This window comes from Streptomyces aurantiogriseus (assembly GCF_014649375.1).
Classification (GTDB): domain Bacteria; phylum Actinomycetota; class Actinomycetes; order Streptomycetales; family Streptomycetaceae; genus Streptomyces; species Streptomyces aurantiogriseus.
In genome coordinates this window covers 114,166-169,121 of record NZ_BMSX01000017.1, presented here as the reverse complement: position 1 = coordinate 169,121, position 54,956 = coordinate 114,166, and the positions used below count along the sequence as shown (strand labels likewise).

General features: G+C 70.8%; 58 protein-coding genes and 1 pseudogene (1 of these 59 running past the window's edge). 36 read left to right on the top strand and 23 right to left on the bottom strand.

Annotated features, from left to right (window positions below; all coding sequences use genetic code 11):
• Positions 1-144 precede the first annotated feature (144 nt).
• Together IE263_RS31795 and IE263_RS31790 are read left to right on the top strand one after the other, a co-directional pair.
• Positions 145-549, top strand: a complete 405-nt coding sequence (locus IE263_RS31795) for an SHOCT domain-containing protein (protein ID WP_229911282.1) — start codon at positions 145-147, stop codon at positions 547-549.
• A gap of 44 nt (positions 550-593) precedes the next feature.
• The gene (locus IE263_RS31790; protein ID WP_189941283.1) at positions 594-791 is read left to right on the top strand and encodes a DUF8691 family protein; all 198 of its coding nucleotides are present in this window, start codon (positions 594-596) and stop codon (positions 789-791) included.
• A 65-nt stretch (positions 792-856) separates the two neighbouring features.
• On the opposite strand, the gene IE263_RS31785 is transcribed toward IE263_RS31790, so the two are convergent.
• The 4 genes from IE263_RS31785 to IE263_RS31770 all read right to left on the bottom strand — a co-directional run bounded on the left by IE263_RS31785 (position 857) and on the right by IE263_RS31770 (position 7,006).
• Positions 857-3,475, bottom strand: a complete 2,619-nt coding sequence (locus IE263_RS31785; protein WP_229911281.1) for a winged helix-turn-helix domain-containing protein — start codon at positions 3,473-3,475, stop codon at positions 857-859.
• A 354-nt stretch (positions 3,476-3,829) separates the two neighbouring features.
• Positions 3,830-4,357, bottom strand: a complete 528-nt coding sequence (locus tag IE263_RS31780) for a DUF4396 domain-containing protein (RefSeq protein WP_189941282.1) — start codon at positions 4,355-4,357, stop codon at positions 3,830-3,832.
• A gap of 45 nt (positions 4,358-4,402) precedes the next feature.
• On the bottom strand, positions 4,403-6,661 hold the full coding sequence (locus IE263_RS31775) for a heavy metal translocating P-type ATPase (RefSeq protein WP_189941281.1): 2,259 nt from the start codon (positions 6,659-6,661) through the stop codon (positions 4,403-4,405).
• A 60-nt stretch (positions 6,662-6,721) separates the two neighbouring features.
• Positions 6,722-7,006, bottom strand: coding sequence for a heavy-metal-associated domain-containing protein (locus IE263_RS31770; RefSeq protein ID WP_189941280.1), 285 nt, complete (start codon positions 7,004-7,006; stop codon positions 6,722-6,724).
• 221 nt (positions 7,007-7,227) lie between these two features.
• Here IE263_RS31770 and IE263_RS31765 point away from each other — a divergent pair, with 221 nt between their 5' ends.
• On the top strand, positions 7,228-8,208 hold the full coding sequence (locus IE263_RS31765; protein WP_189941279.1) for a DUF8832 domain-containing protein: 981 nt from the start codon (positions 7,228-7,230) through the stop codon (positions 8,206-8,208).
• 76 nt (positions 8,209-8,284) lie between these two features.
• On the opposite strand, the gene IE263_RS31760 is transcribed toward IE263_RS31765, so the two are convergent.
• The 3 genes from IE263_RS31760 to IE263_RS31750 all read right to left on the bottom strand — a co-directional run bounded on the left by IE263_RS31760 (position 8,285) and on the right by IE263_RS31750 (position 10,183).
• On the bottom strand, positions 8,285-8,935 hold the full coding sequence (locus IE263_RS31760; RefSeq protein WP_189941278.1) for a DUF305 domain-containing protein: 651 nt from the start codon (positions 8,933-8,935) through the stop codon (positions 8,285-8,287).
• 88 nt (positions 8,936-9,023) lie between these two features.
• Positions 9,024-9,437: a DUF6153 family protein gene (locus IE263_RS31755; RefSeq protein ID WP_229911280.1), complete on the bottom strand. Its 414-nt coding sequence runs from the start codon at positions 9,435-9,437 to the stop codon at positions 9,024-9,026.
• A 152-nt stretch (positions 9,438-9,589) separates the two neighbouring features.
• A complete protein-coding gene (locus IE263_RS31750) occupies positions 9,590-10,183 on the bottom strand; it encodes a TetR/AcrR family transcriptional regulator (protein ID WP_189941277.1) in 594 nt (197 codons plus the stop codon).
• A 156-nt stretch (positions 10,184-10,339) separates the two neighbouring features.
• On the opposite strand from IE263_RS31750, the gene IE263_RS31745 reads away from it, so the two are divergent.
• A complete protein-coding gene (locus IE263_RS31745) occupies positions 10,340-11,359 on the top strand; it encodes an aldo/keto reductase (RefSeq protein ID WP_189941276.1) in 1,020 nt (339 codons plus the stop codon).
• Between the two features lie 54 nt (positions 11,360-11,413).
• Positions 11,414-12,289 carry an LLM class flavin-dependent oxidoreductase gene (locus tag IE263_RS31740; RefSeq protein WP_189941275.1) on the top strand — a complete coding sequence of 292 codons (876 nt, stop codon included), beginning with the start codon at positions 11,414-11,416 and terminating at the stop codon, positions 12,287-12,289.
• A 290-nt stretch (positions 12,290-12,579) separates the two neighbouring features.
• Here the strand turns inward: IE263_RS31740 and sigJ are convergent, their stop codons facing one another.
• The gene (gene sigJ, locus IE263_RS31735) at positions 12,580-13,518 is read right to left on the bottom strand and encodes an RNA polymerase sigma factor SigJ (RefSeq protein WP_189941274.1); all 939 of its coding nucleotides are present in this window, start codon (positions 13,516-13,518) and stop codon (positions 12,580-12,582) included.
• A gap of 187 nt (positions 13,519-13,705) precedes the next feature.
• Between sigJ and IE263_RS31730 the strand changes: the two genes are divergently transcribed.
• The 3 genes and pseudogenes from IE263_RS31730 to IE263_RS49785 form a co-directional block, all read left to right on the top strand.
• A complete protein-coding gene (locus IE263_RS31730) occupies positions 13,706-14,245 on the top strand; it encodes a YceI family protein (protein ID WP_189941273.1) in 540 nt (179 codons plus the stop codon).
• Positions 14,246-14,346: 101 nt separating this feature from the next.
• A complete protein-coding gene (locus tag IE263_RS31725) occupies positions 14,347-15,054 on the top strand; it encodes an AAA family ATPase (protein WP_189941272.1) in 708 nt (235 codons plus the stop codon).
• A 121-nt stretch (positions 15,055-15,175) separates the two neighbouring features.
• Positions 15,176-15,901, top strand: a pseudogene (locus IE263_RS49785) (phosphatase PAP2 family protein); the annotation flags it as partial.
• Here the strand turns inward: IE263_RS49785 and IE263_RS31715 are convergent.
• Positions 15,857-16,537 (bottom strand): response regulator, encoded by a 681-nt coding sequence (locus tag IE263_RS31715; protein ID WP_189941271.1) that lies wholly within the window; start codon positions 16,535-16,537, stop codon positions 15,857-15,859. The pseudogene IE263_RS49785 and the gene IE263_RS31715 overlap by 45 nt on opposite strands.
• Positions 16,538-16,544: 7 nt before the next feature.
• A complete protein-coding gene (locus IE263_RS31710) occupies positions 16,545-17,999 on the bottom strand; it encodes a sensor histidine kinase (RefSeq protein ID WP_373312140.1) in 1,455 nt (484 codons plus the stop codon).
• A 228-nt stretch (positions 18,000-18,227) separates the two neighbouring features.
• Here IE263_RS31710 and IE263_RS31705 point away from each other — a divergent pair, with 228 nt between their 5' ends.
• Positions 18,228-19,046: an alpha/beta fold hydrolase gene (locus tag IE263_RS31705; protein ID WP_189941270.1), complete on the top strand. Its 819-nt coding sequence runs from the start codon at positions 18,228-18,230 to the stop codon at positions 19,044-19,046.
• A 399-nt stretch (positions 19,047-19,445) separates the two neighbouring features.
• Here IE263_RS31705 and IE263_RS31700 read toward each other — a convergent pair whose 3' ends face one another.
• On the bottom strand, positions 19,446-19,883 hold the full coding sequence (locus IE263_RS31700) for a hypothetical protein (RefSeq protein WP_010353923.1): 438 nt from the start codon (positions 19,881-19,883) through the stop codon (positions 19,446-19,448).
• A gap of 682 nt (positions 19,884-20,565) precedes the next feature.
• Here IE263_RS31700 and hemL point away from each other — a divergent pair.
• From hemL to IE263_RS31650, 10 genes are all read left to right on the top strand, one after another.
• Positions 20,566-21,885 carry a glutamate-1-semialdehyde 2,1-aminomutase gene (gene hemL / locus IE263_RS31695; protein ID WP_189941269.1) on the top strand — a complete coding sequence of 440 codons (1,320 nt, stop codon included), beginning with the start codon at positions 20,566-20,568 and terminating at the stop codon, positions 21,883-21,885.
• Positions 21,882-22,565 carry a histidine phosphatase family protein gene (locus IE263_RS31690; protein WP_189941268.1) on the top strand — a complete coding sequence of 228 codons (684 nt, stop codon included), beginning with the start codon at positions 21,882-21,884 and terminating at the stop codon, positions 22,563-22,565. The genes hemL and IE263_RS31690 overlap by 4 nt, the downstream gene beginning before the upstream one ends.
• A 135-nt stretch (positions 22,566-22,700) precedes the next feature.
• Entirely contained in the window at positions 22,701-24,008 is a 1,308-nt protein-coding gene (locus tag IE263_RS31685) for a polysaccharide deacetylase family protein (protein WP_189941267.1), read from the top strand.
• A 66-nt stretch (positions 24,009-24,074) separates the two neighbouring features.
• On the top strand, positions 24,075-24,704 hold the full coding sequence (locus IE263_RS31680; protein WP_189941266.1) for a TlpA family protein disulfide reductase: 630 nt from the start codon (positions 24,075-24,077) through the stop codon (positions 24,702-24,704).
• A gap of 1 nt (position 24,705) precedes the next feature.
• Positions 24,706-25,476, top strand: a complete 771-nt coding sequence (locus tag IE263_RS31675; protein ID WP_189941265.1) for a cytochrome c biogenesis CcdA family protein — start codon at positions 24,706-24,708, stop codon at positions 25,474-25,476.
• A gap of 3 nt (positions 25,477-25,479) precedes the next feature.
• On the top strand, positions 25,480-27,207 hold the full coding sequence (resB, locus tag IE263_RS31670) for a cytochrome c biogenesis protein ResB (protein ID WP_189941264.1): 1,728 nt from the start codon (positions 25,480-25,482) through the stop codon (positions 27,205-27,207).
• The gene (ccsB, locus tag IE263_RS31665; protein WP_189941263.1) at positions 27,204-28,331 is read left to right on the top strand and encodes a c-type cytochrome biogenesis protein CcsB; all 1,128 of its coding nucleotides are present in this window, start codon (positions 27,204-27,206) and stop codon (positions 28,329-28,331) included. The genes resB and ccsB overlap by 4 nt, the downstream gene beginning before the upstream one ends.
• A gap of 108 nt (positions 28,332-28,439) precedes the next feature.
• Positions 28,440-29,033, top strand: a complete 594-nt coding sequence (locus IE263_RS31660) for an RNA polymerase sigma factor (protein WP_189941372.1) — start codon at positions 28,440-28,442, stop codon at positions 29,031-29,033.
• Entirely contained in the window at positions 29,030-29,974 is a 945-nt protein-coding gene (locus tag IE263_RS31655) for a CU044_5270 family protein (protein WP_189941262.1), read from the top strand. The genes IE263_RS31660 and IE263_RS31655 overlap by 4 nt, the downstream gene beginning before the upstream one ends.
• A gap of 38 nt (positions 29,975-30,012) precedes the next feature.
• Positions 30,013-30,414: an SRPBCC family protein gene (locus tag IE263_RS31650; RefSeq protein WP_189941261.1), complete on the top strand. Its 402-nt coding sequence runs from the start codon at positions 30,013-30,015 to the stop codon at positions 30,412-30,414.
• Here the strand turns inward: IE263_RS31650 and IE263_RS31645 are convergent.
• From IE263_RS31645 to IE263_RS31625, 5 genes are all read right to left on the bottom strand, one after another.
• Entirely contained in the window at positions 30,411-31,979 is a 1,569-nt protein-coding gene (locus IE263_RS31645) for a type 1 periplasmic-binding domain-containing protein (protein WP_189941260.1), read from the bottom strand. The two genes, IE263_RS31650 and IE263_RS31645, sit on opposite strands and share 4 nt — an antisense overlap.
• Positions 31,979-34,165, bottom strand: coding sequence for a hypothetical protein (locus IE263_RS31640; RefSeq protein ID WP_189941259.1), 2,187 nt, complete (start codon positions 34,163-34,165; stop codon positions 31,979-31,981). The genes IE263_RS31645 and IE263_RS31640 overlap by 1 nt, the downstream gene beginning before the upstream one ends.
• A gap of 101 nt (positions 34,166-34,266) precedes the next feature.
• Positions 34,267-35,241, bottom strand: a complete 975-nt coding sequence (locus IE263_RS31635; protein WP_189941258.1) for an isopenicillin N synthase family dioxygenase — start codon at positions 35,239-35,241, stop codon at positions 34,267-34,269.
• On the bottom strand, positions 35,234-35,746 hold the full coding sequence (locus IE263_RS31630) for a nucleoside deaminase (RefSeq protein WP_229911278.1): 513 nt from the start codon (positions 35,744-35,746) through the stop codon (positions 35,234-35,236). The genes IE263_RS31635 and IE263_RS31630 overlap by 8 nt, the downstream gene beginning before the upstream one ends.
• A gap of 44 nt (positions 35,747-35,790) precedes the next feature.
• A complete protein-coding gene (locus tag IE263_RS31625; RefSeq protein ID WP_189941257.1) occupies positions 35,791-36,732 on the bottom strand; it encodes a transglutaminase-like domain-containing protein in 942 nt (313 codons plus the stop codon).
• A gap of 138 nt (positions 36,733-36,870) precedes the next feature.
• Here IE263_RS31625 and IE263_RS31620 point away from each other — a divergent pair, with 138 nt between their 5' ends.
• Positions 36,871-37,656: a CDP-alcohol phosphatidyltransferase family protein gene (locus IE263_RS31620; protein ID WP_189941256.1), complete on the top strand. Its 786-nt coding sequence runs from the start codon at positions 36,871-36,873 to the stop codon at positions 37,654-37,656.
• A gap of 39 nt (positions 37,657-37,695) precedes the next feature.
• On the opposite strand, the gene IE263_RS31615 is transcribed toward IE263_RS31620, so the two are convergent.
• Positions 37,696-38,052, bottom strand: coding sequence for a hypothetical protein (locus IE263_RS31615; RefSeq protein WP_189941255.1), 357 nt, complete (start codon positions 38,050-38,052; stop codon positions 37,696-37,698).
• Complete coding sequence (locus IE263_RS31610) at positions 38,049-38,654, bottom strand: DUF6232 family protein (RefSeq protein ID WP_189941254.1); 606 nt, start codon at positions 38,652-38,654, stop codon at positions 38,049-38,051. The genes IE263_RS31615 and IE263_RS31610 overlap by 4 nt, the downstream gene beginning before the upstream one ends.
• A 141-nt stretch (positions 38,655-38,795) precedes the next feature.
• Here IE263_RS31610 and IE263_RS31605 point away from each other — a divergent pair, with 141 nt between their 5' ends.
• Positions 38,796-38,990, top strand: a complete 195-nt coding sequence (locus IE263_RS31605; protein ID WP_229911277.1) for a LamG-like jellyroll fold domain-containing protein — start codon at positions 38,796-38,798, stop codon at positions 38,988-38,990.
• 44 nt (positions 38,991-39,034) lie between these two features.
• Here the strand turns inward: IE263_RS31605 and IE263_RS31600 are convergent, their stop codons facing one another.
• Positions 39,035-39,376 (bottom strand): PLD nuclease N-terminal domain-containing protein, encoded by a 342-nt coding sequence (locus IE263_RS31600; protein WP_189941253.1) that lies wholly within the window; start codon positions 39,374-39,376, stop codon positions 39,035-39,037.
• Positions 39,377-39,464: 88 nt separating this feature from the next.
• Here IE263_RS31600 and IE263_RS31595 point away from each other — a divergent pair, with 88 nt between their 5' ends.
• Together IE263_RS31595 and mqnP are read left to right on the top strand one after the other, a co-directional pair.
• Positions 39,465-40,916 carry a menaquinone biosynthesis decarboxylase gene (locus tag IE263_RS31595; protein WP_189941252.1) on the top strand — a complete coding sequence of 484 codons (1,452 nt, stop codon included), beginning with the start codon at positions 39,465-39,467 and terminating at the stop codon, positions 40,914-40,916.
• The gene (gene mqnP, locus IE263_RS31590) at positions 40,913-41,815 is read left to right on the top strand and encodes a menaquinone biosynthesis prenyltransferase MqnP (RefSeq protein ID WP_189941251.1); all 903 of its coding nucleotides are present in this window, start codon (positions 40,913-40,915) and stop codon (positions 41,813-41,815) included. The genes IE263_RS31595 and mqnP overlap by 4 nt, the downstream gene beginning before the upstream one ends.
• Before the next feature lie 23 nt (positions 41,816-41,838).
• On the opposite strand, the gene IE263_RS31585 is transcribed toward mqnP, so the two are convergent.
• Complete coding sequence (locus tag IE263_RS31585) at positions 41,839-42,444, bottom strand: rhomboid family intramembrane serine protease (RefSeq protein ID WP_189941250.1); 606 nt, start codon at positions 42,442-42,444, stop codon at positions 41,839-41,841.
• A 90-nt stretch (positions 42,445-42,534) separates the two neighbouring features.
• On the opposite strand from IE263_RS31585, the gene IE263_RS31580 reads away from it, so the two are divergent.
• The 7 genes from IE263_RS31580 (at position 42,535) to IE263_RS31550 (ending at position 47,353) form a co-directional block, all read left to right on the top strand.
• A complete protein-coding gene (locus IE263_RS31580) occupies positions 42,535-43,224 on the top strand; it encodes a UbiX family flavin prenyltransferase (protein WP_189941249.1) in 690 nt (229 codons plus the stop codon).
• 89 nt (positions 43,225-43,313) lie between these two features.
• On the top strand, positions 43,314-43,769 hold the full coding sequence (locus IE263_RS31575) for an Lrp/AsnC family transcriptional regulator (protein ID WP_189941248.1): 456 nt from the start codon (positions 43,314-43,316) through the stop codon (positions 43,767-43,769).
• An 85-nt stretch (positions 43,770-43,854) separates the two neighbouring features.
• Positions 43,855-45,018, top strand: coding sequence for an aminofutalosine synthase MqnE (gene mqnE, locus IE263_RS31570; protein WP_189941247.1), 1,164 nt, complete (start codon positions 43,855-43,857; stop codon positions 45,016-45,018).
• A gap of 31 nt (positions 45,019-45,049) precedes the next feature.
• Positions 45,050-45,706 (top strand): UdgX family uracil-DNA binding protein, encoded by a 657-nt coding sequence (locus tag IE263_RS31565; RefSeq protein WP_189941246.1) that lies wholly within the window; start codon positions 45,050-45,052, stop codon positions 45,704-45,706.
• Between the two features lie 25 nt (positions 45,707-45,731).
• Complete coding sequence (locus tag IE263_RS31560) at positions 45,732-46,256, top strand: GNAT family N-acetyltransferase (RefSeq protein ID WP_189941245.1); 525 nt, start codon at positions 45,732-45,734, stop codon at positions 46,254-46,256.
• 100 nt (positions 46,257-46,356) lie between these two features.
• Positions 46,357-46,656, top strand: a complete 300-nt coding sequence (locus tag IE263_RS31555; RefSeq protein WP_189941244.1) for a DUF4229 domain-containing protein — start codon at positions 46,357-46,359, stop codon at positions 46,654-46,656.
• A gap of 37 nt (positions 46,657-46,693) precedes the next feature.
• Entirely contained in the window at positions 46,694-47,353 is a 660-nt protein-coding gene (locus tag IE263_RS31550) for a TetR/AcrR family transcriptional regulator (RefSeq protein WP_189941243.1), read from the top strand.
• 82 nt (positions 47,354-47,435) lie between these two features.
• On the opposite strand, the gene IE263_RS31545 is transcribed toward IE263_RS31550, so the two are convergent.
• Positions 47,436-48,350, bottom strand: a complete 915-nt coding sequence (locus tag IE263_RS31545) for a MaoC family dehydratase (protein WP_189941242.1) — start codon at positions 48,348-48,350, stop codon at positions 47,436-47,438.
• A gap of 345 nt (positions 48,351-48,695) precedes the next feature.
• Here IE263_RS31545 and IE263_RS31540 point away from each other — a divergent pair, with 345 nt between their 5' ends.
• The 3 genes from IE263_RS31540 to IE263_RS31530 all read left to right on the top strand — a co-directional run bounded on the left by IE263_RS31540 (position 48,696) and on the right by IE263_RS31530 (position 52,077).
• Positions 48,696-50,606, top strand: coding sequence for an AMP-dependent synthetase/ligase (locus IE263_RS31540; protein ID WP_189941241.1), 1,911 nt, complete (start codon positions 48,696-48,698; stop codon positions 50,604-50,606).
• Between the two features lie 41 nt (positions 50,607-50,647).
• A complete protein-coding gene (locus IE263_RS31535) occupies positions 50,648-51,133 on the top strand; it encodes a hypothetical protein (protein ID WP_373312137.1) in 486 nt (161 codons plus the stop codon).
• 77 nt (positions 51,134-51,210) lie between these two features.
• Entirely contained in the window at positions 51,211-52,077 is an 867-nt protein-coding gene (locus IE263_RS31530) for an AraC family transcriptional regulator (protein ID WP_189941239.1), read from the top strand.
• A 17-nt stretch (positions 52,078-52,094) separates the two neighbouring features.
• On the opposite strand, the gene IE263_RS31525 is transcribed toward IE263_RS31530, so the two are convergent.
• A complete protein-coding gene (locus IE263_RS31525; protein ID WP_189941238.1) occupies positions 52,095-52,337 on the bottom strand; it encodes a DUF397 domain-containing protein in 243 nt (80 codons plus the stop codon).
• Positions 52,334-53,197, bottom strand: coding sequence for a helix-turn-helix domain-containing protein (locus IE263_RS31520; RefSeq protein ID WP_189941237.1), 864 nt, complete (start codon positions 53,195-53,197; stop codon positions 52,334-52,336). Before IE263_RS31520 ends, IE263_RS31525 begins: the two co-directional genes overlap by 4 nt.
• Before the next feature lie 134 nt (positions 53,198-53,331).
• Here IE263_RS31520 and IE263_RS31515 point away from each other — a divergent pair, with 134 nt between their 5' ends.
• The 3 genes from IE263_RS31515 to ctaD form a co-directional block, all read left to right on the top strand.
• Positions 53,332-53,769 carry an ATP-binding protein gene (locus IE263_RS31515; protein WP_229911275.1) on the top strand — a complete coding sequence of 146 codons (438 nt, stop codon included), beginning with the start codon at positions 53,332-53,334 and terminating at the stop codon, positions 53,767-53,769.
• A 9-nt stretch (positions 53,770-53,778) separates the two neighbouring features.
• On the top strand, positions 53,779-54,342 hold the full coding sequence (locus IE263_RS31510) for a DUF6817 domain-containing protein (RefSeq protein ID WP_189941236.1): 564 nt from the start codon (positions 53,779-53,781) through the stop codon (positions 54,340-54,342).
• Between the two features lie 182 nt (positions 54,343-54,524).
• On the top strand, positions 54,525-54,956 hold the start of the coding sequence (gene ctaD, locus IE263_RS31505) for an aa3-type cytochrome oxidase subunit I (RefSeq protein ID WP_189941235.1). The gene runs 1,266 nt beyond the window's last position; only the first 432 of its 1,698 coding nucleotides appear in the window; the start codon lies at positions 54,525-54,527; its stop codon lies beyond the right edge, outside the window.

Here is a 54,956-nt window from a genome sequence, read left to right as displayed (position 1 = left end):
CGTTGCGGCGGGACCCGTCGCCGCCCCGGCGGAGCCACCCGCACCGGGTGATGCCCGGCGCCCCACCCCGGCGCATCGTGGACCGCGTCAGGGACCACTGCCCGCCACGGCAGTCCGGCGGCGGGCCGGCGACCGGAGGCCATCGTGTCCGACTATCCCCTGCTCAACGGATTCCTCACCATGTTGTGGTTCTTCCTGTGGATCATGTGGCTGATGCTCCTGTTCCGGGTCATCACCGACATCTTCCGGGACGACGCCCTCAGCGGCTGGGGCAAGGCGGGCTGGACGCTGTTCGTGTGCGTGCTGCCCTTCCTGGGTGTCTTCGTCTATCTGATCGCCCGGGGCCGGGGGATGGGCGAGCGCGCGATCAGGCAGGCTCAGACCCAGGAGCAGGCCTTCCGCTCCTATGTGCGGGAAGCGGCCGCCGAAGCACCGGGAGCCGGGTCCAGCCGGGCGGACGAGCTCGCCAAGCTCGCCGGTCTGCACGACCACGGTCAGATCACCGACACCGAGTACGAGCAGGCGAAGGCCAAGGTGCTCGCCGCATGAGGCGTCACCTGCGAGCCCCCGCCCGACCGCGAGAGAAGTGCGCGATGCAGTACGAGATCCGCATCGACGGGCTGGTGCCGGAGACACTGGCCGAGGCCTTTCCGGAGCTGCGCCGCTTCGTCGTACCGGACCAGACCGTCCTGGTCGGTCAGGTCACCGACGAGGCTCATCTGTACGGTCTGCTGACGCGTTGCCAGTCACTGGGGCTGCACGTCGTGGAAATGCGGCGCCTGGCCGAGTGACAGCGGCCGCGGCGCCGTCACAGCAGGTGCAGTGCACGCGCCTACAGCAGGTGCGGTGCACGCGCCTACAGCAGGTGCAGTGCACGCGCCCGGCGGACCGCCTCGTTGCGCCGGGTCGCGGCGAGCTTGCGGTAGATGTTCTTCAGATGGGTCTTGACCGTGTTGACCGACAGATGAAGGTCGGCGGCGATCTCCTCCGTGGACAGCATCTGCGCCAGTCGCCCCAGGACCTCGAGTTCGCGCTCGCTGAGAGGTTCCGTGATCAGAGGTTCCGTAAGGGGGACGGGGGCCCGGTCGTGCCGGGCGGCCACCGCCGTGCGGCCCGTCACCGAGACCGGGAGCCAGGCGTGTCCCTGTGCCAGGACGGGCCGTCGGCGCAGCAGTCGTCGCAGCCAGGGGCCGGCCTCCAGGAAGGGCCGCCGCAGACGCTCGGGCCGGGCGAGCGACAGGGCTCGCGCGGTCAGGCGCTGGGCCGCGGCGTCGTCGCCCAGCGCATCGGCGGCCTGTGCCCGCGCCAGCAGCGCCCGTACGGCGACCGCGGGCCCCTCGCCCTGGACGGTGGGAAGCTCGTCGAGCAGCCGAAGCGCCTCCTCGCACGCACCGTCGGCGATCCTGGCCCGGGCCGCGGCCACCGCGCTCTGCGGCCCGGGGGAGCCGTCGCCGAGGACCTCCAGCGCGGCCTGCGGGCGGTCCGCCGCCAGATGCGCGGCGGACCTGGCGAGGGCGATCCTGTCGGCCACCCACGGCGAGGGCCGGACCACGGTCGACGGCCGTGCCAGGCCGTCGAGGGCGTCCAGAGCGGCCTGGGGGTCGCCTTCGGCCAGCCGGAGACGTGACCGCAGGAGCGTCAGCTCCGTCGTCACGATGGGATCGTGCGGGGCGGCGGAAGCGGCGGCGGCCCGGTCGAGGTGGGCGCGGGCCGTGGCGAGCTCGTCCCGGTCGACGGCGACAGCGGCCAGGACCAGCTCGGCGACCCCGGTACGGGCGGCGGGCGGCAGCCCGGAACGCTCCGCCTCGGCGATCGCCTCCCGGGCGTGCGTCTCGGCGCGGGCCGGCCGGCCGCGCAGGAAGTCGATCAGAGCCAGCCGGCTGAGGCACTCGTGCCGGGGGAACGCGGTCGACGGCCCGGCGTCGAGGTGCGCGGCGGCCGTGAGCGACGCCCGGGCGGCGTCGAAGCGTCCCGCCCACAGCTGCGCCGAGCCCAGATCCGTCAGCATCAGCGCCGTGAGCTCCGGATGCTGCGCCAGACGCTCCGGGGAGATGTCCTGCTCGGCGGCCTCCACCTCCTTCGCGGCGGCCTCCGCCAGATCGGCCGAGCCGGTCATCCGGGCGGCGAGCACCCCCAGCAGGGCGCAGCTGAGCCGCTGCGCCCCGGAGACCCGAGCGCCGTCCTCACTCAGGTGCTCCTGGACGCGGCGGAGACGCTCGAGGCCCTGATCGACGTTGTGGCGGGCCAGCTCACGGGCCGCACGCACCAGGTCCGCGGCGGGTCCGGGGGTGTCCGGGTCCATCCGGGAGAACAGCGCGTCGAGCCGCTGGGCGTCCAGTCCCGTCAGCAGCCGCCCGATCGCCAGCTCGTCGATGAACCGGGTGGCGGCCGGCTCCCAGTCACCCGCGGCCGCGGCGTGCGGCAGCGCCTCGGTGAGCAGCCGCGCCTCGCTCAGCCACCGCGCCGCCCTGCGGTGCAGTTCCGGCTCCAGTCCGGGCCGGCGGACGCGGAGGTGGACCCTGAGGATCTCGGCGAACAGCGGGTGGAGCCGGTACCACGAGTGACCCAGGGCCTCGACGAAGGCGTTCGCCCGCTGCAGTCCGGCGAGGATGGGCTCCCCGTCGTCCCTGCCGGTGAGGGCGTCGGCCAGCTCGGGGTGGATGCGCTCGAGGATGCTGCCGCGCAGCAGAAGGTCCTGCGTCTCGGCCGGCTGGGCGTCGAGCACCTCGGCGAGCAGGAAGTCCGCGAGCGTGCTCCGGCCCGCCTCGAAGCCCTTCAGAAAGGACTCCGGGTCGTCGGCCTGCTGGGCCGCGAGGATGCACAGCCGCAGTCCGGCGGCCCAGCCACCGGTCCGGTCGGCCACGGCCCGCACGGCGTCCTCCGACAGGTGCATGCCGTGCCGGCTCAGCAGCGCGGCGGTCTCCTCCGGCAGGAAGGCGAGGTCGGCGTCGCGGATGTCGGTGACCTCGTCGGCGGCGCGATAGCGGTGCAGCGGCAGCAGTGGCTCCGTACGGCTGATGATGACCAGGCGCAGCCCGCCGGCCGCGTGCCGGAGCACGAACTGCAACGCGTCCGCGACCTCCGCCGAGGAGACCACCCGGTCGAAATCGTCCAGGACGAGGACCACGGGCTCGGTGCGCCGGCTCAGCCGGGCCGCGAGTCGGGCGAGCAGCGAGTGGTCCACCTCGCCCGGGCGGGCCGGGCCGCCGGCACCGTCGACCTCGTCGGGCGGATCGGGACCCTGGCGGCGCAGTGCCTCCAGCACGTAGGTCCAGAACACCCCGGGGGCGTTGTCCTCGGGCTCCACCGTCAGCCACGCCACCCGACCCGGCGCGGCCCCGGTACGGACCCAGTCGGCCACCAGCAGCGTCTTGCCCGCCCCCGCCGGCCCGTTCACCAGCGTCAGGGGCCCCTGCACCCCCCGCGCGAGCCGCTCGGTCAGCCGCGGCCTGCGCAGGAACACCCTGGGCGGCACCGGAACGCTGAACCGTGCGGCCAGAAGAGGATCACCGGTCGGTGTCAGAGGCTCCGCCGAGGGACCTCCGCGCCCACCGGACGCCGACCCGGCGAGGCCGCTCACCGCGGCGCCTCAGCGCACGCGCCGAAACAATCACCCACTCCTCGATCCTCACCCGAAGCCCGGACACCCGCCAACGGAGAACGCCCCGCCGTACCTGATCGCTGAGGGGTGCCCCGGCCTGTCCGGCGAATCCTGCCGCGTACGCGAGGGCTACGCCCTCCCCCGCTCCCGGCTTCGCCCGAGCGGGAGAAGACCTCGCGCGTGGGCACCCCCGTCGACCCGCTCCCCGCGCCGATGAGGCGCCGTCTGTCAGTGGTAGGCGTGGACGACGGCGTGGCCCTTGCCGCGGCCGATCATCCACTTGTTCACGGGCGTGGTGATCAGGAAGGCGACCGCGAAGCCGCCGAGGAGGGCCGACCAGAACAGGCCGTCCGCCAGCTCGGCGTCCATGGCGCCCGGGGTGAACGCGATGATGGCGTTGTCGACCAGTTCCATCACGGCGATCGAAACGGTGTCGGCGGCCAGGGCCACCTTGACGGCCGACTTGAGGTCCAGCCCGGCCCGGCGTACCGCGAACAGGGTGAAGGAGTAGCCGAACAGGAACGCGAGGACGATCGCGACGGTCATGGTCGGCACGTTGCCCCAGCCGAGGGCGGTACCGATGACCATGCCGAGGATCTCGCCGATGGCGCACCCGGTCAGGCAGTGCAGCGTCGCCTTCACCGCCGTCGCCCAGGAGGCACCTCCGTGGCCCGCGTGGGAGGCGTGACCGGGGAGGTGGCCGGCGTGGGCGTCCTGGTCGTGCGGGGTTCCGGTGGGGTGATCGCTGTGGTTCATGGCTTCGTCTCCGATCCCATCGGGTTGGCCGGACGCGTGGGTGACTCAGTGGGCGGACGTGAAGGTGCGCAGACGCAGGGAGTTGGCGACCACGAAGACCGATGAGAAGGCCATGGCCGCCCCGGCGATCATGGGGTTGAGCAGGCCGGCCGCGGCGAGCGGGAGCGCGGCCACGTTGTAGGCGAAGGCCCAGAAGAGGTTGGAGCGGATGGTGCCGAGGGTGCGGCGGGCCAGGCGGATGGCGTCGGCCGCCGCGCGCAGGTCGCCTCGTACGAGGGTCAGGTCGCCGGCCTCGATGGCGGCGTCCGTGCCCGTGCCCATGGCCAGTCCCAGATCGGCCTGGGCGAGAGCGGCGGCGTCGTTGACGCCGTCACCGACCATCGCGACCGAGTGTCCCTCGCTCTGGAGCCGCTTGACGACGTCGACCTTGTCCTGCGGCAGCACCTCGGCGACGACGTCCTCGGGTGCGATGCCGACCTCGCGCGCGACGGACTCGGCCACGGCCCTGTTGTCGCCGGTCAGCAGCATCGGCCGCAGGCCGAGGGCGCGCAACCGGGTGATCGCCTCCGCGCTGGTCTCCTTCACCGCGTCGGCGATCTCCAGGACCGCCCGGGCCTCTCCGTCCCAGGCCACGGTGATCGCGGTGCGCCCCGCGGCCTCGGCTTCGGTCCTGGCCCGCACCAGGTCCTCGGGCAGTGCGATGGCCCAGTCGGCGATCAGCCGCTCCCGGCCGACAAGGACCGCGTGGCCGTCGACGATGCCCTGCACGCCGAGGCCGGGGAGGTTCGCGAAGTCCTCGGGGGTGGGCAGCGAGCCCAGCTTCTCCAGTGCCCCGTCGGCGACGGCGCGGGCGATCGGGTGCTCGGAGGCGTGCTCCAGCGCGCCGGCCAGCCGTAGGACCTCGCCCTCGTCGGTGCCGTCGGCGGCATGCACGGCCAGCAGGGTCATACGGCCCGTGGTGACGGTGCCGGTCTTGTCGAGGACGATGGTGTCGACCGTGCGGGTGGACTCCAGGACCTCCGGGCCCTTGATGAGGATGCCGAGCTGGGCACCGCGTCCGGTGCCGACCAGCAGCGCGGTCGGCGTGGCCAGGCCGAGGGCGCACGGGCAGGCGATGATCAGTACGGCGACGGCGGCGGTGAAGGCGGCCGTCAGCCCCGCGCCGTTGCCCAGCCAGAAGCCCAGCGTGCCCAGCGCGAGGGCGATCACGATCGGCACGAAGACGGCGGAGATCCGGTCCGCGAGCCGCTGCGCCGCGGCCTTGCCGTTCTGCGCGTCCTCCACCAGCTTGGCCATCCGGGCCAGTCGGGTGTCGGCGCCGACCCGGGTGGCCTCGATGACGAGGCGGCCGCCCGCGTTGATCGTGGCACCCGTGACCGCGTCGCCGACGCCCACCTCCACGGGGACGGACTCGCCGGTGAGCAGGGAGGCGTCCACGGCGGAGGAACCCTCGACGACTGTCCCGTCGGTGGCGATCTTCTCGCCCGGGCGGACGAGGAAGCGGTCCCCGACCGTCAACTCCGCTGCGGGGACGGTCTGTTCGCTGCCGTCCGAGCGCAGTACGGTGACGTCCTTCGCGCCCAGTTCCAGCAGTGCCTGCAAGGCGGCTCCCGCCTTGCGCTTGGACCGCGCCTCGAAGTACCGCCCCGCCAGGACGAAGGCGGTCACGCCGGCAGCGGCCTCCAGGTAGATGTTCCCGGCGCCGTCGCCGCGGGCGACGGTCAGCTCGAAGGGGTGGGTCATGCCGGGCGTGCCCGCGGTCCCGAGGAACAGCGCCCACAGCGACCACAGGAACGCGGCCGATGTGCCGACCGAGATCAGCGTGTCCATGGTGGCCGCGCCGTGCCGCGCGTTGGTGAACGCCGCCTTGTGGAAGGGCCATCCCGCGTACGTCACCACGGGTGCCGCGAGCGTCAGGGACAGCCACTGCCAGTACTCGAACTGCAGCGCCGGGACCATCGCCATCGCGACGACCGGGATCGCCAGCGCCACCGCGGTGACCAACCGCTCCCGCAGCGGCCGCAGTTCGTCGTCCGTCCCCGCCGTGTCGTCGCCGCTCCCGGTCCGGGTGGGTACGGGGGCGGGCTCCCGCGCGGTATAGCCGGTCGCCTCGACGGTGGCGATCAGGTCCTGGACGGACACGTCACCGCCGTAGCTGACCTTCGCCTTCTCGGTGGCGTAGTTGACGGTGGCGGTGACCCCGTCCATCCGGTTGAGCTTCTTCTCGACACGGGCGGCGCACGAGGCGCAGGTCATACCGCCGATGGCGAGCTCTACCTCGGCGCCGGTCGTGGTGGTGGTCATGGCTGCTCCTCGTCGGGTGGGCGGCCGGGACACGGTCCCGGCCGTGCGGGGGAGTGCGGGTCAGGCCCGGCCGGTCAGCCCGTAGCCGGCCTCGTCGACGGCCTCGGCGATCACCGCGTCGTCCGGCTCCGCGGTACTGCTGACGGTGACCCGGCCGGTGCCGAGGTCGACGTCGACACCGGTCACGCCGTCCAGCTCGCCGATGACCTTGGTCAGCGTGGCCTTGCAGTGGCCGCAGGTCATGCCGGAGACGGCGTACGTCGTGGTGACGCCTTCCGTGGTCGTGGTCGGGCCGGCGGTGCCGGTCGAGCAGGTGCCGTCGGCGGAGCAGCAAGACGAGGACATGGGGTTTCCTCCTGGTCGGTCGGTCGGTCGGTCGGTCGGATCGCGAGTCTCTGGCTCGGATACGGGGTGGGGGTATCCGGGTATCCGTCTCCTGTATACCCCCATGGGGTATCGAGGGCAAGCGGTGCGAGCGCTTGACTTTATACCCCCTGGGGGTATCTTGAAGTGAATCGAGGCCCCCCGCGCAAGGTCCGAGGGCCCCTCTTCTCCGGGAGGCATCCATGAAGGCCGGACTGAAGATCACCGCGTTCGCCGCAGCGCTCGCCGCGACCTTCGGCACCGCTTATGGCGTGGGCAAGGGCGTCGACCCCGTCGTCGCGGACAAGGCGCCCGCACGCCATGACAGCCACAGCGAGGAACCACCGGCGCCGGAGGAAGGCGGCGGCCACGCGGAGCACGCGTCGACCCCGGCGGCCGGCGGCCTGCAGATCTCCGAGGGCGGGTACACCCTCGACCTCAGGACCCCGAGGGTCGCGGCAGGACAGCCGACCGACCTGCGCTTCGCGATCCGGGACGGGAACGGCCGCGCCGTCACCACCTACCGACGCGAGCACGACAAGGAACTTCACCTCATCCTGGCCTCACGTGACCTGGTCACCTACCGCCACCTGCACCCCACCCGCGCCGCCGACGGCACCTGGAGCATCCCCGTCGACCTGCCCCGGGCAGGCGGCTACCGGATCTTCGCCGACTTCACCCCGGCGGCGAAGGGGGCCGAGAACCTCACCCTCGGAGCAGACCTCGCGGCCTCGGGCCCGTATGAGCCGAAGGACCTGCCCGCGCCCGCCACCACGTCCAGGACCGACGGCTACGAGGTCGAGCTGGACGGGCAGCTGCGCCCGGGCGCGGCCGGCGAACTGAAGCTGACGGTTTCCCGCGACGGCAAGCCGGTCACCGACCTCCAGCCCTACCTCGGTGCGTACGGCCACCTCGTCGCCCTGCGCTCCGGCGACCTCGCCTACCTCCACGTCCACCCGGGCGGCGAACCCGGCGACGGCGCGACCAGGCCCGGCCCGGGCATCTCGTTCACGGCCACGGCCCCCAGCAGCGGCACCTACCGCCTCTTCCTCGACTTCAAGCACGAAGGAAGCGTCCACACGGCGGCGTTCACGGTCCGCTCCGGCGGGCCGGCGGGCACGGAGGAGTCCGCCGACGGTGGGCCGACGGGCACGGAGGAGTCCGCCGACGGACATCGGCACTGAGGCGGCGCCCGGCGTAGGCACGCATCGGGGAGGGGGCGGGTCCGGTGGGGACACCGGACCCGCCCCCTCCGGCCTGTCAGCTCTTGCCGAGGAGCTTGTTCATCTCGGCGATCTCGGCGGTCTGCGCGGTGACGATGTCGCCGGCCATGGACGTGGCGGGACCGTACTCGCCCTTGTCCTTCTCGGTGGTGGCCATGTCCACGGCACCCTCGTGGTGCTCGATCATCATGGTCAGGAACATGGTGTCGAAGTCCGTGCCGGACGCCTTCTCCAGCTTGTCCATGTCCGCGCTGTCCATCATCCCGGGCATCCCCGAGTGGTCCATGCCGTGCATCGACTCCGCGGCGCTGTCGGACGACGCCGGGACGTCCTCGCCCCAGGACGTCAGCCAGCCGCTCATGGTCTTGATCTCCGGGTCCTGCGCCTTCTCGACGCGCGAGGCGAGGTCCTTGACCTCGGCTGAGGAGGCCCGGTCGGCGGCGAGCGCGGCCATCTCCAGGGCCTGCTGGTGGTGGGGGATCATGCCCTGCGCGAAGGACACGTCCTGGGCGTTGTGCGCCCCGGCCGTGGCGTCGGCGCTCGCCGACGACGACGCGGAGCTGTGGCCGCCCGCGTGCCCGGTGCCGCTGTCGTCGCCGCCGTCGCCGCAGGCGGCGAGGACGAGCGCGGCGGTGACGGACGCGGCCACCACGGCGGCGCGGCGGGTCAGGGTACGGATGTTGCGCATGCTGGAACTCCTGCTGTGCTGTGTGAAAGGGATCCGGACGTGCCGAGGCGCAGCACGCGGCTGTGCCGGTGACGTGGTGCCGTGGTGTCTAGATCCGCAGGAGCTGGAGTTCCGCCAGTGACGGTGGCGCGCGTGAGCCGTCCGGGGCTCCGGTCGCGTACGAGCGGACGGCGTCGGCGTGTACGGGGGCGGCCACCGGGCCGGGTGCGAGGGCGGGCAGAGCCGGTGCCCCGCTCACCGCGGCCGCCGCGCAGGCGGGATCGGCGTGATGGAGGGGTCCTCCGCCGCAGTGCCCGCCGTCTCCGGCGCAGTCGTCGTGAGCGCTGACCGCGGCGGCCGTCATGTGCACGGCCGTCGTGTGCTGCGGGCCGGCGTGCTCGTGGACGGTGCCCCCGGGGGCCAGGGCGTGCATGGCCAGCAACCCGGCCAGCAGCCCGAGCACGAGCAGCGCCCGCCACCGCCGCATGGGCGGTGCCTCGGGGTGCTGCTCGGCTTTCATCATCGCGGTCATCCTGGGCGGAGCCCGTGCGGCGGGCTCATGGGCGCTGTCCCCTGAGGGTACGGGCGTGCCGGTGCTCGTGTTCACCGTGCTCGGGCCGATGAGCGGGGGAGCCGCGGGCGACGCCCGGGCCGCCTCGGCTGCCCGGCCGCCGGTCAGTGCGGTCGGCGCAGTCCTGCGACGAGGAGGTCGACCAGTCGACGGGCGTCGTAGCGGGGATCGCTCTCCGCGCCGATGCAGAGGTTCCCGACGCCGCGCATGAGCTCGTAGGCCTCCAGGTCGGAGCGGATCTCGCCGGAGGCGGCCGCGGCCTCGAGCAGCTGGGTGCACACGGGCACGAGCCGGTCGAGGAAGTACGCGTGCAGCGTGTCGAAGCCGGCGTCCTCGGACTGCAGCGCGGTGGCGAGTCCGTGCTTGGTGACCAGGAAGTCGACGAAGAGGTGGATCCACCGCCCCAGTGCGGCGTATGGAGTCGCGCTGGTCGCCAGCAGGGCCGGACCGGCCTCGGCGCAGGCGTCGACCTGGTGCCGGTAGACGGCGATGATCAGATCCGCTCGCGTCGGGAAGTGGCGGTAGATCGTGCCCAGCCCGACGCCGGCCTCGGCCGCGATGGCGCGTACCGGCGCGTCCACGCCTGACGTGACGAAGACCGCGGCGGCCGCGTCGAGCAGCGTCTCCTTGTTACGCCGGGCGTCCGCCCGCTTGGACCGGGCCGCGCGCCCCGCGCCGCCCTCGTCGCTGTCGTTCACCACGCCGCTCCCCGCACAACCGATCTTGCCAAGCGGAACAACGTTCCGTATCGTTCCGGAACGAGGTTCCGCTTGCGCTCATGATGCCAGAGCGGAGGGCCTCCGACCAAGCCATGCATTGCCCCCACCCTTCATCCGCAACGGAGGAACACGGTCATGCAGTACCGCACCTTGGGCCGCACCGGTGTGCAGGTCAGCTCCCTCGCGCTCGGCGCGATGAACTTCGGCGCCATCGGGCGCACCACCCAGGAGGAGGCCACCGCCCTCGTCGACGCCGCCCTCGAGGGCGGGATCAACCTCATCGACACCGCCGACATGTACAGCGCCGGCGAGTCGGAGGAGATGGTCGGCAAGGCCATCGCCGGCCGCCGCGACGACATCGTGCTGGCCACGAAGGCCACCATGCCGATGAGCGACGAGCGCAACCATCAGGGCAGCTCGCGCCGCTGGTTGGTCACCGCGCTGGACAACAGCCTGCGCCGTCTCGGTGTCGACCACGTCGATCTCTACCAGATCCACCGATGGGACCCGCGCACCAGCGACGAGGAGACCCTGTCGGCGTTGACCGACCTGCAGCGCGCGGGAAAGATCCGCTCCTTCGGCTCCTCGACCTTCCCGGCCTACCGCGTCGTGCAGGCCCAGTGGGCCGCCCGCGAGCATCACCTGAGCCGTTACGTCACCGAACAGCCCAGCTACTCGATCCTGCAGCGCGGTATCGAGACCGACGTGCTGCCCGTGGCCGAGGAGTACGGGCTCGGGGTGCTGGTGTGGAGCCCGCTGGCCTCGGGCTGGCTGTCGGGCGCGATCCGCGCGGGCCGGGACATCGCCACCAGCCGCTCGACGTTCATGCCGGAACGGTTCGACACGACCCTCCCCGTCAACCGGGCCCGGCTCGACGCCGTCGAGCAGCTGGCCGGGGTCGCCGACGAGGCCGGCCTGACCCTGATCCAGCTCGCGCTCGGATTCGTGACCGCGCATCCCGCCGTGACCAGCGCGCTCATCGGCCCCCGCACACCGGATCACCTGCACGCGCAGCTCGCCGCCGCCGACACCGTGCTCTCCGCCGACGTGCTCGACGCGATCGACGCGATCGTCGCCCCCGGCACCGACCTGGCGCCGCACGAGAAGTACGACACTCCGCCCGCGCTGCTCGACCCGTCGCTGCGGCGCCGCTGACCGTCCGGGAGAGAGCCTCCCCTCACCGAACTCGTCGAAAGGACCAACGGCTCCATGCCCCACAGCCCCCCGCCCCGCTTCGGGATCATGACCGCCCCCATGCAGGTCGACTACCACGACGTCTTACGGGTCTGGCGCGAGGCGGACGCGATCCCGCAGATCGAGCACGCCTGGCTGTTCGATCACCTCATGCCGATCGGCGGCGACCCGGACGGGCCCGTCCACGAAGGGTGGACCCTGCTCTCCGCCCTGGCCGCCCAGACCCGGCGACTGCGGCTCGGCGTCATGGTGACCAGCAACCGGTTCCGGCCGCCCGCGATGCTGGCCAAGATCGCCACGACCGTCGACATCGTCTCCGGCGGACGGCTCGACTTCGGCATCGGCGTCGGCTCACGGCCCAGCCCTCCCCAGGCCCACCGTGAGTACGCGGCACACGGCCTGCCCTTCCACGACACCGCCCACGCCGTGGGAAGCCTCGCCGAAGCGTGCACGGTGATCCGGCGGTTGTGGACCGAGGAGAAACCGTTCGACTTCCACGGCACCTACCACCACCTCACCGGAGCGTTCGGCAACCCCAAGCCCGTCCAGCGCCCCCATCCGCCGATCCTCATCGGCGGACGCTCGTCCGCGACGCTGCGCGTGGTCGCCGAGCACGCCGACCTGTGGAACATCCCGGGCGGCGACATCGGCGACGTCGTCCGCCGCAGCGCGCTGCTGGACCGCTACTGCGCCGAGATCGGCCGCGACCCCGCCTCGATCACCCGCTCGATCCACCTGCCCGTCTCCTACGACCGGCCCGGCGTCACCCGCGACGCGATCGCCGAGGCGCTCGACGCCGGCTTCCGGCACATCGTCCTCGGACTGCCGGCGCCCTACCCCGCCGACGTCGCACGACGGGTCACTGACGAGCTCATCAGTACGTCGGCCTAGTCGCAGCGAAACCCCGGGTCAGGGACGACTTGACCGGCGGCGCCGGCTGGTCAGCTCGACGACGCCCGCCTCGTACGCGACGTCGCGGACCAGGCCCGCGGCGGCGAACGCCTGGTCGGACTGGGCCGTCTTGACCTTGACGCGGCTGGAGCCTGGACGATCGCGCCGTACGACACACCGCGATTCCCACGGACCCGTTGACCGGCGCCCCCAGTAATCGACAGCGGTCCGTACCTGCACGGAGCAGGAGAGAACTCGCCCTGCGGACCCGATTGGTGCGCAGGCGCGTGTCAGCCCGCCGTCCAGGGCCGGAGCTTGTCGGGGTTGAGTACTGCCCAGATGCGCGTGATCCGGTCGTCTGCGACGTCGAACGCCAGCACTGACACGGGGACGCCGCCCATCTGAGCCACGAGGCCAGGCTGACCGTTGACCGTGCATTCCAGGATCGTCACGTCGGGTACCGCCTCGGCCCGTTCGGCGAGGAAGCGCGCGATCTGCTCGGCGCCTTCGACCGGGTGGAGCGAGGCCGGGACTAGTCCGCCACCGTCGCCGGTCGCCGTGGCGTCGGGGGCCAGCAGGCCGATGAGGGCGTCGATGTCCTTCGCTTCCCATGCCTGCCTGAAGGCTCTGACGATGTCGGCGCGCCGGGCTGCCGGGGTCGCGGGAGCCTGCGACGCGCGCATGCGACGGCGCGCCGACGAGGCCAGCTGGCGACACGCCGCCGGCGTACGGCCGACGATCTCGGCCACTTCGGCGAAGGAGTAGCGGAAGACGTCGTGCAGGATGAACGCCACGCGCTCGGCCGGGGTCATCGATTCGAGCACGACGAGAAAGGCCATGTTGACCGACTCGTCGAGGGTGACCCGGTCGGCCGGGTCGACCGTGGCGCCGCCGCCCCACCGCCCACTGATCCACTCCGTACCGTCGGGCAGCGGCTCGGGAATCCATTCACCCACGTAGTGCTCCCGCCTGGCCCGTGCCGAGCCGAGCAGGTCGAGGCAGATGCGGCTGGCGACGGTCGTCAGCCAGCCACCGGGGGATTCGATGCCTTCCCGCTGCTGTGGGGACATGGCGTACCAGCGGGCGTAGGTCTCCTGGACGACATCCTCTGCTTCGGCCAGCGAGCCGAGGAGCCGGTACGCGAGATTGATCAGCTGACGCCGCTCGCTCATGATCGCGCTCAGGCCCGGATCCAGTCGGCCGTCTCCCGGCCCGGACGGGGTGGTCATGGTGTCGACGACTCCCTCGGTCGCATCTGCCTTCACCGGTTCGACGAGACAGCGCACCGAAATGTGAGGTCGCGGCACCGCCTCACATTCCGAGGGGCTGTGTCGTCGTACTGCTGAGACCGACACCATCCCGCAGGCCGCGACGGCCCGCATCCACGTGCTTCTTCCCTTCCAGGAGTGACCAAGCATGACGACCACGACCCAGCTCGGCGAACTGACCGGCGACTACGTCCTCGACACGGCCCACACGCGCATCGGCTTCGCCGCCCGGGCCGCGATGATCACCAAGGTGCGTGGGCAGTTCGACGAGTTCGAGGGCAGCGCGCACCTGGACGGCGACGCCCCGTCGAAGTCCACCGCCCGGCTCACGATCCGGACGAAGAGCGTCCAGACCCGTAACCCGAAGCGCGACGACCACCTGCGCGGCAACGACTTCCTGGACACGGACGGCCACCCGGCCATCACCTTCACCTCGACCCGGGTGGAGCAGGTCGACGAGACCTGCTTCAAGGTCACCGGTGATCTGACCGTCCGCGGTGTGACCAGGCCGGTCACCGTGGACTTCGAGCTGACCGGCGCCGGGAACGATCCGCGGGGTACCGTCCGGGTGGGCTTCGCGGGCAAGGCGACCATCAACCGCAAGGACTGGGGCGTCAGCGGGGGCGGGGGCCTGGTCGGCGAGAAGGTGACGCTGCAGTTCGACATCGCCGCGATCCGGCAGTCCTGACCGGCACCCGTCCCTGGCGCTGCACGGAGCACCACACCCGGAGCTGGTTCGCAACCGGGCACCTTCGCGAGCCCGACGCTCCCCCGTGGGAGACTCGACGCGTGATCATCGAACGCGCGTACGCACACGTGCCTTCGTACGGAGAGGCGGAGTGGCCCTGGTCGGTCCCCTGTGTGCGCGAACTCCTGGCGAACGGCCTGTGCTTCACCGCACCGGTGACCTTCGTCGTCGGTGAGAACGGCTCGGGAAAGTCGACGCTGGTGGAGGCGCTCGCCGAGGGCTTCGGCCTGGACTCCTGGGGCGGCTCGCACGACTGGCGCTACGCCGGCCACCGCGCCAAGTCCGTACTGGGTGAGCGCATCCGCTTCGACGCGGCACCACGCGGACGGCACATGCTCCGCTCCTGGTCCGCCCGCAAGGGATTCTTCCTCCGCGCCGAGACGGCAGTGGACGCGCTGGAGAGGGAAGGTTTCGCACCTGACTCGGTCAGCCATGGCGAGGGCTTTCTCGCGGCCTTCCGGGGCAAGTTCCTGCGGGCCGGGCTGTATGTGATGGACGAGCCGGAGGCGGCGCTGTCGTTCTCCTCCTGCCTCGAACTGATCGGCCATCTCCACCAGTTGGCGCAGAACGGCGGCCAGGTCGTCTGCGCCACCCACTCACCCCTGCTGACCGCCCTGCCGGGCGCCGACATCGTCGAGGTCGGCGACCATGGCATGCGCCGGGTGGCCTGGCACGATCTCGCGATGGTCGACCACTGGCGCCGCTACCTCGCCGACCCGCAGGCCTATCTGCGCCACGCCCTCGACTGAGATCGGCAGTTCGTGACGCGGGCCGAAGGCGCCCGCAGCCGTCAACCCTGACCATCGTCAAGGTCCGAGGTTGTCGTTCGGCTCGGGTTCTCGACTGTTCCCGCTTCTACGTTCGGGCCTCATGGAACGAGAACCACGAGAGAAGATCCGGGCCGGTCGGCTGCTCGGTGCGTTGGGTGTCCTGGGCGTGGGTGCGGGAGCGGTCGCCTGGCTCTCCCCGGGTGGGCTCGGTGAGGCCGGTGCGGTCAAGGTCACTGGCGGGGCTTCGGCGTCCGCGTACCGTTCGCTGACCGGGACGGTGGCGGATGCACCGTCGTGGCTGGGCCCCCTCCTGGAAGTGGCCACCGAGGGCAGTCTTGTGGTCCTCGGAATGGTGCTGGTCTGGATGGGGTGGACGGCAGTCCGTCGCAAAGACGCACGAGGGGTCGCCGGATCCGTGGTGACCGGCCTCGGCACCGTCGCGGCCTATGCAGTGAGCGAAGCGGTGAAGCTGGTGGTGGACGAGGAGCGGCCGTGCCGTGCGTTACGCACAGGGGCCGACCTTGTCGCGGAATGCCCCGGAGCAGGGGACTGGTCGTTCCCGAGCAACCACGCCACTCTGGCAGCCGGGTTGGCAGTCGGCCTGGCCGTGCTGTGGCGTCGCCTCGCCGCAGTCACGTTGCCGCTGGCCGCTTCCGCCGCGCTACTGCGCGTCCTGGTGGGGGTCCATTACCCGCACGATGTGCTCGCCGGCGCGATGCTCGGCGGCGCCGTGGTGGCAGCCGTGCTGCTCGCCTTCATGCCGCTTGCTCAGCGGGCGGTATCACGGCTGGGGAGTTTGCGGAGGAACGACCCCGGCCTCGTGAGCCACGACCGCGGCAGCAGCCCGGTTGTCCACGCCCAGCCTGGCCAGGATGGAACTCACGTGGGCTTTGACCGTTCCCTCCACCACACGCAGCCGCCGGGCGATCTGTCCGTTGGACAGGCCGCCCCCGAGAAAGGCCAGTACCTCCTGTTCCCGGGCCGTGAGGGCGGCGACCCGGTCACGGGCGGCGGAGCGCCGACCGGCCAGGGTGCCCGCACCCGTCGCGGCGAGGTGCGCGACGACACGGGCCGCGACTTTCGGTGACAGGTAGGCGGCGCCTTCGGCCACCGCACGGACTCCGGTGATCAGTTCCTCGGGCTCGCCCGACTTGATCAGGAAGCCTGCCGCACCACCGCCGAGTGCCTGCAGGATGTAGTCGTCCTCACCGAACGTCGTCAGCATGATGACACGCGTGGTCGGCACGGTGCCGCGGATCTCCGCCGCCGCCTCGATGCCGTTGATTCCGGGCATGCGGATGTCGAGTACGGCCACCGCTGGGCGGTGGCGCCGGACCAGTTCCACGGCGTCGCGCCCGTCCACGGCCTCGGCGACGACTTCGATGCCGGGATCCGTGGCAAGAACGGCGCGCACCCCCGCCCGGATCATCGGCTCGTCGTCGGCGATCAGCACCCGGATCATCGAACGCTCACGGGGTGAGCGTGTCCAGGGACACCAGGGTGTCCTTTCGGAAGCAGAGCCGGTAGGCGTCGCCGGACCGGTCGTCGAACCGGTCGGCCGTCATCGCGTAGTACTCGCACGTTATGCCGTCTCCTGTCGGCTCGGCAGTCAGCGGTCGGTGGTTCGTCTGCCGGTCCGGCAGGACACGCTCCACCTCGGAACGATCTTGCCCCAGCCGCAGGCGGGCATAGTCGCCCGGGTCCAGGACCGACTGCGACGCCGACAGGATTTCCCACCCCATGAGTACGCCGCTCAGCAACGCTCCCGTCACCAGGGGCACCATGACCGCGGCAACCAAGGCCCTGCCGACGCGGCGCCGAGCGCGACGATGCTCCTGCGGCAACTCGCGACCGGTCCGAGAGGCCGCGGGCGCGAGGGGCGGTGGCGGGGACGAAGATGTGTGCGGGATCCGCGCGACGACTGCGTAGCCTCCGTCGCGCGGCCCGTGGTCGAACGAACCGCCGGCCAACCGCACACGTTCTTCGAGACCGATGAGGCCACGCCTCCCACCGTGGTGCCAGGGCTGCGGGGTGGCCGCGGACGATGGCGGGCCGTTCTCCACCACGACCCTTGTTTCTGTTGCCGTGTGCGTCACGTGGACAGTCGCGCCCGCGCCGGGTGCGTGCTTGGCGACGTTGGTCAGTGCTTCCTGCACCACCCGGTGAGCCGCCCGCCTGACCACCAGCGGCAGGTCATCCGCCTCGCCGTCCATGCGCAACTCCACCGCAAGACCGGACGCGCAAGCCCCGGAGGTCAGATCCAAGAGGCTCGAGCCGTTGGGATCCGTCGGCGTGTCGTCGGTCTCCTCACGCAGGACACCGATCACCTCGCCGAGGTGCTCCACCGCGGCCGCCGCCCTGGCCCTGATGTCGCCCGCGACCGTTCGATGGTGTTCTTCAAGGCCCGGCGCCAGTTTCAGAGCGCCGGCCGACAGGGCAATCAGGCTGAGGTCATGGCCGAGTACGTCATGCATGTCCTGGGCAATACGTGCCCGCTCGCGCAGCCGGGCTTGATCAGCGATCAGCTGCTGTTCACGGTGCAGTTGCTCCGCACGCTCCCACCCGGCCCGCACGAGCTGCTGATACTGGCACCAGAACCGGCCCGCGAACCAGGGAAGCATCGTGGCGACCACCACCACTGTCACAAACCGGCCGGCCAGCGGGAGCCAGGCAGGCGCGACGGACAACGCCACCACGCCGGCCGCGGGAATCGCGACCAGAGCGAGCGCTGTCGGCGCCGTCCGTCCAGGCCGCCGTCCAGCCAGGAACGCGGCGACGGCAGTGGGGACAGCCCACCACAGGTTCACCATGCTCAGCCCGGCAGCCACCACGGCAGCCGCCGTCAGAAAGGTCCCCGGCTCAAGTGCCCGCCGCACAGCAGCGGTCCCGGTCGCAGTCCTGCCGTTGAACATCGTGCTGTCCACGGAGGAGACGGTACGGACATCAGCAGCCGTCCGACACTGCCGAAAGTCCAATCCGCGCCGGCGACCGGCGAGCACCGTGCGAACCGATGGATTCGTTCCACCGGCACCGCGCAGGCCAGGCAGCCCATCGGGTGGGGGCGGAAGGCCGGAGGGTTCAGTGTGTGTGTGGCGCGGCGGTAGTCGATCAAGGGGCCGGCAGTGGAGATGATGGGGCGGGAGGTGTATTCCATGGGCGAGTACGTCGACGCCAACGGAACCAGCATCTGGATCGAGAGCCGTGGCCAAGGGCCCGACGTCCTGCTGATCGCGGGGCTGAGCGATCCCGCCGAGGCGTGGCAGGCGCAGCTCGTCGGGCTGTCGGACCGGTACCGGGTCATCACCTTCGACAACCGAGGGGCGGGGCGGACGCCGTTGCCCGACGGGCCCATGTCCGTGGCCATGATGGCCGACGACGCCGCAGAACTGCTCCGGGTGCTCCGGGTCGACAGGGCGCATGTCGTCGGCTTCTCGGGGGGCAGTGCGATCGCTCAGGAGCTGGCGCTCCGTCACCCGGAGGCCGTCCGCAGTCTCGTCCTCATGAGTACCTGGGCCCGGGCGGACGCCTACTTCACCACCATGACCCGCTTTTGGAACTGGCTGGTGACGGAGGCGCCCGACGAGCGCGCCATGCTGGAGGCGTTCTTCCTGTGGATCTACACGCCGCGCGCCCACGCTGACGGCACGGTGCAGCGGATCATCGACGAAACGCTCGCCTTCCCGTACCCGCAGTCCGCCGAGGCTTTCCAGCGTCAGCTGGAGCCGTTCATGCGGCACGACACGCTCGACCGGTTGTCCGGAATCACCGCACCGACCCTCGTCCTGGCCGGCGAACGGGACATCGCCACGCCGCCGCGGCTCGGGCGGGTCGTGGCCGACGCCATCCCGGGCGCCCGCTTCGAGGTCATGGCGGAGGAGGCCCACCAGCCGTTCCAGGAGTCCCCGGACGTGTTCAACGCACGGGTTGAGGCCTTCTGGCGCGAGGTCGTTGGCGGGACCCTGCCGTCCTGATCACCAAGGAGCTTTCAACAGTGGCCGTTGCCGTCATCCGACTCCTGGCGTCGATGGCCGGCACCGGCGGCCGCGCGCCCCGGACCAGCCGACCGCCGCCAGTGTCCACACCATGAGCGCCGGGCCACTTGGCCGTCATGGCCGCGCTGCCGGCGCTGACCGGCGTGAGCATCGTGGGCCGGCTCTGACCCGATCCCGCCGCACCCGCCGACCGCAACGGACAGGAGCGCACTTCGAGTGCGGACTGGAAGTGCAGGGCGCATCAGTGGCCTCACCGAAACCCATATGCCCTCAATGTGTCCAAGGCCGCCTGACGGGCCCCTCCGACACATGACGAGGGCGAGGCCCGAAAGCCCCGCCCGCACTCAACGAAACCCAGGTCAGGAACCCAGGACCAGGTCAGGGCCACACCAGGCAGTACGGCTGATGCCCCGCCTCGTGCAACCGATGGCTGAAGTCCTGCCACTCGTGCAGCAACTGGTACACATTGAACGCATCCCGGGGCCCGCCCCGGTCCGGCACCGTCGACCAGATGAACGCCGCCGCGCCCACCGCCTCCTCGCCGATGTCCCGCAACGGGTCCACGACCGTCATGGGGAGCTTGACCACCGCGTAGTCGGGGTGCAGGACCACGAGCTCCAGGGGCGGGACCTTGTGCAGCGGGACGCCCTCGATGCCCGTGAGGACCATCGCCGCCATCGTCTCCGGCTTGATCTTGGTGAACATGCCGTTCATGCCGAGCTCGTCGCCGCCGAGTTCCTCGGGGCGCATCGAGATCGGGACGCGGGCCGCGGTCGCGCCGTCCGGCGCGCCGAAGTACTTGTACGTCACCCCCACCCGACCACCATTCCTGCTCCCCGCCCGGAGGCGGTCCATCCGGTTCTCGATCTGGTGATCGATTCCCTGGTCGAACCGCTCGGGCTCACTTGGTACACCTTGTGCCTGATGTGCTTCGGTGCTCTCTGCCGCTGCCTCCGCGTCGCGCCGGTGCCTTCCCCGCCGGGCACGACGAGGACCCAGACCATCAGTCCCCTCGCCCAGTCCGCCACCGCGATGCATATCTCCACCCGACTGCTTTTCTAGGACGCGTGGCCCCCGCCGCGCAACCCGATCATCGTGTCAGTGACCTCCCCCACGGCCGCCCGCCGAAACGTGCGGTGAAACACCTGTCCGCAGGATCTTCGCAGCCCTTCCGCTCTTCGTCGGTGTGAGCTGCGTCAACAGGTGCCAGTTTCGCAGATGGCGTACGGGTGGCGACTGGTCGTTCGGTCAGCAAAGCTCCGGCCGTGTCCCATTCGGGGCCCGGCAAGTGCCCGGCAAGTGCCTGGCAAGTACCCGGCAAGTACCCCGGCAGGCACCCCAGCAGGTACCCCGGTGTGTGCCCCGTATGTGCCTCGATCTGCCACAGCCGGGCCTTCCCGACGGCCCCGCTGTCGCCGGCCCGCCCTGGCCTACCCTGAGTGATGTCACTGGCAACCGGAGTCCCAGAAGTCGGAGAAGGTCGGAGTAGTCGCAGGTCATGAGCGAATTGCCCTATTCATACGATGCGCCTGTCTCGCAGGCTCTGTTCGACCGCGCGGCCGCCGTCACGCCGGGCGGTGTGAACTCCCCGGTGCGCGCCTTCCGTGCCGTGGGCGGTACGCCCCGGTTCATGGTGTCCGGCAGCGGTCCGTACCTGACCGACGCCGATGGGCGGGAGTACGTCGATCTGGTCTGTTCCTGGGGGCCCATGATCCTCGGGCACTCCCACCCCGAGGTGATCGCCGCCGTCCAGGAGGCCGTCGCCCGCGGTACCTCCTTCGGTACGCCCGGTGAGGGCGAGGTCGCCCTCGCCGAGGAGATCGTCGCGCGGGTCGAGCCCGTCGACCAGGTGCGGCTCGTGTCCAGCGGGACCGAGGCCACCATGTCCGCCATCCGCCTCGCCCGCGGGTTCACCCGGCGCACCAAGGTGATCAAGTTCGCCGGGTGTTACCACGGGCACGTCGACTCGCTCCTCGCCGCGGCGGGCAGCGGTGTCGCCACCTTCGCGCTGCCCGACACCCCCGGTGTCACCGGCGCCCAGGCCGGCGACACCATCGTCCTGCCCTACAACGACCTGGAGGCCGTGCAGGAGGCCTTCCACCGGCATCCCGGTGAGATCGCCTGCGTGATCACCGAGGCCTCGCCGGGCAACATGGGCGTCGTACCGCCGCTGCCCGGGTTCAACCAGGGCCTGAAGGACGCCTGCCGGGCGAACGGCGCGCTCTTCATCTCCGACGAGGTCATGACCGGCTTCCGGACCAGCCGCGCCGGGTGGTACGGCATCGACGGGGTCAAGCCCGACCTGATGACCTTCGGCAAGGTCATGGGCGGCGGCTTCCCGGCCGCGGCCTTCGGCGGCCGCGCCGAGGTCATGGCGCACCTCGCGCCCGCCGGGCCCGTCTACCAGGCCGGCACCCTCTCCGGGAACCCGGTCGCCACCGCCGCCGGGCTCGCCCAGCTCCGTCTCCTCGACGACGCCGCCTACGCCAAGGTCAACGCCGCGTCCGAGCAGATCCAGGCGCTCGTGTCGGAGGCGCTCGGCAAGGAGGGCGTCGCGCACACGCTGCAGAGCGCCTCCAACATGTTCTCCGTCTTCTTCACGGACCGGCCGGTGCGCGACTACGAGGACGCCCGGGCGCAGGAGTCCTTCCGGTTCACGGCCTTCTTCCACTCGCTGCTGGCGAACGGCGTCTACCTGCCGCCGTCGTCCTTCGAGTCCTGGTTCGTGTCCGCGGCCCACGACGAGCGGGCCGTCCAGCGGATCGCCGACGCCCTCCCGGCGGCGGCCCGAGCGGCTGCGGAGGCCACGGCAGCATGACCACCGACAAGGACATCACCGTCGTCCACCTCATGCGGCACGGCGAGGTGGCCAACCCGGACGGCATCCTCTACGGCCGTCTCGCCGGCTACCACCTCTCCGAGCTGGGCCGGCGGATGGCCGACCGGGTCGCCGAGCACCTCGCCCCCCGTGACGTCACCTACGTGTGCGCCTCCCCGCTGGAGCGGGCGCAGGAGACGGCGACGCCGATCGCCAAGGCGCACGGGCTGGACCTCGCCACCGACGAGCGGCTCATCGAGGCCGACAACGTCTTCCAGGGCAAGACCTTCGGCATAGGGGACGGGGCGCTGCGGCGGCCCGAGAACTGGCGGCACATCTACAACCCGTTCAAGCCATCCTGGGGCGAGCCGTACGTCGACCAGGTCGTGCGGATGATGGGCGCGCTGAACACCGCGAAGGACCAGGCGCGGGGGCACGAGGCCGTGCTCGTCAGCCATCAGCTGCCGATCTGGATCGTGCGGTCCTACGTCGAGCGGCGGCGGCTGTGGCACGACCCGCGCAAGCGGCAGTGCACGCTCGCCTCCCTGACGACCTTCACCTACCAGGGCGACACGATCGTCTCCGTCGGCTACACCGAGCCCGCCCGTGACCTCGTCCCCGCCCATCTCCTGGCCGGCGCCAAGCCGGTGAAGGGGAAGGGCAAGGCCTTCGGGGCATAGTCCCGCGGAAGGCCCGGGCGATAAGTGTCTTAATCGGTTTGTCTGTTACGGAATCCAGAAGTATTGGCGGAACCTCCCCGTTCGGCCCGTCCTCTGACTGGGTGACCAGCAGAGCACGTGACGAACGGGGATGCCATGCGCACTCTCACCCGAAGGGGAGCACTCGGACTCGGGGCCGGAGCCGTGGCCGCCGGACTCACCGGATGCGCCGAGCTCACCACCCCTTCAGAGGGGCCGAACCAGTCCGCGGGTTCCGGGAAGAACGGTTCCGCCTCGCCCAAGGCCTCCCCGACGGTCACCGCCCGCCCCCTCGGTGACGGTTCCACCTCCTTCACCGGCAAGCAGCCCCACCAGCCCGCCAAGCCGGTACCGCTGGAACCCGGGCAGGAGCCGCCGCAGTTCGTCGTCTTCTCCTGGGACGGCGCCGGCGAGGTCGGCAACGGCCTCTTCTCGCGCTTCCTGGACCTCGCCAAGGAGCACGGCGCGTCCATGACTTTCTTCCTCTCCGGGATCTACCTCCTGCCCGAGTCGAAGAAGCGGCTCTACGACCCGCCCAACAACCCCCGTGGCGCCTCCGACATCGGCTACCTCACCGACGCGCACATCAGGGACACGCTGAAGAACCTCCGCCGTGCCTGGCTCGAGGGCCACGAGATAGGCACCCACTTCAACGGGCACTTCTGCGGGGACGGCTACGGCTCGGTCGGCAAGTGGACGCCCCGGCAGTGGCGCAGCGAGATCGACCAGGCCAAGTCCTTCGTCAAGGAGTGGCGCACCAACACCGGGTGGACCGACCTGCCCGCGCTCCCCTTCGACTACGACAAGGAGCTCGTCGGCGGCCGCACGCCCTGCCTCCTCGGCCAGGACAACCTGCTGCCCACCGCCCGCTCCCTGGGCTGGCGTTACGACGCCTCCTCGTCGGGCGGCCGCCAGGTCTGGCCGGACAGGAAGCAGGGCATATGGGACCTGCCGTTGCAGCAGATACCTTTCCCCGGGCGCGGCTTCGAGGTCCTCTCGATGGACTACAACATGCTCGCCAACCAGTCGATCAACTCCACCAACGCCCCCAGCCACAACTACCCGCGCTGGCGGGAGCAGTCCGCCCAGGCGTACATACAGGGATTCAAGCGGGCATACGAGACGAATCGCGCACCCTTCTTCGTCGGCAACCACTTCGAGCAGTGGAACGGCGGCATCTACATGGACGCCGTCGAGGAGGCCTTCAAGCACATCGCCCGTGAGAAGGAGAAGGGCGGGGACGTGCGGCTGGTCTCCTTCCGGCAGTTCGTCGACTGGATCGACGTACAGAAGCCGGAGGTGCTGGCCAAACTGCGCACGCTCGAGGTGGGGCAGGAACCGGCCGGTGGCTGGAACGAGTTCCTCAAGGGCACCTCCACCGCCTCCTCCGGCGCCTCTTCCCCGGCCTCCGGAGCCGCGGCCTGAAATGCGGGTTTCCCCCCACAAGGGGGGTGCGCAAGATCCCCAGAACGGGCATGCGAAACTTTTCACATGAGTGCCGCCAGCCGCGCCCCCCTGCGCTCGACCACCTGGATCCGCTCGCGCCGCGCCGCGTGGACGACCGCCGGAGCCGCCGTCGCGGCACTGCTCGTGTCCGCGTGCACCTCCGGAGGCATCTCCGGCGGAGGCGGTGACACCAAGTTCGTCATGGGCAAGGACGGCATCTCCACCGTGGAGAAGGGCAAGCGCGACGCGGCCCCCGACCTGTCCGGCAAGACCGTCGACGGCAAGCAGCTCGACGTCTCCTCCTACAAGGGCAAGATCGTCGTCCTGAACGTGTGGGGCTCCTGGTGCGCCCCCTGCCGCGCTGAGGCGCCGGGCTTCGAGAAGGTCTACAAGGACCTCCAGGGCAAGGGCGTGCAGTTCGTCGGCATCAACACCCGGGACACCAAAGCCGCCAACGCCCTCGCCTTCGAGAAGGAGCAGGGCGTCACCTACCCCAGCCTGTACGACCCGACCGGCAAGCTGATGCTCCGCTTCGAGGCGGGCACCCTCAACCTGCAGGCGATCCCCTCCACGCTCATCCTCGACCGGGAGGGGAAGATCGCCGCCCGCTCGCTGGCCGCGCTCAGCGAGGAGAAGCTGCGCGGGATGATCGCCCCGGTCCTCGCGGAGAAGTGACGTGAGCGCGGTCACCACGCTCGCCGTGACGGGCTACAACGACACGGTGCTCAACGGCGCGCTGCTGCTCGCCCTGCCCATCGCGCTGCTCGGCGGTCTCGTCTCCTTCTTCTCCCCCTGCGTCCTGCCCCTCGTCCCCGGCTATCTGTCGTACGTCACCGGAGTCGCCGGCACCGACCTGGCCGAGGCCCGCCGCGGACGGATGGTCGCGGGCGCCTCCCTCTTCGTCCTCGGCTTCACCGCCGTGTTCGTCTCCAGCGGGGCCCTGTTCGGCTACTTCGGCGAGACGCTCCTGGAGAACCAGGGCACTCTGTCCAAGGTGCTGGGCGTGCTCATGATCCTCATGGGCGTCTTCTTCATGGGGCTCATGCCCTGGATGACCCAGCGGGAGTTCCGCTTCCACAAGAAGCCCGCCACCGGGCTGGTCGGCGCCCCGCTGCTCGGCGCACTGTTCGGCATCGGCTGGACCCCGTGCATCGGCCCGACCCTCGCCTCCGTGATCGCCCTGTCCTCCCAGCAGGGGAGCGCGGGCCGCGGTGCCATACTGACCGTCGCCTACTGCCTCGGCCTCGGCGTGCCCTTCGTGCTCGCCGCGGTCGCCTTCCGCAAGGCGCTCGGCGCCTTCGGCTGGGTCAAGCGCCACTACGTCTGGGTCATGCGGATCGGCGGCACGATGATGATCGTGACCGGTCTGCTGCTGCTGACGGGCGCGTGGGACCGCCTCGTGCAGGACATGCAGTCCTGGTCCACCGGCTTCACTGTGGGGATCTGATCCATGAGCAAGACCACCGCGCCCGGCGAGACCCCGGCCGCCGCCCCCGACGACCAGGACCTCGGCGCCGCCGGCTCCCAGCTGTCCACCGCGCCCGCGGAGACGCTCACCGGCGTGCCGTCCCTCGGTGTCATCGGCTGGGCCCGCTGGTTCTGGCGCCAGCTCACCTCGATGCGGGTCGCCCTGCTGCTCCTGCTGCTGCTGGCGCTCGGCGCGATCCCCGGCTCGCTGATCCCGCAGACCGGCACCGACGCCACGAAGGTCGCCGCGTTCGAGAAGGACCACCCCACCCTCGCGCCGATCTACGACAAGCTCGGCCTCTTCCACGTCTACAGCTCGGTGTGGTTCTCCGCGATCTACATCCTGCTGTTCGTCTCCCTCATCGGCTGCATCGTGCCCCGCACCTGGCAGTTCGTGGGCCAGCTGCGCGGCCGTCCGCCGGGCGCCCCCAAGCGGCTGACCCGGCTGCCCGCGTACACGACGTGGCGCACCGAGGCCGAGCCGGAGCAGGTGCGCGAGGCCGCCCTCGCCCTCCTGCGGAAGCGCCGCTTCCGCGCGCATGTCGCCGGGGACGCCGTCGCCGCAGAGAAGGGCTATCTGCGGGAGGTCGGCAACCTCGCCTTCCACATCGCCCTCATCGTGATGCTGGTCGCCTTCGCCTGGGGCCAGCTGTTCAAGATGGAGGGCAACAAGCTGGTGCTCGAGGGCGACGGCTTCTCCAACACCCTCACCCAGTACGACGACATCAAGTCCGGCACCCTCTTCAGCACCGACGACCTGACGCCGTTCAGCTTCACTCTGAACGACTTCAAGGGCACCTACGAGGTCTCCGGCCCCAACAAGGGCACCCCGCGCACCTACGAGGCCGCCCTCACCTACTCCGAAGGCGCCTACGGCAAGGACAAGAAGACCGTCGTCAAGGTCAACCACCCGCTGGAGATCGGCGACTCGAAGGTCTACCTCACCGCGCACGGCTACGCCCCCGTCGTCACCGTCCGGGACGGCAAGGGCAACATCGTCTACAGCGACGCCGTCCCGCTGCTGCCGCTGGACTCCAACGTCACCTCCTCCGGCGTGATCAAGGTCCTCGACGGCTACCGGAACGCCAAGGGCGTCAGCGAGCAGCTCGCCTTCCAGGCCTTCTTCCTGCCGAGCTACGCCAAGGGCAACGAGGTGTCCTCCGTCTTCCCGGCGTTGCTGAACCCGGTGCTCAACCTGGAGCCCTACTACGGCGACCTCGGGGTCAACTCGGGCATCCCGCAGAGCGTGTACCAGCTCGACAAGACCCACATGAAGGGGTTCAAGGACGCCAAGGGCCTGCAGATGCGGGAGAACCTCAAGCCGGGCGAGACCATGACGCTGCCGAACGGCGCCGGTTCGATCACCTACGAGGGCACCAAGGAGTGGGCGAACTTCCAGATCACCCAGCAGCCCGGCAGCGGCTGGGCGCTCGGCGGCGCGATCGCCGCGATCTTCGGTCTGGCCGGCTCCCTGTTCATCCAGCGCCGCCGGGTGTGGGTGCGTGCGGTGCAGGGCGCCGACGGTGTGACGGTCGTCGAGATGGCCGGCCTCGGCCGCAGCGAGTCCGCCAAGGTGCCCGAGGAACTCGGCGACCTCGCCGGGATCCTGTACGACCAGGCCCCCGGGGCGCCCGACCCGGACGACGACTCCGCAGACTCCTCGAAATCCCCCGACCCCCAAGCCGTACCTGCCGAAGGGGCTGAGAAGTGACTCTCGCCGCCGCAACCGAGCTGGCCGCCGCCGCCAACGAGAACCTCGCGAACATCAGCAACACGCTGATCTACTCCGCGATGGCCGTCTACACCCTGGCCTTCTTCGCCTACATCGCCGAATGGCTCTTCGGCAGCCGCAGCAAGGTCGGCCGCACCGCCGCCGCGCTCACCGCGCAGACCGCGGCGAAGAAGGCCCCGGCCGTCACCGTCAAGAAGGCCGGCGGGACCGCCGTACTGGAGCGGCCGAAGGTCGTCGTGCGGGCCGCGGCCGGTGCGCGGGACGTGCCGGACGGACCGGGGGCGCACGGCGGGGACGAGCAGGGCGACCTGTACGGGCGGATCGCGATCTCCCTCACCGTGCTCGCCTTCCTGATCGAGTTCGGCGGGGTGCTCACCCGCGCGCTCTCTGTGGAGCGGGCCCCGTGGGGCAACATGTACGAGTTCAACATCACCTTCTCCACGGTGGCCGTCGGCGTGTACCTCACGCTGCTGGCGCTGAAGAAGAACGTGCGCTGGCTCGGGCTGTTCCTGATCACCACGGTCCTGCTCGACCTCGGTCTCGCGGTCACCGTCCTCTACACCGCGAGCGACCAGCTGGTCCCCGCCCTGCACTCGTACTGGCTCTACATCCACGTCTCCACCGCGATCTTCTGCGGCGCGGTGTTCTACGTCGGCGCGGTCTCCACGGTCCTGTACCTGTTCAAGGACTCCTACGAGAACAAGCTGGCGAGCGGCGGCAAGCCCGGCCGGTTCGCCAACTCGGTCCTCGACCGGCTGCCCGCCGCGGCCTCCCTCGACAAGTTCTCCTACCGCGTCAACGCGGCCGTCTTCCCGCTGTGGACGTTCACGATCATCGCGGGCGCGATCTGGGCGGGCGACGCCTGGGGCCGCTACTGGGGCTGGGACCCCAAGGAGACCTGGTCGTTCATCACCTGGGTCGCCTACGCCTGCTATCTGCACGCCCGCGCCACGGCCGGCTGGAAGGGCCGCAAGGCCGCCTACCTGGCCCTGATCGCCTTCGGCTGCTGGCTGTTCAACTACTACGGCGTCAACATCTTCGTCTCCGGCAAGCACTCCTACGCCGATGTCGGCCTGGGCGTGCTCCAGTCCGCGGGGTTCTGAACTCCCGTACCGTGAGGGCCGGTTCCTGTGACGTGGGTCACGGGAACCGGCCTTTGTCATGCGGACAGGTAGAGGGGCGTGGATACGACTCCGAGCACACACCGGCCGCTGAGGAAACGCATCCGCGCGGGGGACCACGAGGCCTTCGGTGAGCTCTTCGACGCGTACGCGCGTTCCGTCTACAACTACGCCTACCGGCTCACGGGGGAGTGGACGGTCGCCGAGGACGTCGTCTCGCTGACCTTCCTGGACGCCTGGCGGCTGCGCGGGAAGCTCGACGAGGACGGCGGTTCCCTGCGCCCCTGGCTGCTGGGCATCGCCACCAACGTCACGCGCAACATCCGCCGCGCGGCCCGAAGACACGCGGCGGCCGTCGCCCGGCTCCCGCGCGAGGAGGCGGAGCGGGACTTCGCCGACGAGGTCGCCGGCCGCCTGGACGACGCGGACCGACTGGACCTCGTACGGACCGCGTCGGCGAAGCTGCGCCGGGCCGAGCGGGAGGTGCTGGCGCTGTGCGTGTGGTCGGGACTGGACTACGCGGCGGCCGCGGAGGCGCTCGGGGTGCCGGTGGGGACCGTACGGTCGCGGCTGTCGCGGGCGCGGACAAAACTCGCGAAACATATGGAACTCCAGCAAACGCGCGGACAGATGAGAGGTGACCGCACCACCGCGGTCGGGCCCCTGAGGGAGGGAAACCGATGAACCAGCTTCCCGAGAGAGACCTTCCGCCGGGCCGTCACCGACTCCTCAAGGAGCATCTGATGACCGAGATCCGGCGCACCGACGAGACGTCTGCCCCCGCCCGTCCCCGTCCGGGATGGCTGCGGCCCGTCCTCGTCGCGGCCGCGGTCGCCGCCGTCGCCGCTGTGACGATCACCGTCCTGCCATCCGACGAGGACACCTTCGTCCCGCCCGCGGCCACCCCTTCCCCGGGGGTCACCCGACTCCTGGAGAACGCGGCGCTCGCGGCCGAGCACCAGAAGGCGCCGGAGGTGCGCGACGACCAGTTCACCTACGTCAGGTCCAAGGTCGCGTGGGGCATCTCCGAGCACACCTGCAAGCCCGCGACGGCCGGTCCGCTGCAGACCCGTGAGGTCTGGAAGTCCGTCGACGGCGAGAGTGAGGGCCGGGTGAGGGACACCGGTATCGGCGAGCCCCTGCCGATCGAGCCCGACTCGGATTCCAACCGGACCTACCGCAAGCTGGAGAAGCTGCCCACCGACACCGACGAGATGCTCGCCTGGCTGTACAAGAACAAGGAGGGCGAAGGCCACAGCGCCGCGTCCCTCGCCTTCGACCTCGCCGTCGAGACGGCGGGCGAGACCATCCTGCCGCCGAAGGTCAGCGCGGCGCTCTACCGGGCGGTGGCGAAGATCCCCGGGGTCGTCCTGGTGAAGGACTCCGTGGACGCCGTCGGCCGGCACGGCACCGCCGTCGGGTTCGTCGACGACGGGTCCTCGCGCCAGGAGCTGATCTTCGACAGGAAGAGCATGATCCTGCTCGGCAGCCGGGACGTGGTCCTCAAGGACTCGCCGACCAACCCCGGCGAGGTCTGCGACGGCATCATCAAGGCCGGCTCGGTCCAGGGCACCAGCGCGGTCCTGCAGCGTGCCTTCGTCGACAAGGTCGGCGAGCGCCCCTGAGGTGTGCACAAGCCCCCGTCAGGAGTCAGGCTGGTGTCATGACCGGTTCCATCGAACAGGGCACCAGCCAGACGCACGGGAACACGCGGATCCTGCACTTCCTGGTGCGGCTCCCGCGGCCCATGGAGACGGTCTGGCCGGCGGTCGCCACCGCGGAGGGGCTCGCGGGGTGGTTCGGTCCCGTCGACGTCCTCGAGCCCCGGCTCGGCGGCCTGGTCGGCCTGCCCGGCCTGGGCGGCGGGCAGGTCACGGCCTGGGATGTGGACCGGGTCGCCGAGTACACGGTGGAGGGCGGCGGCCGGATGCGGTTCCATCTGGAGCGGGACGGGGACGACGCCAGCGTGCTGCGCTTCACCCACGAGTTCCGGGGGGAGACGGAGACCGAGTCCCGCTGGCGAGACCGTTTCGAACGCCTGATCGAAGTCCTGGGTGGGTCCTAGGACGGCGGCAGACACTCCTGCCCCGGCGGCTTCCCCTCCGGCCACGCGATCCGTACGAAACGGGAGCCGCCGTCGGCGTGCAGCTCCACGATCGGTACGGCCTTGTCGTACGGGTTGCCGTGCACGTCCAGGCAGATCCAGCCGCTCGCCCCGCTCACCCGCAGCGAGCCCTTGACCTGCGGCCACTGCAGGCCGACATCGGCCAGCGGCGGGACGGTCCCGCCGTCCGGGGTGGCCTCGCGGATGCCGTGGACGGCCAGCCGCAGCGCGTCGTAACCGATGATCAACTGGCCGTCCTCCAGGCCCGTCTCCCCGATCGGGCCGACGGGCGCACGGGTGCTGCGGGCCAGCAGGTCGGTCAGCACCCGCGCGTCCGCCGCCGAGCCGCCCAGGTTCGTGGTGTCCTTCGTCCAGGCGTCCGGGTGCGCGAGAGCGGTGTAGCGGACGGAGAGGTTGTGGGTGAGGGCGGTGCGGTCCAGCTTCTTGTCGCCGGTCAGGTACGAGCCCTCGTCGCCCGTCAGCAGCGTGAACTTCCGGTCCTGGCAGCCCCGGGTGCCGAGCGCGTTGATGAACTGCCGCAGCTGCGTGTGGCGTCCGGCGAACAGGATCGTGTCCGTCTCCGGCGAGGTGTCGCACACCAGATGCGTGATCTGCCGGAACGTGTTCGCCGTCGTGCCCTCCCGGGTCCGGTCGGCGGGCGGCGTGAACGGTTGCGGCTCGTACGGCGAGCCCTTGATCAGCGCGGCGAACGACGCCTGCAGCGTCCGCGTGTACGGGTCGCCCGGCTTGTCGTACACCAGCAGCGCCCGCCCGGCGCTGACCTTCGCGAACGAGGCCAGGGCGCGCGCCTCGTCGGTGTTGGTGGGGGAGACCCGGGCCAGCCCCGGGAAGGGGTCCCTGCCGTTCTGCCCGTTGGCGAGGTCGTCGGCCGTGATGGACGCGCCGACCACCGGGATGCCCCGCCGGGTCAGCTCCGCCACGGCCTTCTTGTTGCTGTCGGTGCTCATCCCGACACCGGCCACCGCCCGCAGTCGGTCGGCGCCCTTCGTCATCCGCTCCAACTGGTCGACCAGCAGCTCCCAGTGGTCGCTGGTCGCCCCCGGGTTGGCGAGCACCAGCCGGATCGCCGGAGCCTGCCCGTTGGAGGTGTGGTTGGCCTGCCACTGCGCCAGATACGCGCCCTGCACCTCGTGCAGGATGTCACTGAGCGTCGAGGGCGTGGTGGCGGTGTACGGCAGCATCAGCGCCACCGTCACATAACTCCCCGCCTTCAGCCGGTCGTTCTCCCGGTCGATCGCCCGCACCGCGTCCCGCAGCTGCGGCCGCCCGAAGTCGTACGCCGTCGTCGCCACGCCCACGCACTCGTCGCTGCCCTGCGGCCGGGCCACCCCCGGTGCGCACGAGCGGTCCTCCTGGGTGAACGCCCGCACGGCGAAGACCAGGCCGGTCACCAGCGCGGCCGTGACCAGCAGGGCGAGATAGCGGTAGAGGCGGATTTCCCAGACCTCCCGCAGCCACCGCACCAGCGGGCTTCTGACCCCTGCGCCACCGCCACCGCTCGCCATCACGCCTCCCCGTCCCCGTCGTCGGATCCGTCGTCGGCCGGCGTGCGCAGGGGGCGGCCTGCGCGCGCGTCCCGGGGCCAGGCCTGGGACGTCGCGAACAGCAGCGCGCCCCCGGCGGGCCGCAGGTCGGACAGTTGCAGCAGTTCGAACTCCAGCCGCCCGCACACTCTCGGGTCGGGCAGCACCAGCGGGTCGGTGACCTGCCAGACCGCGTGCAGCAGCCGCCGGATCCGCAGATGCAGGAGGGCGTCCACACCCTCCGGCGGCCGGTGCGAGGCGTCGGTGCGGCCCAGCGCGATCGCCGCCCGCCGGTCGTCGTGACCGGTCGCGTCCCGGCCCTCGTCGTCGTGCGCGTGGAAGTAGGGCGCCGACGCCAGGAAGCAGAGGGTGTCCAGCCAGGTGCGGGTGTCCAGGACGGGGAAGGTGTCGCGCAGGTGGGCGACGGCGTTCGCCGTGTTGCCGAGGGCCAGTTCGTGCGAGAGCCGGTAGCGGGCGCGGGCCGGGTCGGGGGCGCCCTCGCCGTCGGGCTGCGCGTAGTGCCGGATCAGCGTCTCGTGCACCTCGCGCCAGCCGCTGTGGTCGGCGTCCCGGTGGTGCAGGCGGAGCAGCAGCAGCGTGCGCACGAAGGGGTCGCCCACGAAGTGGCCCGGCGCGGCCGGCAGCCCCTCCTCGGCGAGCCGCACCCGCAGCGACCGTACGCCCGAGGAGCCGAAGTCGTCCGGGAGGTGGGCGGCGGCGAGGGCGACCGCGGAGTCGTGGTCGTGGGCGGCGGCGAGGACGGTGAGCTCGTCGAGCCGGTCGGCCGGGACGAGGCGGCGCAGCAGCTCGCCGTAGGCCGGTGGGCCGTCGGCCTGACCCTCCTCCAGTCGTATCCCGGCGGTGAGCAGCCGCCCCAAGGAGGCCGCCTGGTCGGGGTGCTGGCGGGCGGCGGTGGCGAGCAGGACGATGCCGAGCGGGTTCCCGCCGGTCAGCCGATGGGTGGCGTGGGGGAGTTGGGGCGGGATCTCGATGTCGTCGCAGGCCGCGCCCACCATGTGGAGGGTCTCGTCCGGGGACAGCGGTGACAGCGGCACCAGCAGCGCCCGCGAGGACGGCGAACTCCCCGGCTCCCACTCCGTGGCCCGCGCCACCTCCGGCAGCTCCCGCCGTACGGCGTCCTCCAGCGCCATGGGGGTTCCCCCGGCTCGGGCGGAGCCGAGGGAGAGGGGGAGATCGGTCCCGCGGACGGTGGCCACGCAGACCACCTGGTCGGCGGCGCCCTCGGCCCGGTCCCGCAGCACGGCGTCCAGCAGCCCCGGCCCCGGCCCGCTCCGGGCGTTGTCCAGCAGCACGATCGGCCGCCCCAGCCGCCGCAGATGCGACCCCAGACCCGAGTACGCCTCCGTCAGGTCGGCGAGCAGCGCGCGCACCAGCCGGCGCTCGGCGTGCTCGCGGGAGGTGCCGCCGGCCCGGAAGTTCCCCGCGAGCAGCAGCAGCCCGCGCCTGGCGTTGCCGCCCGCGTTCGGATACGTGCGGTACCACTGGGACGGCTTCTGCTCCCTGTGATGAGTGAACCCCTCCGACAGCGCCTCCAGCAGGGTCTCGACGGCCGCCGCCACGTACGGGCCCTGCCCGCTCGCCGCCCCGGCCCCGATGACCCGCGCCGCCACCCGGGCCGCCCACCGCCCCGCCATGCTGAACCGTGAGGCCCGCTCGTTCAGCAGCAGGATCCGCACCAGCTCCCGCTGGATGCGTTCCGAGTCCGTCCGCCCGCTCCAGTCGCTGGCCCGCACCGCCACCAGTCCCGCCGTCAGCCGCGGGAAGGTGAGCTGCCCGGCCGCCTTCACCGGCTCGGTCAACTGCTCGGCGACCACCAGCAGCGCCTGCCAGACCGGCGACCAGGACTCCGGGTTCTCCGCGTGCGGCAGCCGTGCGAACTGCTCGTCCTCGCAGTCGACCAGGGCGACCGGCGTGCGCCTGCGGGCCTCACCCCTACGGTTGCGCTCGGTATAGGCCTCCCACACCTCGGCCAGCACCGCGCTCTTGCCGAGCCCGCGTCCGCCGGCCAGCACCACCACCGGTATCTCGTCGGGATGTTCGACTTTCACCGCGAAGTGCTCGTACGGACGAAGCCCGACGAGCCGTGGTACGAGACCGGCCGGCTCGACGTCGAACAGCGCACCCCGCCCGTACAACCGTCTGTGCACCGCACCCCCCGTGGCCGGTCCTCAACGCCAGGGTAAAGAGGGGGAGTTGATGTGTGCCAGAGGGCGTGATGTCCGTCGGGTCACGAAAGTTCCGCCGGGGTTCACCCCACGGTGATCGAATCCAGCTTCTCCCTCAGGTACACATGCGAGTCGACCGGCTCGTACGCCACCCGCCCCACCGGTGCCGGGACGGACTCCACGCGCGTACCCGGCGTGCACTCGCCGAAGTAGACGAGCGACATCAGCTCCTCGGCGGGCAGCTCGGCCGGCGGCGGCAGCACCCGGTGCCGCCCGGACCGCCACCGGTCACCGGTCCAACGGGCCATCAGATCACCGAGGTTGATGGTGAACGCGTCCGGGTCGTGCGGCGCGTCCTCCCAGCCGCCCTCGTCCGTCCAGACCTGCAACCCGCCCTTCCCGGCCTGCCGGTCGAGGATCGTCACCGTCCCGAAGTCGGTGTGCGGCCCGATACGGAACTGCCCCGGCTGTGGCTCCCCGACGACGTCCCTCCCCGGATACCAGTTGATGTTGAAGCCGTAGGTCGGGTGGTCCATGTGCCGCGAGAAGAAGTCCGGTGCGAGACCGAGCGCCTCCCCGAGCAGCGCGAGCAGCTGCTTCTCCAGCTCGGCCATCTTCCCCAGGTACTCCTCGCAGAGCGCCTGGAGCTCGGGCACCTCCGCGGGCCACACGTTCGGCGCGTACCACTCCGCGTTGACGACCGGATCGTCGAACGGCTCGTGCGTGGCGAAGGTCAGCGACTCCTTGAGATCCGGCGGCGTCTCGGTCCCCTCCGCGTACCCGTTGGCCTCGGCCCCCGGCCCGAGCCAGCCGCGCCCGCCGACCTTCGCGGCGTAGAGCTGCTTGACGTCGACGGGGAGCGTGAAGAAGGAGCGGGCGGCGGCGCGGATCCGGGCGCGGAGGGACGGGTCCACGCCGTGGCCGGTGACCAGCAGGAATCCGGCGGTCCGGAGGGCGTCGTCGACGGTGCGGGCGATGGCGGCGCGGGCTTCCGGGCCGCCGGAGAGCCAGGGCTCCAGGTCGATGGTCGGGATGCGGGGCCTACGGGGTTCACTCACCGATGTCCTCATTCCACAGAGCCGGGTTCTTCTCGATGAAGGCGCGCATCATCGCGACGCACTCGGGATCGTCCAGCAGCACGACCTCCACCCCGTGCTCGGCCAGCCAGTCGTGCCCGCCGTGGAAGGTGGTCGCCTCGCCGACGATCACGCGGGAGATGCCGAACTGCCGGACCAGGCCCGAGCAGTACCAGCACGGCGAGAGGGTGGTCACCATCGTCGTGCCGCGGTACGTCCGCTGCCGTCCCGCCGCGCGGAACGCGGCCGTCTCCGCGTGCATCGAGGGGTCGCCGTCCTGGACGCGGCGGTTGTGGCCGCGGCCGAGGAGGGTGCCGTCGGGGCCGTGGAGGGCGGCGCCGATGGGGATGCCGCCCTCGGCGAGGCCGGCGCGGGCCTCCTCGACGGCGACGGCGAGCCAGGTGCGCGCCGTCGCCCGGTCGACGGGGATCGCCTGGCCCGTGCCGATCGCCCGGTCCGCGGGGATCACCTGGTCCTTGGAGTCCATGACCTCACTCTGCTGTGGCCGGGGCGCGAGGGCAACGTGCGATGTCAGCGCAGGGTGACATGACGCGGGCCGTTGAACGGGGCGAGGGACAGCACCGTCTTCGGCGTCCGCAGGCTGTCGTTCTCCGTGAACAGCCGCCGTACGGCGTCGAAGGACACCTCGCCGGAGGTCACCTCGGCCGCCCGGTCGTACAGGGCCCGGGTCGGGTCGGGCATCTCGGGCCTGCCGCCGTCCGGTCCCCACACGTCGTTGTCCGCCTCCTCTCCCCAGAGGTCCCACAACAGCGTCTCCACCTTGTTCAGGGCCGCCAGGTCGAGCCGGATGTTCCCGGCCACGAACCACTCCCCGAACATCGGCCCCTCCTCCGGCGGATGCAGCCCGAAGGACTCCGGGGCCGCAGCACCCGTACGGATGGCCCGCCATGCCTCGCCCGCGACCAGGAAGCGGTCCCGGGGCACGTCCATCGGGTCGAAGTCGATCTTCCAGTGGCCGGCGAGGTGCGGGTCGGCGAGCTGGGCGTCGGCGAGCAGCCAGCCGCGTTCCTCGTCCCAGTACTCGGTGACCACGTGGTCGCAGTGGAAGCCGGAGTCGCCGAAGTAGTCCGCGAAGCCGGACCTGATCCGGGCCGGCACGCCCATGTGGCGCAGGAAGGAGCAGAGCAGCAGGGCGAAGTCGCGGCAGACGCCGACGAACCGGTCGGCGGGCTCGCGCCGCCGGGTCAGCGGGGCCTCGTCGCGGGCGACGACGATCCGCAGGATGTCGTCGATGTAGCGGGTCTCGGCGTCGTGGTGGAGGCGGTCGACGGCGACGGTGTGCCCGAAGATCCCGCCCTCCAGCCGGTGGATGAGCAGGTCCCGGGTGATCCGGGCCAGCCGGGCGGGGTCACGCGGCAGGCCGGCGTAGTGGTGGGCGAGGTCGCCGGGGGCGGAGGTCGTGCTGTGCGCGGCGTAGAAGGCCAGGGACACAGGGGCTCCCAGGAGTGTCATCGACCACGTGTTCGATTACGGGTCGGTGCACCTCACGGTGTCAAAATCCCCCCGGAAATGTCCAGGAGCCCGGCAGGTACCCTGTGCCGATCACCGCCGCGCGTGCGGCAGTTGAGCCTCGGCGTGGAAGGAACGGTCATGGGTGCTGCTCCGGTACTGGAGGAGCTGCGGGAGGTCTGCCAGCCGCAGGCCAAGCTGGCGAGCCGCAACGGGGAACACTGGGCGGGCCGCCTGTACATGCGGAGGATCTCGCTGCGGTTCACCCGGCAGCTCGTACGCACCCCGGTCACCCCCGACCAGCTGACCTGGACGATGGTGGTCTGCGGGGTCCTGTCGGGCGCCGCGCTGCTGATACCGGGCCTCACGGGTGCCGTCCTGGCGGCCCTGTTCATGCAGCTCTTCCTGCTCTTCGACTGCGTCGACGGCGAGGTCGCCCGCTGGAAGGGCCAGAACAGCGCGACCGGCATCTACGTCGACCGCCTCGGCGCCTACCTGGCGGACGCGGCGCTGATGACCGGCTTCGGCTTCCGGGCCGCCGAGTCCGGCCTCGGCGGCTGGGCGGGCTTCAACGGCTGGGTCTCCCTCGGCCTCGCGACCGCCCTCGGCGTCGTCCTGCTGAAGGCCTCCACCGACCTGGTGGACGTGGCCCGCGCCCGCCGCGGCCTGGCCGTCGCCGACGACGAGTCGACCCGGCCGCGCTCCCAGGGCGTCGCCTCGGTCCGCCGCCTCGCCGCCGCCTTCAAGATCCACCGGGTCACCAACGGCATCGAGGCCTCCCTGGTCCTCCTGGTCGTGGCGTGCGCGGACGCGGCCACCGGCGGCGTCGAGCCGACCCGCTGGGCCCTGGCCGCCATCGCCGCGATCACCTGGGTGATGGTCCCGGCCCACCTGCTGTCGATCCTGTCGTCGTCGCGGCTGCGCTGAGCGCTCCGCCGGCAGTACGGCGCCGACCCCTCGGGCCTCCTAGCCGCCGAGCAGCCCCAGGATCCTGTTGACCAGGTCGAGGACCGGCTGGCCCACCGCCCCGACCGTCGCCGCGACACCGGCGATCGCCATCAGCGCGCGGTGCCGCTCCTGTGGTGCTGTGGTGGCGTCGGCGGTGAGGGCCGGCAGGGAGTCGTCGATGGCCTGCGCGCTCGCGGGCGGAACCTGCTCGCGCAGCGCCTCGACCAGCCGGCGCAGTTCCTCCACCGCCTCCAGCAGGGCGGGCGACACCGCCCCCGCACCGTCGGCCGCCCCCTGGTTCTTGACGATGCCGGTGTTGCCGATACCGCCGTTCATGGTCACGCTGTCGCCGAAGTAGTAGTTGTCGCCGCTCATGCGTTCGCCACCCCCACGTTGCCCGTACCGCCGTACATGTTGACGTTGTCACCGAAGTAGTAGTGCCTGGGGTTGACCATGAGGCGGTCCACCCTGACCGTGAACTCCGTCTCGGGGTTCTCGATCGCGTGCACGATGGAGTCCACGAGCCGGTCCAGCTGTCCCGGGTCGGCGCTCGTCACCATGGCGATGGACGGCCCGGCCGTCTCGACGGCCAGGACGTACTGCGTGGGCGCCGACAGGACGGCCACCAGCTCCACGACGCTGAAGACCAGCGCGGCCGCCGCGCCCAGCCAGACGAACGTGACGATCGTGCCGGCCGCGCTCTGGCTCGCGATGCCCGTGATGCCCCCGAGGATCGTCAGGGCGAACGCCACCGACAGGATGATCGCCACGCGCTTCAGGAAGAGCACGGTGGCTTCCTTGCGCTTGGGCGTCAGCATGAAGGTGTACACCCGCGTGACGTTCTCCAGCGGATACGCGGCCCTGCCGACCCACAGCAGCCGTTTGCCGACCCGCAGGTCGATGCCGCGCAGAGTCGGCGGCGGTACGGCGGGCGGCGGCGGGATGTCGTGGTGTCCCGGCGGCTCGGTTCTCTCCATCTGTCCCCCTGAGGCATGGGCGCTGACGACCCATCACTACTGACTGATGGTCATTAACTACTCGAGGTGGCCGACGATGCAAGCCCATATCAGAGGTCAACTGTGATGCTCTTGTGGAGAGTTGAGCGCACCGAGAGGGTCGTGCAGCCGACCGGCGCCGGAACGGCGTGCAGCAGGCGGAGATCGACGACACCAAGCCGCCCCGCCCCCGGCGCCCTGGTGATCGGCCGCGCCACCTGCAACGGGCGGCCCAGCGACTTCTTCCCCGGCGCGATCAGGGACGTACGGGTCTTCGACCGGGCCCTCGCCGCAGCCCGGATCAAGACCCCGAGCTGACCGACCCGCCCCGTTTCACCGACCGATGCCCGAACGGCACCGGCTCAGGAGTCGTCCCGCTTGTCGTCCCTCGTGTCCCCGTTCTTGTCGCCGTTCTTGCCGTCCTCGTCGAGCGACTTCAGGAAGTCGGGGTTGTCGTCCGGGGCGACCCACTGCCGCTGCTGCGTCCGGCTGCCCCGGACCCCGGACCAGCCCTCGGCCGCCGGGCTGCGCTTCTTGCCCGCGATCAGCCAGGAGATCGAGCCGACGAGCGGGAACAGCAGGACGAGGATCGCCCACAGCGGCTTGGGCATGTGGCGGATGTCGTCGTCCTTGGTGCTGATGCAGTCGATGAACGCGTACACGCTCAGCGCCAGCGGTACGAGGAACATCAGTACCCGGAGCATGGGGCCTCTCCAGCGAAGTGGTCGTCGGGGCCACGAGCACGGGCCCCAGGTACTGGGCCAGGGTAGCCCCTCGGGGATACTTGTCCCCATGGCTTACGACGATCTTCGTTCCCTGCTCAGGGCACTGGAGCGCGAAGGCGACCTCAAGCGCGTCAAGGCAGAGGTCGATCCGTATCTGGAGGTCGGGGAGATCGTCGACCGGGTCCAGAAGTCCGGCGGCCCCGCGCTGCTCTTCGAGAACGTGAAGGGCTCCGCGATGCCCCTCGCGATGAACGTCTTCGGCACCGACCGCCGCCTGCTGAAGGCGCTGGGCCTGAAGTCGTACGGCGAGATCTCCGAGAAGATCGGCGGGCTGCTGCGTCCCGAACTGCCGCACGGCTTCGTCGGCGTCCGGGAGGCCTTCGGCAAGCTCGGCGCGATGACGCACGTGCCGCCGAAGAAGGTGAAGGACGCTCCCGTGCAGGAGGTCGTCCTGCACGGCGACGAGGTGGACCTGGAGCAGCTGCCGGCCCTGTTCACCTGGCCGAAGGACGGCGGCTCCTTCTTCAACCTGGGCCTGACCCACACCAAGGACCCGGAGAGCGGGATCCGCAACCTGGGCCTGTACCGCCTCCAGCGCCACGACAGGCGCACCATCGGTATGCACTGGCAGATCCACAAGGACAGCCGGAACCACTACCAGGTGGCGGCGCGCAGGGGCGAGCGGCTGCCGGTCGCCATCGCCTTCGGCTGCCCGCCCGCCGTGACGTACGCCTCCACGGCGCCGCTGCCCGGCGACATCGACGAGTACCTTTTCGCGGGCTTCCTCGCGGGCAAGCGGATCGAGATGGTCGACTGCAAGACGGTCCCGCTCCAGGTGCCGGCGCAGGCGGAGGTCGTCCTGGAGGGCTGGCTGGAGCCGGGGGAGATGCTCCCGGAGGGCCCGTTCGGTGACCACACCGGCTTCTACACCCCGCAGGAGCCCTTCCCGGCCCTCACCATCGACTGCGTCACCATGCGCCGTCGCCCCCTGCTGCAGTCGATCGTCGTAGGCCGCCCCCCGACGGAGGACGGACCTCTCGGCCGCGCGACGGAACGCTTCTTCCTCCCGCTGCTGAAGATCATCGTCCCGGACATCGTGGACTACCACCTGCCGGAGGCCGGCGGCTTCCACAACTGCGCGATCGTCTCGATCGACAAGAAGTACCCCAAGCACGCGCAGAAGGTGATGCACGCGATCTGGGGCGCCCACATGATGTCCCTGACCAAGCTGATCGTGGTCGTCGACTCCGACTGCGACGTCCACGACCTCCACGAGGTCGCCTGGCGCGCCCTCGGCAACACCGACTACGCCCGCGACCTCAGCATCGTCGAAGGCCCCGTCGACCACCTCGACCACGCCTCCTACCAGCAGTTCTGGGGCGGCAAGGCAGGTATCGACGCGACGAAGAAGTGGCCCGAGGAGGGCTACACCCGTGACGGCGGCTGGCCGGACATGGTGCTGTCGGACCCGGAGACGGCGGCGAAGGTCGACCGCCGGTGGAAGGAGTACGGGCTGTGAGCGCCTCCGCCGCCGCGATGCCCCAGCCCGGCAGGGCACGCGCCTTCCTGCGCCTGGTGATGATCGAGCACTCGGTCTTCGCCCTCCCCTTCGCCTACATCGCCTCCCTCACGGCGATGTTCCAGCTGGACAGGAACATCCACTGGGGTCGGCTCCTGCTGGTCACCATCTGCATGGTGGGCCTGCGCACCTTCGCGATGGCCGTCAACCGGATCATCGACCGCGAGATCGACGCGAGGAACCCGCGCACGGCGCACCGCGAGCTCGTCACCGGCGCGATGTCGGTGAAGCACGCCTGGACCGGCGCCCTGATCGCCCTGGTGATCTTCCTGGGCTCGGCGGCCCTGCTGAACCCGCTCTGCCTGGCCCTGGCCCCGGTCGCGGTCATCCCGATGGTCGTCTACCCCTACGGCAAACGCTTCACGAACTTTCCCCAGGCCATCCTGGGCCTGGCCCAGGCGATGGGGCCGGTCGGCGGCTGGCTGGCCATCACCGGCGAGTGGTCCTGGGACGCGGTGATCCTGGGCCTGGCCGTCGGGATCTGGATCGGCGGCTTCGACCTCATCTACGCCTGCCAGGACGTCGAGACCGACCGCGAGATCGGCGTCATGTCGGTCCCGGCCCGCTTCGGCATCCCGGCCGCGGTCTGGTCAGCCCGCGTCTGCCACACGGTCACGACGGCTCTCTTCGTCTGGTACGCCCTGGCCACCGACGCCGGCGCCTTCTTCTGGTTCGGCCTGCTCATCGTCGCCGGCGCCTTCGTCTACGAGCACACGATCGTGCGCCCGCACGACCTGTCCCGCGTGAACAGGGCGTTCTTCAGCGTCAACGGCTTCATCGGCATTGCTCTGTTCGTGTGCGCGCTGCTGGATCTGTTGGTGCGTGGGCTCACCGTATGAGTGTGCTCACGGTATGAGTGCGCTCACGGTATGAGCGGTGCAGCCGGGGCCGGTCGGCGGCGGAACACGAACGCCGCCACCACCCCGGCCACCAGTCCCACCAGATGCCCCTGCCAGCTGACGCTCGTCTGTGTCGGGGCGAGGCCCGCCAGGATCGAGCCGCCCCACACCGCGCCGACCAGCAGGCCGACCGCCATACCGAGCGGGCGGCGCTCGACGAAGCCCGTGACCAGCAGGTAGCCGAACAGACCGAAGATCAGGCCGGAGGCACCGGCCGTGTTGGTGGCTGACGGGGAGACCAGCCAGACGCCCAGGCCGTCGGCGACGACTATCAGCGCGCAGATCGCGGCGAAGCGCCGGATGCCGCCCAGGGCCGCGAGGAAGCCGAGGACCAGCAGCGGAACCGTGTTGGCCGCGACATGGGCGAAGCCGAAGTGGATGAAGGCGGCCGGGACGACGTCGACCAGCTCGGAGGGGGTGCGCGGGGTGATGCCCAAGCCGTCCAGGGCGTGGCCGGTCGCCACGTCGACCCCTTCCAGCAGCCACAGCAACGCCACCCAGCCGAGCATCAGCTTGGCCGCGGCCATCGCCCGGTCGGTCCTCGACCGCTCCAGCCGTACACCTGACATGGCATCCCCCACCAGTCACTCGTCTGCTTTGGGGAACGCCCGGACATCCCGGCCGGTTCCCACCCCGCCGAGCCGGATAGGCTCGGTGTCGTGAACCCAGTCAAGCCAGGAGAGACGCCCCGTACGCCTTGGATCGTAGGGGTGTCCGGCGCTTCCGGCACCCCATACGCCGCCGCCGTGCTGCGTGCGCTCCTGGATGTCGGCGAGAGCGTCGACCTGGTGGTCAGCCGGGCCTCGCGGCTCACGTTGCTCGACGAGACCGGGATCTCGTTCCGGGACGCGCACTGGCGGGACGACCTGCGGGAATGGCTTGCTCGGGGGGCCGACGGGAAGCCCGGCGCCTTCGCGGTGGACCTGGACGGCGACCGGGTGCGGTACTGGGCCGCCGGTGACCTGGCGGCCGGGCCGTCCTCGGGGTCGTATCCCGCGAAGGGGATGCTGATCGTCCCCGCCTCCACCGCCTGCGTCGCCGGAGTCGCGCTCGGGCTGTCCAAGGACCTCCTCCAGCGGGCGGCGAGCGTGACGCTCAAGGAGCGTCGGCCGCTCGTCGTCGCCGTACGGGAGACGCCGTTGAACGGGCAGACCCTGCGGCACCTGGTCGCCCTGGACGACGCGGGCGCGAGCGTCGTGCCCGCCTCGCCGGCCTTCTACGCGGGCGCCACCCACATCCAGGACCTGGTCGACTTCGTCGCCGGGCGGGTCCTCGACGCGGCGGGGGTCGCGCACGGGCTCTACCGCCGGTGGGACGGCGAACTCGGCGGCGGCGCACGGCCCGCCTGAGCGGCGACGAGCAAGCACCAAGCAGCGGTACAGCAACACTTTCAGGAACTCTCGGACTCTCAGACCTCTTCATCGGAAGGCTCGATCGCATGGACGCGGTGGACAGGCAGCTCATCCAGGCCCTGAGGGAGAACGGCCGGGCCTCCTACGCGGAGCTGGGGCGCCTCGTCGGCCTGTCGGGACCCAGCGTCACCGACCGCATCAACCGGCTGGAGGCGGCCGGTGTCATCACCGGCTACCGCGCCACGGTGAACGCCGCCTCGCTCGGCCTCGGCGTCACCGCCCTCATCGGCATCTCCCTCTCCGACGCGGCCGACCACGAGGACGTGGCCGCCCGGCTGAAGGACTTCGGCGAGATCGAGGACTGCTGGTTCATCGCCGGCGACGACTCCTTCATGCTCAAGGTCCGGGCGAACGACGTCGACGGCCTGGAGAAGATCATCCGGCGGCTCAGCGGGACCAAGGGCGTCTCCCGGACCCGTACCACCATCGTGCTCTCCACCAAGTGGGAGAACCGGGTCGGGGCTCTCCCGGAAGAGGTCTAGGCGCGTTTCAGCGCCGTTCGGGGCCACCACCCGCCCGAAGGGTGGGGGAGTACGGTTGTAAACCCTGTCGTAGAAAGGTGTCAGCATGGACGTCGGGCTCAAGCGCGAGCTGGAGGAGAAGGTCCGCTCCGGTGAGCGGCTGACCCGCGAGGACGGCATCGCGCTGTACGAGTCGGACGACCTGGCCTGGCTCGGCGGGCTCGCCCACGAGGTGCGGACGCGGAAGAACGGCGACGTCGTCCACTTCAACGTCAACCGGCACCTCAACATGACCAACGTCTGTACGGCCTCCTGCGCGTACTGCTCCTTCCAGCGCAAGCCGGGTGAGAAGGACGCGTACACGATGCGCATCGAGGAGGCCGTCAAGCTCGCCAAGGCGATGGAGTCGGAGAACCTCACCGAGCTGCACATCGTCAACGGGCTGCACCCGAACCTTCCGTGGCGGTACTACCCGCGGTCGCTCCGCGAGCTGAAGGCCGCGCTGCCGGACGTCTCCCTCAAGGCCTTCACCGCCACCGAGATCCACCACTTCGAGACCATCTCCGGGCTCTCCGCCTCGGAGATCCTCGACGAGCTGATCGACGCGGGGCTGGAGTCCCTCACCGGCGGCGGCGCCGAGATCTTCGACTGGGAGGTCCGGCAGCACATCGTCGACCACCGCACCCACTGGGAGGACTGGTCGCGGATCCACCGGCTGGCGCACGAGAAGGGGCTCAAGACCCCCTGCACCATGCTCTACGGCCATATCGAGGAGCCCCGGCACCGCGTCGACCACGTCCTGCGCCTGCGCGAGCTGCAGGACGAGACGAACGGCTTCCAGGTCTTCATCCCGCTGCGTTACCAGCACGACTTCGTGGACATGAAGGACGGGAAGGTGCGCAACCGCCTCCAGGCGCGCACCCAGATGGCGACCGGCGCCGAGGCACTCAAGACCTTCGCCGTCTCCCGCCTGCTCTTCGACAACGTCCCGCACGTCAAGGTGTTCTGGGTCATGCACGGCGTCCAGACCGCCCAGCTGGCGCTCCAGCACGGCGCGGACGACATGGACGGCTCGGTCGTCGAGTACAAGATCACGCACGACGCCGACAACTACGGCACGCCGAACAAGCTGACCCGCGAGGACCTGCTGGACCTCATCCGGGACGCCGGCTTCCGCCCGGTCGAGCGCAACACGCGGTACGAGATCATCCGGGAGTACGACGGTCCGGACCCGGCGCGCCGGGAGTCCCCGCAGCCCATGCGGGTGTGAGGCCCGCCGGGCGCGGGGGTACTCGGCGGGGGTGAGTCCCCGTACGGCCGCCGCGCCCGAAGACGCCTACACCGCCGAACCCTTCGTACCGGACCACGGCGGGCTGACCGCTCTGCGCCGGGCCGCCGCCGACTGCCGGGGCTGTCCGCTGCACCGGGACGCCACGCAGACCGTGTTCGGCGCGGGGGCGGCGGACGCCCGGGTGATGCTCGTCGGCGAGCAGCCCGGGGACCAGGAGGACCGCCAGGGCAAGCCCTTCGTCGGCCCCGCGGGGAAACTGCTCGACCGGGCGCTCGAGGAGGCCGGCATCGACCCCGGCGAGACGTACGTCACCAACGCCGTCAAGCACTTCAAGTTCACCCAGGCCGAGCCGCGCAAGCGCCGGATCCACAAGGCGCCGACCCTGCGCGAGATGACGGCGTGCGGGCCGTGGCTGGCCGCCGAGCTGGCGCTCGTCGAGCCCGAGCTGATCGTGGTGCTGGGGGCGACGGCGGGCAAGGCGCTGCTGGGGTCGTCGTTCCGGGTCACCGAGGTGCGCGGGACGGTCCTGGAGCGGGAGATCCACGGACGCCCGGAGCGGCTGGTCCCGACCGTGCACCCGTCCTCGGTCCTGCGGTCCGACGACCGTGAGGCCGCGTACCAGGGCCTGGTCGCGGACCTGAAGGTGGCGGCACGCGTCCTGGCCTAGTCCCCGTAATGGCTACGATGCTCAGGTGCCGCTTACCTTCACTCTCGACCCCGCCGTCACTCCCGCCCTGCGCGACGGCATCCTCGACCTGTGGACGGATGTCACCAACGCGGGCGGCGCCGTCGGCTTCGTGGCGCCGGTGACGCGGGAGGAGGTCCGGCCCGAGGTGGTCAGACACCTCGTGCAGATGGCGGAGGGCCGCACCCGCCTCCTCGTCGGCCACGACGAGGCCGGACAGGTCGCCGCGACCGCGTTCCTCACCCTCAACACGCACCGGCTGATGACCCACTGGCTGTGGCTCTACACCGTGATGGTGCACCCCGAGCACCAGGGCATGGGCTACGGCCGCGACCTGCTGACCGCCGCCGCCGACGCGGCCCGCACCTTCGACGAGATCGAGGCCATACGCCTCTCCTGCCGGGGCGGCCTCGGCCTGGAGCGCTTCTACACCTCCTGCGGATACCAGGAGGTGGGCCGGATCCCCGGCGCGATACGCGTGGCATCGGGCGACGACCGGGACGACGTGCACATGCTGCTGCCCCTGACGTGATCCGCAGCCCTTGGGGCGGCCTCCACCCCCCTGCAAGATCGGTCGTCCGGCGTGCTTCACTGGACGACGGCCCCTTTTGGAATCGGAAGAGTGGATTGAGATGCTCCGCTACACGTTGATGCGCCTCGGTGTCTTCGCAGGCTGCCTCGTGGCCGTCTGGGGGCTCGTCTACTTCGGTGTCTTCCCCGCCGGCCTCGGCGACTCCAACGGCATGTGGATCATCCTGCTCGCGCTGGTGATCTCCGCCCCGATCAGCTTCGTGGCGCTGCGCAAGGAACGCGACCGCGCGTCGATCCAGGTGGTGCAGAAGGTCGACCGGGTCAAGGCCAACCTGGAGGCGAACCGCAGCCAGGAGGACGAGGCCGCCGATTCCGCGCAGGGTCAGGCGCAGACGTCGTAGAAAAGCCACCGCCGTCGGCCCCAACTAGTCTTGCCCCATGGGTGCCGTGAAGACCAAGCGGATGCCGCGTGCCGTCCGTGAGCAGCAGATGCTGGACGCAGCCGTGGAGATCTTCGGGCGGCGGGGGTACATGGCCGCGTCGATGGACGAGATCGCCGAACTGGCGGGCGTCTCCAAGCCGTTGGTCTACCTGTACCTGAACTCCAAGGAAGACCTTTTCACCGCCTGTATCCGCCGCGAGGCCAAGGCCCTCGTCGAAGCGGTGCGCGCGGGCGTCCACACCGATCTGCCCGCCGACCGCCAACTCTGGGACGGCCTGCAGGCGTTCTTCGCCCACACTGGGCAGCACCCGCACGCCTGGTCCGTCCTGCACCTCCAGGCTCGCACCCACGGCGAGCCCTTCGCCGCCGAGGTCGCCGCGATGCGCGCGGAGATCGTCGCCTTCGTCACCCAGCTGATCGCCGTCGCCGCTCGCGAGGCGCACCGCGCCCCAGACCTCCCCGAACACGAGGTGGCAGGCCTCGCCGAAGCCCTGGTCGGCGCCGCCGAGTCCCTCGCCGCCTGGGCCAACACCACCGAGGGCGTTTCGGCCCGGCAGGCGGCGGCGACACTGATGAACTTCGCGTGGGCCGGGCTGGGGAACCTGATGGGCGGGCGGCCCTGGACAGCACCGCCGGAGCCCCAGCCCCTCACCTGAGCCGGCCTCACTCGCGTCGGCCTCACGCGAGCCGGCCTCACCTGCACCGGCCTCACACGAGCCGGCCTCACCTGCACCGGCCTCACATGAGCTGGTCCACCCGCCCGCTCACATGCACCCGACCCGCATCCCCGAGGCCCCGCAGCTCGAACCGCCTCCCGTCCGCCGCGAACACCACCGCCCCCGGCAGCAGCACCGGCGCCCGGAAGTCGGCCCGTACGCGCACCGCCTGCGGGGTGCCGTGGGCGGCGAGGCAGCGGGCGGCGGTCCACATGCCGTGGGCTATGGCGCGGGGGAAGCCGAAGAGGCGGGCGGTGAGGGGGTGGAGGTGGATGGGGTTGCGGTCGCCGGAGGCGGCGCCGTAGCGGCGGCCCACGTCGGCGGCGAGCCGCCACTCGTCGAGGACGGGCAGGGGAGACGGGGCCGGGACCGGGACCGGGGCCGCAGCGGGGGCGGGCGGCTCGGCGGGGAGTGTCTCGGGCTCAGCGGGGAGTGTCTCGCGCTCGGCGGGGGCTGTCTCCTGGGTGCGGTGCCGTGCCAGACAGGTGCTCGTCGACTCCCACACCAGCTCTCCGCCGTCCCGTACCTCCGTGACGACGGACGCCTCCGTGCCGCGTCGGTGCGGGGCCAACCGGTCGATGTGGACGCTGAGTTCGTAGGTGCCGGTCGCCGGCAGGGGGCGGTGGCGGGTGATCTCGATCGACGTGTGGACGAGGCCGAGGAGGGGCAGCGGGAAGTTCCGGTCGCTCATCAGGGACATGGCCAGGGGGAAGCCGAGGACGTGCGGATAGGTGACCGGCAGGGTGTCCTCGCCGGTGGGGAAGCCGCAGACACGTTCGTACGCGGTCAGCCGGGCGAGGTCGACCCGCAGGCCGGGCAGGACCAGGCGGGCCCGCGGGTAGTCGGCGTCCGGGTGCGGGCGTTTGAAGGGGGAGAGGAGGGCGCCGCGGGCGAGGAGGGGGCCGAGGGCCGGGGGACGCGGATAGCGGTCGGCCATGTCCAGATCTCCCAGCTCTCCCAGGGCTTCTTACTTCGGAGTAAGGTTACCGCTGGTAAGCCGACGTCGCAGCGGTGCGACCGGGACGAGCGTCCTTCCGGAGAGAAGGCCGAGCGCCTTCCGGAACCGAACCTGAGAGTCACTCACCTAGCCCCCGAGATTGCACACCCCCAGCCCCGGATCATCCCCGAAACCACACAGCCCCCCCACGCGAACCCCGTACGATCCCCTACCTAACCGGCGGTAACCCCTTTCTTCGGGGCCAACCCGGTGAACGCCTCGGCACGCGAGGCACGTACTTCATGCAGCAAGCAGTTCTCCAGCTGCACGCCCAGGGAGCCGCCCGTGTCCACCTCGTACTCCACCTCCGCAGACTTCGACGCTCCCCCCGCCCTCGTGGAACCCGAGACGCGCCGGCTGGACGGTGCCGTACGGGAGGCGTCCGTACCGGCGTTCGCCCGCCCGGTGACGTACGGTTCGCTCGCCGACCTGCCCTTCGACAACGCGGAGGCGGCGCCGGACGCGGTGGTGCTCAGTCGCAAGGGGCAGGACGGCCTCTGGACGGACGTGACGGCGGAACGATTCGCCGCCCAAGTGCACGCCGTGGCCAAGGGGTTGATCGGCGAGGGCCTGATGCCGGGCGACCGGATCGCCATCATGGCCCGCACGACGTACGAGTGGACGCTGCTCGACTTCGCCGCCTGGGCGGCCGGCCTGGTCACCGTCCCCGTCTACCCGACCTCCTCCGTCTTCCAGACCCGCTGGATCCTCCAGGACTCCGGAGCGGTCGCCCTGGTCACCGAGACCGTCGGGCAGGCGGCGGCCATCGGCCCCGAGCGCGACCGGCTGCCCGACCTCCGGCACATGTGGGTGATGGAGAAGGGACACGTGGAGCGCCTGGCGGAGCTGGGCGAGCAGGTCCCCGGCGCCGAAGTCGACGTCCGCCGCGGCATGTTGGTCCCCGACACCCTGGCCACCCTCATCTACACCTCCGGCACCACGGGCCGCCCCAAGGGCTGCGCCCTCACCCACGGCAACTTCTTCGCCGAGGTCGACAACGCGATCGAACTCCTCTACCCGGTCTTCAAGTCGACCACCGAGGACCTCTCCGTCCTCCTCTTCCTCCCCATGTCCCACGTCTTCGGCCGGATGGTCGCCATCGCCTGCGTCCGCGCCCGCGTCCGCCTCGGCCACGCCCCGAGCCTCAAGGCCGACGAACTCCTGCCGGACCTGGCCGCGTTCAGACCCACCTGTCTCCTGGCCATCCCGTACATGCTGGAGAAGATCTTCAACTCGGCCCGCGCGAAGGCGGAGGCAGGCGGCCGGGTCAGCACCTTCGACCGGGCGGCGAACACCGCCATCCGCTACGGCGAGGCGGTCGAAGCCCAGAAGACCGGCACCGGACACGGCCCCGGCGCCACCCTCCGCGCCGCCCGCACCTTCTACGACCCGCTGGTCTACCGCCGGATCCGCAACGCCATGGGCGGCCGCGTCCGCCACGCGATCTGCGGCGGCTCCCCGCTGGGCCGCCGTCTCGCCGCGTTCTACCTGGGCGCCGGCATCGAGATCTACGAGGGCTACGGCCTGACGGAGACGACGGCCGCGTCGACGGTGACGCCACCGCTGAAGCCGCGCCTGGGGACGGTGGGCTGGCCCCTCCCCGGGACGAAGATCCGCATAGCGGCCGACGGCGAGATCCTCGTCGCCGGTGACCACGTCCTGCGCGGCTACTGGGACCCGGCGGCCGGGGGAGTGGTCCCGGCGGCCCCCGACGGCTGGCTGGCCACCGGCGACATCGGCGAGCTGGACGACGAGGGCTACCTGACCATCACCGGCCGCAAGAAGGAGATGATCATCACGGCGGGCGGCAAGAGCGTCGCCCCCGCCCCCCTGGAGAACTGGCTGCGCTCGCACCCCCTGATCTCCCAGTGCATGGTCCTCGGCGACGGCCGCCCCTACGTCTCCGCCCTCATCACCCTCGACCCCGACGGCCTCACCCACTGGCGCCAGATGAACGGCAAGCACCCGGTACCGCCGGAGCTGCTGATCGGTGACGAGGAGCTCAACGCCGTCCTCCAGCGAGCGATCGACGAGGCCAACAAGCTGGTCTCCCGCCCGGAGTCCATCCGCCGCTTCGCCATCCTGCCCCGCGACTTCAGCGAGATGGAGGGCCACCTCACCCCGTCCATGAAGCTGCGGCGTGAGGCGATCCTGCGGGACTTCGCGGACGCGGTGGAGGGGCTGTACCCGCAGTAATGCGTTCGCGGGGCGGGTCCGTTCCCGGGAGGATGCGGCCCGTGAACCGCATCGAGTTCTTCCACTATCCCTGGGCCGAGAATCCCTCCTCCCTCCTCTGGGGCATCCGCGTCGACGGCAGGGACCTCCGCGCGTACGCGGCCGAGGCGACGCGCGAGCTGTGGCGGCCGGAGCTGGAGGGGCAGTTCGAGGACGACGAGGCGGAGCTCGCCGAGACCGTACGGAACCAGCACGACGGCCTCGGCGTACCGGACTTCGCCGACCGCCCCGCCCACTTCCTCACCGCCGCCGACAGCGCCCCGCTCCTGGGATGCCCGTGCGGCCACTGGGGCTGCTGGCCCCTCATGGCGAGCATCGCCACGACCCCGACGACGGTCACCTGGTCGTCCTTCCGCCAACCGCACCGCAAGCAGTGGGGCGAGCTGCGGATCGGCCCCTTCACCTTCGACCGTACGGCGTTCGAGGCGGCGCTGGCGGCTCCGTCCGTCCTGGCGGAGGACCCGTGGGGGCCGGCCCCGGGGAGGTGATCGGACCGGGCACAGGATGTCGGGTCCGGCAGGGTGCGGTCTTCCTAACGTGAAGGGCGTAAGGGAAGGAGACCGAGGTGCTGGAGCGGCTGAACGAGGCCCTGGACCACATCGAGTCGCATCTCGATCAGCGGATCGAGGTGACCGAGCTGGCGCGGATCGCGATGACGTCGGAGTACCACTTCCGTCGGCTGTTCTCCGCGCTGGCGGGGATCTCGCTGTCGGAGTACATCCGGCGCAGACGGCTCACCATCGCCGGTGCCGAGGTGCTCGCCGGGGAGCGGACGCTGCTGGAGATCGCGGTGCGCTACGGCTACGGCTCGGGGGAGGCGTTCGCGCGTGCGTTCCGGGCCATGCACGGTGTGGGTCCGGGCGAGGCCCGGCGGACAGGTGCCTCACTGCGCTCCCAGCCTCGGATGTCCTTCCGTCTCGTCGTCGAAGGGAGTGGCAGCATGCGATACCGGGTCGTGGAGAAGGAGCAGTTCCGTGTGGTCGGCAAGAAGGTCCGGGTCCCGCTCGTCCACGAGGGGATGAACCCGCAGATCGCACAGTTCATCCGGGGTATCGGCCAGGAGACGATGCAGCGCATCGCCGCTCTGTCCGACCAGGAGCCGGTTGGGATCGTAGGGGTGAGCGACAATCTCGACCCGAGCCGGGCCGAGGGAACCGAACTCGACTACTACCACGGCGTGGTGACCGGAGCCGCCGCCCCGGACGACCTGGACGCGCTCGTCGTCCCGGCGGGCACATGGGCCGTCTTCGAGAACTCCGGGCCGTTCCCGCAGGCGCTCCAGTACCTGTGGCGGGACGTGTTCACCCAGTGGTTCCCGTCCAACCCGTACCAGAGCAGGCCGGGACCGGAGATCCTGCGCACCCGCCTGTCCCAGGACGCGGCACAGGCGGACGCGGAGCTGTGGATCCCCGTGGAGCGGACCGCGGTCTGAGCGGTCGGCCCCGACGGTCACTTCACGGCATACGCGAGGAAGTCGGCCCAGGCGGCGGGGGAGAGGTCCAACCGGGGTCCGGTGGGGGTTTTGGAGTCACGGACGTGGATGGTGTCGGGGCAGGCGGCGAGTTCGAGGCATTCGCCGCCTTCGCCGTCGCTGTGGGTCGACTTGCGCCAGGTGTAGGCGGTCTCCAGGCATTCGCCGCCTCCGCCGTCGCTGTAGCTGGACTTGAACCAGTTGAGTTCTTGGCTGCTCACAACTCCCCCAGCTTCTTGTCGATTAATGCCCGGGACTCCCTGGGCGACAGGGCCATTGCCCGGATCATCCCATAGCGGTCGACGATCTTCCGGACCTCCTCGGGGTCCGTGATCAGGCGGGGAAACTCCTGGATCTCCGTGTACGCAACCTGCGGATGCCTCTGAGGGGTCAGCAGGTTGAAGGCGCCGCCCATGTTGGGGTGGTCCTCAATGCCGGTCGGCATCACCTGGATCTCCACGTTCCTCAGGTCGCCGATGCGCAGCAACTGCTTCAACTGGCCCTCGCGGACGACGCGGCCTCCGATCGGCCGATCCAGGACGACCTCCTCCAACACGAAGCTGCACATGGGCGGGGGCCACTTGTCGAGGACTTGCTGGCGTGACAGCCGGTCGGTGATCCGCTTCTCGATGGTCTCCTCGTCGAGGAGCGGCCGCCGACGGGAGAACACGGCCCGCGCGTAGTCCTCGGTCTGCAACAGACCCGGCACACCTTGGTTGGCGTACAAGTGCAGTTCCCGCGACTCCGCCTCCAAGGCCGCGTAACTCCGATACCACTCGGGGTGCCGCGTCCGAACCCGGCCCATCGCCTCCCGAACCTCAGGAATCGCCTGCTTGAACAGTCCCCCGGCGTCCAGCAGCTCATCCGCCTGCTCCAACACCTCAGGCCGGATGATCCGCACCCCTCGCTCCATGGAGGAGATCGCATCGGGCCCGTACCCGACGAGTTGCCCGAACTCCTTCTGCGTCAGCCCCTTTCGCTCCCGCAGGAGTTTGAGCATCTTGCCCAAGGCCGTGAACAACCCCGTCGTCCCGTCAGCCTCCGCCGGCGTCTCCGGCCTCCGCTCCCGTTCGTCCTGCATGACACCCGCCCGCCTTCACGCCCTTGTGGTCACGGTCGACGACCCGTACGGGCACCCCACAGCAGACGTACGGCTACGCAGAGTCGCCGAGTCGCCCCTGGCCAGGGTAAATACAACCGAGCACGCTCAGTCAGGTGAACTCGCAAATCTCCACCCAGATCTCCACCCCCCTCGGTGAACTGACCCTGCGCCTCAGCTCCACGCCCCGTGGTGCCCGCCTGGCCCGGCGGCTCACCGCGCAGCAGCTCGACGCCTGGGGGTACCCGCACGACAGCGAGGCGAGCGACGCCGCCCAGCACGTCGTGGCGGAGCTGGCGGCGAATGCCGTCACGCACGGCCGGGTGCCGGGCCGGGACTTCGAGCTGCGGCTGTTCCTGCTCCCGGAGGGCACACTCCGTGTCGAGGTGAGTGACACGCGCACGGACAGGAAGCTGCGGATCGTGACGGACCCGGACGCGGAGGGTGGCCGGGGACTGCTTCTCGTCACCATCCTCGCGCGTACCTGGGGCGTCGTTGAGCGGGAGGTCGGCAAGACGGTCTGGGCCGAACTGCGCCTGGGGCAGCGGGAGTAGCCTTCGGGCATGCCGGAAGACGAGGTACGGATCGACGTACGGATCACCCAAGCGGAGGCGCTGCTGAGGGAGGTGGGCGCGGACGACCTCGCCCACCCCGGCGGCACCCTCCTCGCCCACCTGCGCCGCGTACGCTCCCGGCTCGCCGACTGGGGCGCCCGCCCCGGCCTGCAGCTCGCCGGGCTCTGCCACGCCTTCTACGGCACCGACGGTTTCCCGTCGGCTTTGCTTCCGCTGGACCGCCGTACGGAACTGGTCGACGTCATCGGCCGGGAGGCCGAGGCGATCGTGTACTTCTACGCGAGCTGCGACCGGGAGGCCAGCTATCCGGTGCTGGCCGAGCCGAACTCACTTTTCCGTGACCGCTTCACGGGTTCCGTGCAGATACCGGCACCGGCCATGCTCCGCGACTTCGCCGACCTCACCGCCGCGAACGAACTCGACCTCGCCGACCACGACCCCGCGTTCCGCGAGCGGTGGGGCCCGGATCTCCTCGCCCTGTTCACCCGTTTCCGCCCGCTGTTGAGCGGGGCCGCCTGGGACGACTGCCAACGCGTCCTCGTCGCCGCGTAGCCCTTGGCCTCCCAAGGCTGACCTCGCCGGGGCTCTCCAGTGCTCCATCCGGGTACAGGAATCACGCAAGCGGCGGCGTGCCGCTCGTTCCCCATGGCCTCATCGCATGCTGCGCGAGCAAGGATGTCGGCTGACGGACGCGATCGCGCGGGTGAGTCGCGGGGTACGGAGAGAAGCACGCTTTGAGCATCGTGAACGAACCTCAGGGTGCGGTGGCAGCGGGGGCCCACTACCAGGACGAGCTGCCGGTCCGGCGTCAGCGCCGCGGCGAAGTCGTCGTCAAGTGGCTGACCACCACTGACCACAAGACGATCGGCACGCTGTACCTGTCGACGTCGTTCATGTTCTTCCTCATCGGGGGCGTGATGGCGCTCGTCATTCGCGCCGAACTCGGCAGGCCCGGTCTGCAGCTGATTTCCAACGAGCAGTACAACCAGGCGTTCACGATGCACGGCACGATCATGCTGCTGATGTTCGCGACGCCGCTGTTCGCCGGCTTCACGAACTGGATCATGCCGCTGCAGATCGGCGCCCCGGACGTGGCCTTCCCGCGGCTGAACATGTTCGCCTACTGGCTGTACCTGTTCGGCTCGCTCATCGCCGTCAGTGGATTC

Excerpts from the sequence above, each read along its gene's own strand:
- IE263_RS31745 (WP_189941276.1), top strand. The coding sequence starts at position 10,340 with ATGCAGTACCGCACCTTGGGCCGCACCGGTGTGCAGGTCAGCTCCCTC.
- IE263_RS31715 (WP_189941271.1), bottom strand. The coding sequence starts at position 16,537 with ATGATCCGGGTGCTGATCGCCGACGACGAGCCGATGATCCGGGCGGGG.
- hemL (WP_189941269.1), top strand. The coding sequence starts at position 20,566 with ATGAGCGAATTGCCCTATTCATACGATGCGCCTGTCTCGCAGGCTCTG.
- IE263_RS31510 (WP_189941236.1), top strand. The coding sequence starts at position 53,779 with ATGCCGGAAGACGAGGTACGGATCGACGTACGGATCACCCAAGCGGAG.
- IE263_RS31595 (WP_189941252.1), top strand. The coding sequence starts at position 39,465 with ATGGCTTACGACGATCTTCGTTCCCTGCTCAGGGCACTGGAGCGCGAA.
- IE263_RS31770 (WP_189941280.1), bottom strand. The coding sequence starts at position 7,006 with ATGTCCTCGTCTTGCTGCTCCGCCGACGGCACCTGCTCGACCGGCACC.
- IE263_RS31585 (WP_189941250.1), bottom strand. The coding sequence starts at position 42,444 with ATGTCAGGTGTACGGCTGGAGCGGTCGAGGACCGACCGGGCGATGGCC.
- IE263_RS31520 (WP_189941237.1), bottom strand. The coding sequence starts at position 53,197 with ATGCAGGACGAACGGGAGCGGAGGCCGGAGACGCCGGCGGAGGCTGAC.
- IE263_RS31575 (WP_189941248.1), top strand. The coding sequence starts at position 43,314 with ATGGACGCGGTGGACAGGCAGCTCATCCAGGCCCTGAGGGAGAACGGC.
- IE263_RS31705 (WP_189941270.1), top strand. The coding sequence starts at position 18,228 with ATGGGCGAGTACGTCGACGCCAACGGAACCAGCATCTGGATCGAGAGC.
- IE263_RS31690 (WP_189941268.1), top strand. The coding sequence starts at position 21,882 with ATGACCACCGACAAGGACATCACCGTCGTCCACCTCATGCGGCACGGC.
- resB (WP_189941264.1), top strand. The coding sequence starts at position 25,480 with ATGAGCAAGACCACCGCGCCCGGCGAGACCCCGGCCGCCGCCCCCGAC.
- mqnE (WP_189941247.1), top strand. The coding sequence starts at position 43,855 with ATGGACGTCGGGCTCAAGCGCGAGCTGGAGGAGAAGGTCCGCTCCGGT.
- IE263_RS31740 (WP_189941275.1), top strand. The coding sequence starts at position 11,414 with ATGCCCCACAGCCCCCCGCCCCGCTTCGGGATCATGACCGCCCCCATG.
- IE263_RS31775 (WP_189941281.1), bottom strand. The coding sequence starts at position 6,661 with ATGACCACCACCACGACCGGCGCCGAGGTAGAGCTCGCCATCGGCGGT.
- IE263_RS31655 (WP_189941262.1), top strand. The coding sequence starts at position 29,030 with ATGAACCAGCTTCCCGAGAGAGACCTTCCGCCGGGCCGTCACCGACTC.
- IE263_RS31685 (WP_189941267.1), top strand. The coding sequence starts at position 22,701 with ATGCGCACTCTCACCCGAAGGGGAGCACTCGGACTCGGGGCCGGAGCC.
- IE263_RS31755 (WP_229911280.1), bottom strand. The coding sequence starts at position 9,437 with ATGATGAAAGCCGAGCAGCACCCCGAGGCACCGCCCATGCGGCGGTGG.
- IE263_RS31615 (WP_189941255.1), bottom strand. The coding sequence starts at position 38,052 with ATGAGCGGCGACAACTACTACTTCGGCGACAGCGTGACCATGAACGGC.
- IE263_RS31620 (WP_189941256.1), top strand. The coding sequence starts at position 36,871 with ATGGGTGCTGCTCCGGTACTGGAGGAGCTGCGGGAGGTCTGCCAGCCG.
- IE263_RS31680 (WP_189941266.1), top strand. The coding sequence starts at position 24,075 with ATGAGTGCCGCCAGCCGCGCCCCCCTGCGCTCGACCACCTGGATCCGC.
- IE263_RS31555 (WP_189941244.1), top strand. The coding sequence starts at position 46,357 with ATGCTCCGCTACACGTTGATGCGCCTCGGTGTCTTCGCAGGCTGCCTC.
- IE263_RS31650 (WP_189941261.1), top strand. The coding sequence starts at position 30,013 with ATGACCGGTTCCATCGAACAGGGCACCAGCCAGACGCACGGGAACACG.
- IE263_RS31550 (WP_189941243.1), top strand. The coding sequence starts at position 46,694 with ATGGGTGCCGTGAAGACCAAGCGGATGCCGCGTGCCGTCCGTGAGCAG.
- IE263_RS31730 (WP_189941273.1), top strand. The coding sequence starts at position 13,706 with ATGACGACCACGACCCAGCTCGGCGAACTGACCGGCGACTACGTCCTC.
- IE263_RS31610 (WP_189941254.1), bottom strand. The coding sequence starts at position 38,654 with ATGGAGAGAACCGAGCCGCCGGGACACCACGACATCCCGCCGCCGCCC.
- IE263_RS31645 (WP_189941260.1), bottom strand. The coding sequence starts at position 31,979 with ATGGCGAGCGGTGGCGGTGGCGCAGGGGTCAGAAGCCCGCTGGTGCGG.
- IE263_RS31760 (WP_189941278.1), bottom strand. The coding sequence starts at position 8,935 with ATGCGCAACATCCGTACCCTGACCCGCCGCGCCGCCGTGGTGGCCGCG.
- IE263_RS31765 (WP_189941279.1), top strand. The coding sequence starts at position 7,228 with ATGAAGGCCGGACTGAAGATCACCGCGTTCGCCGCAGCGCTCGCCGCG.
- IE263_RS31625 (WP_189941257.1), bottom strand. The coding sequence starts at position 36,732 with ATGACACTCCTGGGAGCCCCTGTGTCCCTGGCCTTCTACGCCGCGCAC.
- IE263_RS31630 (WP_229911278.1), bottom strand. The coding sequence starts at position 35,746 with ATGGACTCCAAGGACCAGGTGATCCCCGCGGACCGGGCGATCGGCACG.
- IE263_RS31545 (WP_189941242.1), bottom strand. The coding sequence starts at position 48,350 with ATGGCCGACCGCTATCCGCGTCCCCCGGCCCTCGGCCCCCTCCTCGCC.
- IE263_RS31600 (WP_189941253.1), bottom strand. The coding sequence starts at position 39,376 with ATGCTCCGGGTACTGATGTTCCTCGTACCGCTGGCGCTGAGCGTGTAC.
- sigJ (WP_189941274.1), bottom strand. The coding sequence starts at position 13,518 with ATGACCACCCCGTCCGGGCCGGGAGACGGCCGACTGGATCCGGGCCTG.
- IE263_RS31780 (WP_189941282.1), bottom strand. The coding sequence starts at position 4,357 with ATGAACCACAGCGATCACCCCACCGGAACCCCGCACGACCAGGACGCC.
- IE263_RS31790 (WP_189941283.1), top strand. The coding sequence starts at position 594 with ATGCAGTACGAGATCCGCATCGACGGGCTGGTGCCGGAGACACTGGCC.